Annotated in this window: 42 protein-coding genes (2 of these 42 cut by a window edge); 23 read left to right on the top strand and 19 right to left on the bottom strand. The window is 68.7% G+C overall.

Annotation, left to right across the window (positions count from 1 at the left end; all coding sequences use genetic code 11):
• On the bottom strand, positions 1–482 hold the start of the coding sequence (locus tag C8263_RS13960; RefSeq protein ID WP_107138749.1) for a PAS domain-containing protein. Its footprint begins 2,680 nt before the window's first position; only the first 482 of its 3,162 coding nucleotides appear in the window; its start codon is at positions 480–482; its stop codon lies beyond the left edge, outside the window.
• 167 nt (positions 483–649) lie between these two features.
• Positions 650–946, bottom strand: a complete 297-nt coding sequence (locus C8263_RS13965; RefSeq protein WP_107138750.1) for a PqqD family protein — start codon at positions 944–946, stop codon at positions 650–652.
• A 307-nt stretch (positions 947–1,253) separates the two neighbouring features.
• On the opposite strand from C8263_RS13965, the gene C8263_RS13970 reads away from it, so the two are divergent.
• The 6 genes from C8263_RS13970 to C8263_RS19335 all read left to right on the top strand — a co-directional run bounded on the left by C8263_RS13970 (position 1,254) and on the right by C8263_RS19335 (position 9,339).
• Positions 1,254–1,793, top strand: a complete 540-nt coding sequence (locus tag C8263_RS13970) for a hypothetical protein (protein ID WP_107138751.1) — start codon at positions 1,254–1,256, stop codon at positions 1,791–1,793.
• Between the two features lie 712 nt (positions 1,794–2,505).
• Complete coding sequence (locus C8263_RS13975; protein WP_146160696.1) at positions 2,506–3,387, top strand: site-specific integrase; 882 nt, start codon at positions 2,506–2,508, stop codon at positions 3,385–3,387.
• Positions 3,388–3,775: 388 nt separating this feature from the next.
• Entirely contained in the window at positions 3,776–5,659 is a 1,884-nt protein-coding gene (locus tag C8263_RS13980; RefSeq protein WP_233218822.1) for a PAS domain S-box protein, read from the top strand.
• A gap of 297 nt (positions 5,660–5,956) precedes the next feature.
• Positions 5,957–6,967, top strand: a complete 1,011-nt coding sequence (locus C8263_RS13985) for a tyrosine-type recombinase/integrase (RefSeq protein WP_107138754.1) — start codon at positions 5,957–5,959, stop codon at positions 6,965–6,967.
• 144 nt (positions 6,968–7,111) lie between these two features.
• The gene (locus tag C8263_RS13990; protein ID WP_233218823.1) at positions 7,112–8,686 is read left to right on the top strand and encodes a GGDEF domain-containing protein; all 1,575 of its coding nucleotides are present in this window, start codon (positions 7,112–7,114) and stop codon (positions 8,684–8,686) included.
• Between the two features lie 488 nt (positions 8,687–9,174).
• Positions 9,175–9,339 carry a hypothetical protein gene (locus tag C8263_RS19335; RefSeq protein ID WP_158263810.1) on the top strand — a complete coding sequence of 55 codons (165 nt, stop codon included), beginning with the start codon at positions 9,175–9,177 and terminating at the stop codon, positions 9,337–9,339.
• Between the two features lie 14 nt (positions 9,340–9,353).
• Here the strand turns inward: C8263_RS19335 and C8263_RS13995 are convergent, their stop codons facing one another.
• Genes C8263_RS13995 through C8263_RS14005 form a run of 3 tightly spaced genes read right to left on the bottom strand, consistent with a single transcriptional unit; the run spans position 9,354 to position 11,055 of the window.
• Positions 9,354–10,514, bottom strand: a complete 1,161-nt coding sequence (locus C8263_RS13995; RefSeq protein WP_107138755.1) for an acyl-CoA dehydrogenase family protein — start codon at positions 10,512–10,514, stop codon at positions 9,354–9,356.
• Positions 10,515–10,555: 41 nt separating this feature from the next.
• Positions 10,556–10,771: a diguanylate cyclase domain-containing protein gene (locus C8263_RS19835; protein WP_158263811.1), complete on the bottom strand. Its 216-nt coding sequence runs from the start codon at positions 10,769–10,771 to the stop codon at positions 10,556–10,558.
• A complete protein-coding gene (locus C8263_RS14005) occupies positions 10,705–11,055 on the bottom strand; it encodes a diguanylate cyclase domain-containing protein (protein ID WP_158263812.1) in 351 nt (116 codons plus the stop codon). Before C8263_RS14005 ends, C8263_RS19835 begins: the two co-directional genes overlap by 67 nt.
• A gap of 331 nt (positions 11,056–11,386) precedes the next feature.
• On the opposite strand from C8263_RS14005, the gene C8263_RS14010 reads away from it, so the two are divergent.
• Entirely contained in the window at positions 11,387–11,734 is a 348-nt protein-coding gene (locus tag C8263_RS14010; protein WP_107138758.1) for a hypothetical protein, read from the top strand.
• Here C8263_RS14010 and guaD read toward each other — a convergent pair.
• From guaD to C8263_RS14035, 5 genes are all read right to left on the bottom strand, one after another.
• Positions 11,731–13,044 carry a guanine deaminase gene (gene guaD / locus C8263_RS14015; RefSeq protein WP_107138759.1) on the bottom strand — a complete coding sequence of 438 codons (1,314 nt, stop codon included), beginning with the start codon at positions 13,042–13,044 and terminating at the stop codon, positions 11,731–11,733. The two genes, C8263_RS14010 and guaD, sit on opposite strands and share 4 nt — an antisense overlap.
• A 41-nt stretch (positions 13,045–13,085) precedes the next feature.
• Positions 13,086–13,919 carry a xanthine dehydrogenase accessory protein XdhC gene (xdhC, locus tag C8263_RS14020; RefSeq protein ID WP_107138760.1) on the bottom strand — a complete coding sequence of 278 codons (834 nt, stop codon included), beginning with the start codon at positions 13,917–13,919 and terminating at the stop codon, positions 13,086–13,088.
• Between the two features lie 354 nt (positions 13,920–14,273).
• The gene (xdhB, locus tag C8263_RS14025; protein WP_107138761.1) at positions 14,274–16,643 is read right to left on the bottom strand and encodes a xanthine dehydrogenase molybdopterin binding subunit; all 2,370 of its coding nucleotides are present in this window, start codon (positions 16,641–16,643) and stop codon (positions 14,274–14,276) included.
• Positions 16,644–16,679: 36 nt separating this feature from the next.
• A complete protein-coding gene (locus tag C8263_RS14030; RefSeq protein ID WP_107138762.1) occupies positions 16,680–18,086 on the bottom strand; it encodes a xanthine dehydrogenase small subunit in 1,407 nt (468 codons plus the stop codon).
• Between the two features lie 250 nt (positions 18,087–18,336).
• Positions 18,337–19,815: a DEAD/DEAH box helicase gene (locus C8263_RS14035; protein WP_107138763.1), complete on the bottom strand. Its 1,479-nt coding sequence runs from the start codon at positions 19,813–19,815 to the stop codon at positions 18,337–18,339.
• A 222-nt stretch (positions 19,816–20,037) separates the two neighbouring features.
• On the opposite strand from C8263_RS14035, the gene C8263_RS14040 reads away from it, so the two are divergent.
• Positions 20,038–20,457: a DUF1801 domain-containing protein gene (locus C8263_RS14040; RefSeq protein WP_107138764.1), complete on the top strand. Its 420-nt coding sequence runs from the start codon at positions 20,038–20,040 to the stop codon at positions 20,455–20,457.
• 152 nt (positions 20,458–20,609) lie between these two features.
• Here the strand turns inward: C8263_RS14040 and C8263_RS14045 are convergent, their stop codons facing one another.
• From C8263_RS14045 to C8263_RS14060, 5 genes are all read right to left on the bottom strand, one after another.
• Positions 20,610–21,836: a glucose-1-phosphate adenylyltransferase family protein gene (locus C8263_RS14045; protein WP_107138765.1), complete on the bottom strand. Its 1,227-nt coding sequence runs from the start codon at positions 21,834–21,836 to the stop codon at positions 20,610–20,612.
• Between the two features lie 640 nt (positions 21,837–22,476).
• Entirely contained in the window at positions 22,477–22,800 is a 324-nt protein-coding gene (locus C8263_RS18980; RefSeq protein ID WP_146160697.1) for a hypothetical protein, read from the bottom strand.
• A gap of 71 nt (positions 22,801–22,871) precedes the next feature.
• Positions 22,872–23,399: a polymorphic toxin-type HINT domain-containing protein gene (locus C8263_RS19495; protein ID WP_233218824.1), complete on the bottom strand. Its 528-nt coding sequence runs from the start codon at positions 23,397–23,399 to the stop codon at positions 22,872–22,874.
• Between the two features lie 98 nt (positions 23,400–23,497).
• Positions 23,498–24,760 (bottom strand): tail fiber domain-containing protein, encoded by a 1,263-nt coding sequence (locus tag C8263_RS14055; protein ID WP_107138766.1) that lies wholly within the window; start codon positions 24,758–24,760, stop codon positions 23,498–23,500.
• 44 nt (positions 24,761–24,804) lie between these two features.
• Complete coding sequence (locus C8263_RS14060) at positions 24,805–25,761, bottom strand: hypothetical protein (RefSeq protein WP_146160698.1); 957 nt, start codon at positions 25,759–25,761, stop codon at positions 24,805–24,807.
• 631 nt (positions 25,762–26,392) lie between these two features.
• On the opposite strand from C8263_RS14060, the gene C8263_RS14065 reads away from it, so the two are divergent.
• Entirely contained in the window at positions 26,393–27,913 is a 1,521-nt protein-coding gene (locus tag C8263_RS14065; RefSeq protein ID WP_107138768.1) for a sensor domain-containing diguanylate cyclase, read from the top strand.
• 113 nt (positions 27,914–28,026) lie between these two features.
• Here the strand turns inward: C8263_RS14065 and C8263_RS14070 are convergent, their stop codons facing one another.
• A complete protein-coding gene (locus C8263_RS14070) occupies positions 28,027–31,035 on the bottom strand; it encodes a PAS domain S-box protein (RefSeq protein WP_146160699.1) in 3,009 nt (1,002 codons plus the stop codon).
• A gap of 164 nt (positions 31,036–31,199) precedes the next feature.
• Here C8263_RS14070 and C8263_RS14075 point away from each other — a divergent pair, with 164 nt between their 5' ends.
• From C8263_RS14075 to glf, 9 genes are all read left to right on the top strand, one after another.
• Positions 31,200–32,366, top strand: a complete 1,167-nt coding sequence (locus C8263_RS14075) for an acyl-CoA dehydrogenase family protein (protein WP_107138770.1) — start codon at positions 31,200–31,202, stop codon at positions 32,364–32,366.
• Positions 32,367–33,920, top strand: coding sequence for a sensor histidine kinase (locus C8263_RS14080; RefSeq protein WP_107138771.1), 1,554 nt, complete (start codon positions 32,367–32,369; stop codon positions 33,918–33,920).
• Positions 33,921–33,978: 58 nt separating this feature from the next.
• Positions 33,979–34,527 (top strand): biliverdin-producing heme oxygenase, encoded by a 549-nt coding sequence (locus C8263_RS14085; RefSeq protein WP_233218825.1) that lies wholly within the window; start codon positions 33,979–33,981, stop codon positions 34,525–34,527.
• The gene (locus tag C8263_RS14090) at positions 34,524–36,773 is read left to right on the top strand and encodes an ATP-binding protein (RefSeq protein ID WP_107138773.1); all 2,250 of its coding nucleotides are present in this window, start codon (positions 34,524–34,526) and stop codon (positions 36,771–36,773) included. Before C8263_RS14085 ends, C8263_RS14090 begins: the two co-directional genes overlap by 4 nt.
• A complete protein-coding gene (locus C8263_RS14095; RefSeq protein WP_107138774.1) occupies positions 36,763–37,203 on the top strand; it encodes a response regulator in 441 nt (146 codons plus the stop codon). Before C8263_RS14090 ends, C8263_RS14095 begins: the two co-directional genes overlap by 11 nt.
• 441 nt (positions 37,204–37,644) lie before the next feature.
• Positions 37,645–39,801, top strand: coding sequence for a family 1 glycosylhydrolase (locus C8263_RS14100; protein WP_107138797.1), 2,157 nt, complete (start codon positions 37,645–37,647; stop codon positions 39,799–39,801).
• Between the two features lie 134 nt (positions 39,802–39,935).
• A complete protein-coding gene (locus C8263_RS14105) occupies positions 39,936–40,844 on the top strand; it encodes an SDR family oxidoreductase (protein ID WP_107138775.1) in 909 nt (302 codons plus the stop codon).
• Between the two features lie 222 nt (positions 40,845–41,066).
• Positions 41,067–42,239: a glycosyltransferase family 1 protein gene (locus tag C8263_RS14110; protein WP_107138776.1), complete on the top strand. Its 1,173-nt coding sequence runs from the start codon at positions 41,067–41,069 to the stop codon at positions 42,237–42,239.
• Positions 42,232–43,407: a UDP-galactopyranose mutase gene (glf, locus tag C8263_RS14115; RefSeq protein WP_107138777.1), complete on the top strand. Its 1,176-nt coding sequence runs from the start codon at positions 42,232–42,234 to the stop codon at positions 43,405–43,407. Before C8263_RS14110 ends, glf begins: the two co-directional genes overlap by 8 nt.
• A 557-nt stretch (positions 43,408–43,964) precedes the next feature.
• On the opposite strand, the gene C8263_RS14120 is transcribed toward glf, so the two are convergent.
• Positions 43,965–47,285: a GAF domain-containing protein gene (locus C8263_RS14120; RefSeq protein ID WP_158263813.1), complete on the bottom strand. Its 3,321-nt coding sequence runs from the start codon at positions 47,283–47,285 to the stop codon at positions 43,965–43,967.
• 1,090 nt (positions 47,286–48,375) lie between these two features.
• On the opposite strand from C8263_RS14120, the gene C8263_RS14130 reads away from it, so the two are divergent.
• From C8263_RS14130 to C8263_RS14140, 3 genes are all read left to right on the top strand, one after another.
• Positions 48,376–49,209: a uroporphyrinogen-III synthase gene (locus C8263_RS14130; RefSeq protein ID WP_107138780.1), complete on the top strand. Its 834-nt coding sequence runs from the start codon at positions 48,376–48,378 to the stop codon at positions 49,207–49,209.
• A gap of 712 nt (positions 49,210–49,921) precedes the next feature.
• Positions 49,922–52,510, top strand: a complete 2,589-nt coding sequence (locus tag C8263_RS14135; RefSeq protein WP_107138781.1) for a PEP/pyruvate-binding domain-containing protein — start codon at positions 49,922–49,924, stop codon at positions 52,508–52,510.
• Complete coding sequence (locus tag C8263_RS14140; RefSeq protein ID WP_107138782.1) at positions 52,507–53,619, top strand: glycosyltransferase family 2 protein; 1,113 nt, start codon at positions 52,507–52,509, stop codon at positions 53,617–53,619. Before C8263_RS14135 ends, C8263_RS14140 begins: the two co-directional genes overlap by 4 nt.
• Positions 53,620–53,801: 182 nt before the next feature.
• Here the strand turns inward: C8263_RS14140 and C8263_RS14145 are convergent, their stop codons facing one another.
• Positions 53,802–54,350 (bottom strand): hypothetical protein, encoded by a 549-nt coding sequence (locus C8263_RS14145; protein WP_107138783.1) that lies wholly within the window; start codon positions 54,348–54,350, stop codon positions 53,802–53,804.
• A gap of 809 nt (positions 54,351–55,159) precedes the next feature.
• Between C8263_RS14145 and C8263_RS14155 the strand changes: the two genes are divergently transcribed.
• Positions 55,160–55,993 carry a DNA repair protein gene (locus tag C8263_RS14155; protein ID WP_146160700.1) on the top strand — a complete coding sequence of 278 codons (834 nt, stop codon included), beginning with the start codon at positions 55,160–55,162 and terminating at the stop codon, positions 55,991–55,993.
• 3 nt (positions 55,994–55,996) lie between these two features.
• A complete protein-coding gene (locus C8263_RS14160) occupies positions 55,997–56,623 on the top strand; it encodes a hypothetical protein (RefSeq protein WP_107138786.1) in 627 nt (208 codons plus the stop codon).
• 61 nt (positions 56,624–56,684) lie between these two features.
• On the opposite strand, the gene recA is transcribed toward C8263_RS14160, so the two are convergent.
• Positions 56,685–57,671, bottom strand: the 3' portion of a protein-coding gene (gene recA, locus C8263_RS14165) for a recombinase RecA (RefSeq protein ID WP_107138787.1). 96 nt of this gene lie beyond the right edge of the window; 987 of the gene's 1,083 nt are visible here — the last part of the coding sequence; the start codon falls outside the window, past its right edge; the stop codon is at positions 56,685–56,687.

The raw sequence follows: 57,671 nt of genomic DNA on the forward strand, positions 1-57,671 counted from the left end.
GTTGCCCCCAGTACGCCGGCCACCTGGGGCAGGGCGGCCTGCACCTCGGTCAGCGTTTGCGCCCTGGCCAGCGTTCCCGTCAGGGCCTGCAGGCCTCTGTAGTGCTCCTGGGCGTCGCGCTGGGGCTGCAGGTCGTGCAGCGTATTCAGCACATAGGCCAGGTCGGACCCGGCCCACACCGGGCGGCGGTGCAGGCGCTGCCAGCGGTAGCCCCCACTGGCCAGCCGCAGACGAACGTCGTGCACACTGGGCCCGGGGTCCAGGGCGGTGCGGGGCCACTGTGTCTGGAGTGTCTGGCGGTCCTCTGGATGCAGCAGCGCACCCAGGCCAGCAGCACACAGCGGGCCCGCCTCCAGGCCAGTCTGGGCCGCCAGCTCGGGATTGGCGTAGATCACGGCGCCGCCCGCATCCTGAATGCAGGTGGGCAGTGGAAGAACATCAAGCGGACTGAACGAAGAAGGCACCAGGGTCCGCTCTGACATCACCCACTCATCTTAAGCGCTGGCCGGAAAAGCAGGGCGCAGAGGGAAGACGTGTCGGGACTGCTGGGTTCCGCAGTGGGGGAGATGGCACCTTTTCCTGTCACTGCTCAGCGTTTGACTCCTCTTTCCTCGGCAGTGCAAGGCCGTGTTTTCGCTCCCCGGCTCGCTCACTTGCTCTCAGGACCAACAGCGAGCTCCCGAGGCTCTGGCTCTAAGCCCTGGCGCACCATGCCCTGTGTGGCCAGATCGACCAGGAGGGTGTGAGCGTCCTGCTCAGCCTGTGCGGCAGGGACCTGGAAGGCGGCGCTCAGGGCGGCGCCCACCCCCTGGGTGGTGGCGGGCAGAGCCAGCCACGCGGCGCGGCCCGTGGCGTTCAGGCTGTACATCAGGCTCCGGCCCGCGTGCATCAGAATCAGTTCATCGCCCAGATCGGTGACCAGCACTTCGGGGTCCGTTTCCCACATGGCCGCAGCATAGCGTCCGGGTGTGGACAGGGAACCATTGAGGAGTTGGCGTAAGATTCGGGAATCTTTTTTGATGCATCTTTCCTTCTTGCCGCTGGATGTAGTTAATAGTTGCGCGCAACGGGCCTATTTGCCTTCATAAACCAATCAGATCGCACCATCGGCTGATGACCCATCATGCTGCTACCTCTTCTTTGCTCTCCCTCGCCCAAGCACCCCCAGCCCAGGCTTGTGCCTTGGGCACAGCCACTGTACAGGCACAGTGCGCCAATACCCCCTTTTCGTCCCCTCTGCTACACTCCCGGTCATGATCCGTGTCGCCTTGGCCCTCACCTGTCTGCTGTGCTCAAGCGTGGGCCTGACCGGCGGGGCTGAGCCGCCCCAGCCCCGTATGACGGTGTCTGCTCGTCCTCCAACGGCCCTCGCGGCGCAGTCGCCGGTGAAGCCCGGTCAGACCTGGATTCTGAGTGGGACTAGAGCCGATGGTCAGAAGGTCAGCCGGGCCATTGTGCTCACGATGCAGGCCCCCAGCTGGTCTGACAGCGAAGGCTGGTCCTTCGACTCAGAAATGGGGTTTTTCGATTATCACCCACAGACGGGCAAAGTCTTTGTGGGTGAAATGCTCTCAGCCTTCCTGACTGGGAACGACGTGCTGATGTGCTTCGGCTTCAGGACCCCTGCTGGCATCACGGGCGCCCTGATGAGTGGGAGTCTGGAGGAATTACAGGCCGAGTCGGACAAGGTTGATCCCACCGCGCCGGACCCCACGACGACCGAGGAAGCGCTCCGCATCATGCGGGCCGCTGGCATGAAGGTCGGCACCTGCACACTGACCCTCAAGAAATAAGGCGTTCGGCCCCTCCAGATTTATCGTCTGCAGCCGGCGGAAGGGGTGCTGGCTCAGGTTAAACCGCAGCCTCGCTCGCGCCGCGGCCATAAGTTGAGCAGGGGGACAAGCGTCGGTTTGCCTGCAGTGGCATCAGCGGACCTGTTGTTCTGAACCTAGCAGGGTTTTTGGACGTCGGCGTGTGAGGAGATGCTCGGGCGCCTGTGGCTACAACGACTGGGTGGCTTACCGCTGGAATGCGGCTCTTGCCTCCGCGGATGCTACCGGCCACGTGACTCACCGTACCGCAGGGCTCAAGACGGCCTGTTGCGCCTTGATAATCTGACTCAATTGTGAGTACAGATTGGGGCGTTGCGCGCAATAATTGCGTTGGCAGCGGTTAAAACAAGCCACATCTCCCTGGCTTGGAGAAAATAAGACTTTGGCATAGGCACCTGCCAAAGCACAGGGAGCAGGCCTGTCACTCCCTATTGAGAGGGCATTGCTGCCCTTGTGCCTCCTTTCAGCTCAACTCCTCTCAGGGTGGTTTGTCCTGCCCACGCCTGTGCCAGCGCTTGAGCGGTGTAGGAAAGACTGTTGAGTGAATATGTGAGGCTCTGTCAGGGGCTATAGCCTTGATGTTTTTGGCTTTTGTGCAAAAGAGTTTTACGCTCTGTAACAGGGTATAAGAGAACTATCAAAAAAGATTCCCGAATCTATGTACACTGTGGCCATGGCCCCTGACATTGCCCGGCTGTCCCAGGCGCTGGCTGCTGCCGATCTGGACGAACTCTTTCCGCTGGTCAAGGACCACCTGCGGATTCGCACCGATCATCTGCTGCGCCTGCTTTCGCCCTTCTTCGCCCAGGCGCAGGCCACCGGGGTCAACCTGCAGCGCCCCTCTGCCGAACTCTCTGAACTGCTCAGCGGTGTGGCGGCCACCAACCGCAACGGCACAGTAGCCCGGCCAAACACGGTGCGGGCCCGTCTGGGCGCCATGAGTGCGCTGTACACCTACGCTGTGGCGGTGGGAGCCGTCACGGAACACCCCATGCAGGGCCTGCAGCGGCCACCCAAGGAATTTGCCGATCTGCCCGGCACGCCGCGCGAACAGGTGCAGCGCCTCCATGGGCACACACGACGCCACGCCGATCTGGCCGCGCTGCACGCCGCTCTGGTGCTCATCGACGAACACGCCCTGAAGGTCAGCGAACTGCTGAGCCTCACCTGGGACCACCTCAACCTCACCGGCTACGAACTGGCCCGGAGCGCGGGCCGCACGCCACTGTCGCAGCGGGCCAAAGATGCCCTGATGCCACTGGTCATTCAGGCGGGCGGCCTGCTGGGTGACGAGAGCCTGCCCGCGCGCCTGGATACCCGCCGGCGCCTGTTTCCCTGGCCCAATGAAGCGACCTTCCGCGCAGAGCTGATGCGCGCCTGCCGGGCCACACCCATTCCCTACGCCAGTCCGGGCGATCTGCGCCGCGCCAGCTTGCGCGACCACCCACACACGCCTCGCAGCGCGGGCTACGCCCCGGAAGACGGTGAGCGGCAGCTGGCGCGCGCCACCAACCTGGCCAGAACCGTGGCCCAGGCCCTGCACCCGGAGGAGTGATACGGCTTCCGAAAAATTCCGGAACACCTTACGGAATTTTTTCGACCGGAGGGACTCGAAGAGCTGCGCAGCAGAGAAGGAACAAATGCGGATTTCCGGGAATTGGGCTGGAACAGCGCCGAAGGCGGGGAACATCCCCCTTCTTCCCGGATGTTACGGAAATGGACGGCCATCCGTCTGAAGGAGCGTTGGCGAGGCCAGACCTCCGGACACCACCCAACATCAGCGATCCTGTGCCCTCGCTGCCTTTCTGACTTGATGAGTGCCAGATGGAGGCCAGGGCCCGTCGACCCACTGTCAGAGCGGCGTGAGAGTGGCGGTATTAGCGTGCACAGATATGTCCGCGCTGGACGCCGGCCCCGGCTCTGACCTCCACCCGCTCCGCCCCTTGCCCGCGCCCGAGCCGGCCTTTGACCGGCTGGCGGCGCTGGCCGGACGGGTGCTGGGCAGCCCCATTGTGCTGATCGCGTTGATGGACGACGGACTGTTCTGGTTCAGGAGCGCCCTGGGCCTGGACCTCACGGGGCTGGACCCCGTGCGGCTGTTCTGTGAGCAGGTTCTGGGGGCCAGCGAGCCGCTGGTGGTCACCGACCCCCACGCGCACCCGAGCCTGCGCCACAGTCCCCTGGTCACCGGGACGCCGTTTATCCACTTTTATGCAGGTGCGCCGCTGCGCCTGCCGGGGGGCCCGGTGGTGGGCACCCTGAGCGTCCTGGACCACCAGCCGCGCGCCGACTTTGGTGAAGACGACCGCCGGGCCCTGCAGGACCTGGCCGACACGGTGGTGCGGGAACTGGAACTGGGCCGCGCCCTGCAGGCGACCCAGCAGGCCCTGCACCAGCAGCGGCGCAGCGAGGCCCTGAAAGACGCCATGCTGAACGCCGCGCTGGACTGCGTGGTGACCATGGACAGCCGGGGGCGTGTGCTGGAGTGGAATGCAGCGGCTGAGCAAACCTTCGGCTACACCCGGCAGGAAGCCGCTGGGCGGGAACTGGCCGAGCTGATTGTGCCCCCAGACGCCCGCGAGGCCCACCGGCGCGGGCTGGCCCACTATCTGCGCACCGGACAGGGGCCGGTGCTGGGCCGCCGCATTGAAGTGCCGGCGCTGCGGCGCAGCGGCGAGAGCTTTCCCTGCGAGCTGGCCATCTCGGCGGTGGATAGCGGTGAGGAGGTGCTGTTTACCGCCCACCTGCGTGACCTGACCGAGCGCCGCGCCGCCGAGGAGGCCCGGCGCGACAGCCACGCCCTGCTGCGCGCGGTGGTGGACACGGTGCCGGAAGCCATCTTTGTGAAAGACCGGCAGGAGCGCTACGTGATGATCAACGCGGCGGGCGCCGGGCTGATTGGGCGCCCGGCCGACGAGATTCTGGGCCGCAGCGACCACGAGCTGTTTCCCGAGGCCACCGCCCTGCACTCGGGCCGCCAGGACCGGCTGGTGCTGGACACCGGTCAGACCGCGCAGTACGAGGTCACCGACCAGCTGCCCGACGGCCGGGTGCGCAGTTTCCTGTCGACCAAAAGCGCCTACCACGGCGCCCAGGGCGAGGTGCTGGGCCTGATCGGCTCGGCCATTGACCTGACGGACCGCAAGGCGCTGGCCGAGCAACTGGAACGGCAAAACGCCCAGCTGGCCGCACATGTGCAGACCCGCACCCAGGAACTGGAAGCGGCGCAGCTTGAAACCCTGGAGCGGCTGGCCCGCGCTGCCGAACACCGCGACGAGGACACCGGCGAACACGTCCACCGCGTGGCGCAGGCCGCCGCCGGCATCGCCGCGCAGCTGGGCCTGCCCGGCGAGCAGGTGAAGCTGATCGCCCGCGCCGCGCCCCTGCACGACGTGGGCAAGATCGGGGTGCCCGACGCCATCCTGCTCAAGCCCGGCCGCCTGACGTCCGAGGAATTCGAGATGGTCAAGACGCACACGACCATCGGCGCCAGCCTGCTGAACGACAGCCACTCGGCGCTGATGCAGGCGGCGCAGACGATTGCCCTGACCCACCACGAGCGCTGGGACGGCGCCGGCTACCCGCAGGGGCTGATGGGCGAAGCCATTCCGCTGCTGGGCCGCATCGTGGCGGTGGCCGACGTCTTCGACGCGTTGACCAGCGAGCGGCCCTACAAGCGCGCCTGGACAGTGGAAGCGGCGGTGGCCGAAATCCGTGCCCAGGCAGGGCGCCAGTTTGACCCCGCGGTGGTGGCCGCGTTCGAGGCGTGGCTGGGCGCCGGGCGCCGGGCGCTACAGGCCGAGAACAGCGCGAAAGTGGCGGAGTGATTTTTCGCGTCTCAGACGCCATGGTGAATTCGGATTCATCCAGAATCGTCAGGAAGGCCCCAGGAAGACGGGGGCTGGACTCCAGGGGCCGACACCTCATTCCTAACGCCTTCCTGACGATTCTGTGAGCAGAAGATTTTTCCCCGTTCTGGCGCGGGTTGCTCATGGCACGGGGGCCAGCTAAGCCCTGGTGGGCCCCCACAGGACTCTGGGCGTGGCGTTCTACGGTCGTCAGACGAGGCGGGGCCAGCAAGTTTCACTTCTCTGACCTAAGCAGCATTAGGTAAGATAAAGCGAATGGACGCCCCTACCTCGCTTCCCCTGGCCCTGGCCCGCCACACTCTGCTGGCGCGGACCCGCGAATGGACCAACCTGCCAGACGACGAGCTGCGCCGCCGGGCGGTGAGGGCCGCCGGCGACCGCGACACCCTGGCGCTGGTGTCGCTGACCACCGCGCACCTCGCCCATCAGGGTGGCAGCGGGGTGCTGACCAGCCGCCGCACCATTGAGGCGTACGAACTGGGAGCGCGGCAGTTTCTGGACTACGCGGCGGGTCAGGCCCTCAACCTGCTGCGGCCAGGCCGGCACGACGCTCAGAGCTACGTGAACCACATGCTGGCAGCGGGGCGCAAACCCGCCGGGGTGCAGCTCAAGGTGGCGGCGGCCGGCGCCCTGTACCGCGCGCTGCGCTGGGCCGGGGCCACCGACGCCGATCCTTTCCGGGACGTGCGGGTGCCCCGGGACCGCACGCCCGGTATCGTGAAGCGCCCGCCCTACAGCGAGGATGAGCTGGCCGACGTGCTGGAAAGCGCCGACGTGCAGGTGAAATTCCTGCTGTTTCTCACGGCCCACGCGGGGCTGCGCATCAGCGAGGCGCTGGCGCTGCACTGGGACGATCTGGATGAAGCGGCCCGGCGGGTGCAGGTGCGCAGCGGCAAGGGGCGCAAGGCGCGGGTGGTGGCGCTGAGCACCAGTCTGGCGCGGGCGGCGCGGCATTACCGCCGCCTGTACGGACCGGGGGGCCCCGAGCACACCGACGGCAGGCGCACCACGCCGCAGGACCACGTGTTTCGCTACCACCATCCCATGACCGCCCGCTACCACGCCGAAAAGGCATTTCAGGCTGCCGGGGTGCCCTTCCGGGGCTTTCATGCCGGGCGAAAATACGCCGGCACTCGATTGCTCCGCCAGATCCGGGACTTTGGGCGGGTGGCGGCGCACCTGGGCCACGAGAGCGTGGACACCACCCGCCGGGGCTACGCACAGCTGGCCGCCGACGACCTGAAAGACGATCTCAGCAGCTGGTAGGCGCCCGGGCCCGCGGCTGGGGGCCCGCCCCCCACCAAGCGGGGGCCCTCCCCCCCCGGGGGGGCCGCCGGGGCCGCGCGGGGAGTAGCATGCAGCCGTGAACAGCAGCCATCTTCCCGCCCGCATCGGCGCGCTGGGGGGCGCGTGAGTCAGGCGCTGCACCGCGCGGACCTGGCGACGCTTGAAGCGCAGATCCGGCAGGCCAGCGGCGCGGACCTGATGACGCTGCACCGCGACGCGGCGTATGTGGCCCTGGAACTGGGCGACTCGGCGCTGGCCATGACGCACGCCGTGCAGTGCCTGGACGCCGCCCGACACCTGGGCGACGCCCGCCTGGAAGCCAAGGCGCACGTCACCGCCGCGCTGGTGATGGCCGACGCCTACGACGATCAGGGTGCCGACGTGCATTTTGCCCGCGCCGAGACGCTGGCCCGCGCCTGTGGCGACACGCGGGGGGTCGCACTCGTGGCGGTCAATGCCTCGCACTTTGAGCTGGAACGCGGCGCCTACGCCGCTGCCGCCGCCCGCCTGCAGGCGCTGCTGGACTCGGACTGTGCGCCGGGCCTGCTCGTCGAGGACGAGCGGGTGGGCCACGAACTGCACGAGTCCTTTCACATCAATTACGTCAAGGCGGCGGCGCTGGCGCTGCGCACCGAGTTGCCGGCCCCACTGCGCGCGCGGCTCCAGGCCCAGCTGCCGGTGTCGGCCGCCTTCGTGCAGGCGCTGCGCACCGGGCAGACGCTGGACCTGACCCGCTGGGGCCCAGACATTCTGGACGCCCTGACCGCACACGCCCTGCTGAGGGAGCGCCCCGGCGAGGCGCTGGCCCTGGCCAACGAGCAGGTGGCGCTGACGCGCCTGGGGGGCCTGACGCTGCAACTGGGCCGGGCGCTGCTGGAACGCGCCGGGGTGCAGGCCGAGCGCGGCGAGTGGACCCCGGCGATGGCCGACGCGCAGGAGGCCGCGCTGCTGTTCGAGGGGGCCGGGCGAGAGTTGCTGGCGGTACAGGCGTGGCAGGCGGTGGCCGACGCCCGCGCGCAGCAGGGCCACTACCGCGAGGCGTTTGAGGTGCAGCGCCAGCTGACCGGGCGCACACAGGCCCTGCACCGGGCGTTTTACCAGCAGGCCGCGCAGCTGCGCCAGATTGAGCGCCAGGCCCAGGAAGCCGAGGTACGCGCCCGCGCCCTGGCCGAGGCGGCGCTGCGCGACGCCCTGACCGGCGTGCCCAACCGCGCCGGCGCCATGAACCGCCTGCACGAGGTCTGGGCCGAGGCGCGGCGTGGCCACCCCAGCAGCGTGGGCCTGCTGGACATTGACCACTTCAAGAGTGTCAATGACCGCTTTGGCCACGCGGTGGGCGACGAGGTGCTGATCCGGGTGGCGCAGCGCCTGAGCGCCGAGCTGCGCAGCCAGGACTGCCTGGCCCGCTTTGGCGGCGAGGAATTTCTGCTGATTCTGCCGGGGCTGGGCCTGAATGAAGCGCGCCGGGTGTGCGAGCGCCTGCGCCAGACCCTGCGCGACCTGAACTGGCAGGACCTTGCCCCAGGGCTGAGCGTGACCGGCAGTTTCGGAGTCACAGCGGTGCAGGGCGGCGCGTCGGTCAAGGCCATCTTGCAGGCGGCCGACGGCGCGCTGTACGCCGCCAAGGCTGCTGGCCGCGACAGCGTTCACGCCGAGCTTCAGACGAACGCCGGAGAACTGGAGTGCACCGACGGTTGACGCTGAGGGGAGAAGGCCGGGGATGGCATGGAACACTCGGTTTTGCTCTGAAGTTTGCCAGGACAGACAGACACCGGAGCAGCCAGGGGACGGACACCGTTCAGGCTGGGCGGGGCGACCGTCGGAGATCCGGGGTTCAGCCTTTCCTGGCGCGAGCGGCTCCCGGCCCCTGCCAGCGGTGCGGGGGAAACATACCGCGTTTCTCGGCTTATACGGCTTCCGAACAATTCCGTCATGTGTTCCGGAATTGTTCCGACCGGAGGAACTCGCAGAGCTGCAGAGCAAAGAAGGAACAGATGCGGAGTTCGGGGAATTGGGCTGGAACAGCGCCGAAGGTGGAGAACACCCCCCTTTTTTCCGGATGATCCGGAACCGGCCGGCCGTCCGTATCATCCAGTCTGGCTGCTGGAGGCGGCCCGTTTCCTCGAGCCGCCCCGGGGGCCGCATGTGCGGCGACAGGCCGGGACATCACGTGTCAGGATGGGGGCATGACCCACGAGCATGACCAGGCCAATGCAGACCAGATTGCCTGGCTGCGCGCGGCCCTGGAACAGGCGGGCGCCCTGCCGCCCGAACCCGGGCACGACCCAGGGCCCGCCCCGGTCTCCCCTGCCCCTGCCAACCCCGAGGAGGCCGGGGGCCCGCTGGCCTGAGCCGCCTGGCCCGGTTACTCCAGGGCGCTGTGGCCGGTCAGGTGCCGGCCGATGATGAGGGTGTGGATGTCGTGGGTGCCCTCGTAGGTGTCCACAGTTTCAAGGTTCAGCATGTGGCGAATCACCGGGTACTCGGTGGTGATGCCGTTGCCACCCAATAGTTCGCGGGCCAGCCGCGCCCCCTGCAGCGCGGCGCGCACGTTGTTCCGCTTGGCATAGCTGACCTGGGCGTGGTTCAGGGTGCCGCCGTCTTTCAGGGTGCCCAGGCGCCACGCCAGCAGCAGGCCCAGACTGTGGTCGGTGGCCATGCGGGCCAGCTTGTCCTGCACCAGTTGCCGGGCGGCCAGGGGTTTGCCAAAGGTGGTGCGGCTGCCCACATAGTCCAGCGCAGCGCCCAGCACCGCTTCCAGCGCGCCCATGGCCCCCCAGGCAATCCCAAACCGCGCGGACCCCAGGCAGGACAGCGGCGCGCCCAGCCCCCGGGCCCCGGGCAGCATGGCGCTGGCGGGCACGCGGCAATCGATTAACACGATCTCGCCGGTGACGCTGGCGCGCAGGCTCTGCTTGCGCCCAATCTCCGGGGCGGCGAAGCCCGGGGTGTCGGTGGGCACCAGGAACCCGCGCACCGCGCCCTCGTCGTCGCGCGCCCAGACCAGGGCCACGTCGGCCACCGGGCTGCCCGTGATCCACATCTTGGCGCCGTTCAGGACGTAGTGTTCGCCGTCGCGCACGGCGCGGGTGCGCATGGCGCCGGGATCGCTGCCACCCTCGCTTTCCGTGAGACCAAAGCAGCCAATGAGCTCGCCACTGGCCAGCCCAGGCAGCCAGCGCGTTTTCTGCGCCTCGCTGCCAAAACTCAGGACAGGCAGCATGACCAGGCTGCCCTGCACGCTGGCGGCCGACCGCAGGCCACTGTCCACCCGCTCCAGCTCGTACATCATGACGCCGTAGGCGCTGTAGGAGGTGCCGGCCCCGCCGTAGGTGCCCGGGGTGGTGGGCCCCAGCAGGCCCAGGGCGCCGAAACGGCGCATCACCTCGCGCACGGGCAGCTCGCCCCGGTCCCACCACTGCGCCACCTCGGGCAGCAGTTCGGCGTCGGCAAAGGCGCGCACGCTCCGCTGCACCTGCCGCTCTTCAGGCGTCAGGAGGGCCTGCACCGCGAATTCATCGAACATGCTTCTCTGAATAGCAGATGGCGCCGGGGTGCAGGCGCTGCTCAGGGGCTGGCCGGGGGCACATACAGGCAGACCTGCCGGCGGCCCTGGCGTTTGGCGGCGTACATGGCCTCGTCAGCGCGGCGCAGCAGGGTGGTCAGGTCCCGGCCGCCCTGGGGAGTGACGGCCACCCCCACCGAGGCGCTGACCGTCACCGTTTGCCCGGCCCCTGGCAGCGTATAGGGCCCCGAGACCGCGTCCAGCAGCTTGCGTGCCACCAGCTGGGCGTCACCGGGCCCGCGTGGCCGTGGGCGTCGTTCACCGGCTTGAAGCCGTCCAGGTCCACGAACACCACGGCGCACTCGGCCCCATCCGGCTGGGCCAGCAGCGCCTCGCCCTGCGCCCGGAAGTGCGCGCGGTTGGGCAGCCCGGTCAGGGGGTCGTGGCTGGCCTGCCGGGCCAGCGCCTGCCGGTCGTGCCGCAGGATGTCGTGGTCTTCAAGCAGGGCGCGCCGCTGCCGCCGCTGGTGTTCACTCTCGCCGCGCAGGCGCTCCAGCTGCACCTGTTCGCGCGGCGCGTCGGTCCAGCTGCTCGGCGTGCAGGGCGACCGGATCAGCCGTCACGCCACGCGCTCCTTGCGCCGTGTCTCATGCCTTCACTGGAGCGGCCGGCGCCGGGGTTCAGTGGGCCCAGGCCGGGAAGCCACCCCGCTGGCCCGCCCTGAGCCCCGCGTCACCACCACCGCCGAACCGGGACAGGGCCAGCTTCAGACGTCTTGAGCGGACCCTGAACTGACCGCCGCAGGCCAGCCATCATCCTGAACCCCAGGAGGCCGCCATGACCCAATTCCTGCCGCGTTCTGTCCCTGCGCCTGCCCGCCCTGGAGCGCAGCCATGAAGCCACCCGTCACGCCCCGCGTCCATGGGGTTATTGATTATGTGGCCTGTGCGGGGCTGCTAGTGCTGCCCCGGCTGCTGGGGCTGTCGCCCGCCGCGCGGGCCCGGTCGCAGGCCCTGGCAGCAGGTTACCTCGCGCTGACCGTCATCACAGATTTTCCCCTGGCCGTGCGCCGCACGGTTCCCTTTCCCTGGCATGGCCGCGCGGAGCTGCTGAGCCTGCCCCTGGTGCTGCTCTCGGCGCGCGGCGCCAAGACAAACGACCGCCGCTATTTCGCCGGTGTGGCGGCCATGGTGCTGACGGCGTTCCTGAGTACCGACTGGGGGGCCGACCCGGACCGTTAAAGGCGACCCTGCACCCGCGCCTGCACCGGCTGACCGCCGATCCACACCCCAGCAATATCCGCCGGGGTGCCGGTGGCAAAGGCGGCGGCCAGAGCGCGCTCGGGGCTGGCGGCGTGGCGGAAGACCGCGTCCAGGGGCGTGCCCGGCAACGGCTGCAGGTGAACGGCATCAAACTGCTGCCCCGGCTCAAACGAACCCACCTGGGCCTCCAGCCCCAGCGCCTGGGCCCCGGCCCGCGTGGCGAGATACAGCAGATGGGCGGGCGACAGGAGCACACCGGCCTCGCCCATCAGATTCTGCATGAAGTGCGCCTGCAGCCCTTCTTTGAGCAGCGAGAAGCCGGTGCCGCCGCCCACATCGCTGCCCAGGGCCACCTGCACCCCGGCCGCGAGGTGCCGGCGCAGCGGAAAGAAGCCGCTGCCCAGCGCTGAATTGCTGCAGGGACAGTGCGCCACGGCGCAGCCACGCTCGGCCAGCACGCCCAATTCGCGGTCTGAAGGGTGAAGGTTGTGGGCCAGCACCCCCCGGTGGCTCACCAGCCCGGCGCGCTCGTAGGTATCCAGGTAGTCGCGGGCGCCGGGAAACAGGCCGCGCACCACCTCCACCTCGCGCACGTTTTCGTTGATGTGGCTGGTAAAGCGCACATCCGGGAATTCCGTCATCAGGGCGGCGCAGGCGGCCAGGATGCCCTCGGAGGCCGAGAGGGAAAATCGGGGCGTGACGGCGTACAGAGCGCGCCCCACGCCGTGCCAGCGCTCAATCAGGGCCTTGCCCTCGGCATAGGCGCGCTCGGGGGTGGTGTGCAGTTCGTCGCGTAGCAGCCGGTCGCTGACCACCTGCCCGGCCACGGCGCGCAGGCCCACGCGGGCGGCTTCCTCGAAAAACACGTCCACCGCCGAGGCAAAATGCGAGCCGAACACCAGCGCGGTGGTGGTGCCGGCCCCCAGCAGGCCCGCCAGAAAGTCCTGGGCCACGGCGCGCGCGTAGGTGGGGTTGGCCAGCCGGGCTTCCTCGGGCAGGGCGCACTCCTCCAGCCACGCCAGCAGCGGCAGCCCCAGCCCACCGATCACCCGCACCTGCGGCAGATGCACGTGGGTGTCAATGAAGCCGGGCAGCAGCAGGCCGCCGCGCCGGTCGGCTACGGGCACCTCCGGGTGGGCCGCGTGCAGGGCCGCGAAATCGCCGCTGGCCTGAATCACGCCCCCCGAGACCAGCAGGCCGCCGTCTTCATGGACGCGCAGGGCCCCGGGGTGGGTGAAGGGGCTCTCGGGGGTGTGCAGAAAGGTGGCGCGGTACAGAACAGGGGTCATAACTTCCTTTGAAGGGGGTGGCGGCCACGGCCGGGGCGGCTTCAGAGCGCCGCTTCCTCGTTGGGATCGGGAAACAGCAGTGGCGCCAGTTCGGCGGCGACCGCCAGGGCGATCATGGCGGGGTGTTTGCGCAGAGGGCCGGTCATCAGGGCGGGCAGGCCGATGGGCGTAAGGACGCGGGCCAGGGCGTCCGGAGGGTGGCCCAGGGCGCTCAGCTGCAGCTGAAAGCGCGCCCACTTGGCCGAGGAGCCGATCAGGCCCACCGAGCCCCAGCCGGGGCGGCGCAGGGCGGCGTCCAGCAGGGCGGCGTCCTCGGCGTGGTCGTGCGTGAGGAGGCGCAGGTGGCTGCCCGGGGGCAGGCTGCCCAGCACCATTTCGGGAATGGGCGCGTGGTGAAGGTGCAGGGTGGCCGCCGCGCCGGACAGGGGCGCCAGCCGCTCTGGGGCCAGTTGTGCGGCGCGCGAATCAATAAGGTGCAGCGCCAGCGGCAGGCGCGCGAGCACCCGGGCCAGTTCCAGGCCCACGTGCCCCACCCCGAACACCGCCACGGCCGGGCGCGCGCTCAGCAGAGGTTCAAGCAGCAGCGTCACCTCGCCGCCGCAGCACTGGCGGCCGTGCTCGTTCGGGGCGCGGTCGGTCAGGCGCAGGGACAGCAGTTCGGGAGCGGTGGCCCCCGCCGCCAGCAGGGCGCGGGCACGCGCCACCGCCGTGGCTTCCAGGTTGCCGCCGCCCACGGTGTCCCAGCTCTGCCCGGCACCCACCAGCATCTTGGCCCCGGCCTCGCGCGGGGTGTGGCCCCGGGCAGCGGCCACGGTGACCAGCACGCCCGCCTCGCCCCGGTCGTGCAGGGCGTTCAGGGCCTCGCGCCAGTTCATGGGTAGGGCGCCGGCCGGGCCCAGGGCCGCGCTGGCTCATACGCCTTCCGAAAAATTCCGTAACACATTACGGAATTTTTTCGACCGGAGGGAGAAGGAACAAATGCGGATTTCCGGGAATTGGAGGAACATCCGGCTCTTTTCCGGATGTTACGGAAATGGACGGAATCCGTATCAGACGAGTTCCGCACCATTCTGTACCCCATGACGGCATTGTTCCGACCGGAGGGCCGCGCAGCGCTGCGGAGCAGAGCAGGAACAGAGACGGAGGTCCGGGCATTGGGCTGGAACAGCGCCGAAGGCGGGGCACCTCCAGCTCTTTTCTGGATGTGCCGGAACTGGACGGCATCCGTATCAGTCATGGAGCAGGGCCCCGTCCGGGTGGGCCCTGCGGGCCCGCGCCAGCGCCCAGTACACGGCTTCCGGGGTGGCGGGGCTGGCCAGCAGGGTGGGCTGGCCCGGCGGCCCAAACGCCGCGCAGGCCGCCCGCAGCGCTTCGCGCACCGAGATGGCCAGCATCAGGGGCGGCTCGCCCACCGCCTTGGACCCGTAGATCACGCCGTTTTCGGCGGCATTTTCCAGCAGGGCCACGTTGAACTCGTCGGGCAGTTCGCTGAAGCTGGGCAGCTTGTAGGTGCTGGCCGAGTTGGTCAGCAGCCGGCCCCGGCCCGGGCCATCGGCCTCGTCCCAGCGCAACTCCTCCAGGGTCAGCCAGCCTACGCCCTGCAGGTAGCCGCCCTCCACCTGCCCCAGGTCAATCAGGGGCGAAAGGCTCTCGCCCACATCGTGCAGCAGGTCCGCGCGGCGTACCCGGTAGGCGCCGGTAAAGCCGCAGACCTCCACTTCCGAGACCGAGGCGCCGTAGGAGAAGTATTTGAAGGGCTCGCCCTGCATGGCCTCGCGGTCCCAGTGCAGGCCCGGGGTGCGGTAAAAGCCGGCGGCCCACAGCGGGGTACGGCGAAAATAGGCGGTCTGGACAAGCTCAGCAAAGGGCAGGCCGCGCCCCGGGTGCCCGATGGGAAACACCTGCCCCGCCTCGAAGCGCACGTCGTCCGGGTGCACGCCCAGGGCCCCGGCCGCCACCTCGGCCAGCCGGGCGCGAATCTGGTCGCAGGCGTCCTTCACAGCCCCGCCGTTCAGGTCGGCGCCGGAACTGGCGGCGGTGGCGCTGGTGTTGGGCACCTTGTCAGTGCGCGTGGGCGCAAGGCGCACGCTGGAGCGCGGCACGCCCAGCGCCGTGGCCGCCACCTGCAGCATCTTGGTGTGCAGACCCTGGCCCATCTCGGTGCCGCCGTGGTTCACGAGCACGCTGCCGTCCCGGTACACGTGCACCAGCGCCCCGGCCTGGTTGTAGGCGGTGAAATTGAAGGCGATACCGAATTTGACTGGCGTGACGGCCAGCCCGCGCTTGCGGTGCGGGTGCGCGGCGTTGAAAGCCACGACCCCGGCCTGCCGGGTGTGAAAGTCGCTGGTGCGCAGCAGCGTCTGCCAGACCGTATCCAGGCGCTCGGCGTGGCGCACGGTCTGGCCGTAAGGGGTGCGCTGGCCGGGCTGGTAGAAGTTGCGCGCGCGCAGATCGTGGGGCGAGAGGCCCAGCAGCGGGGCCACGCGGCCCAGGATGTCCTCGGTGACCAGCATGCCCTGGGGGCCACCAAAGCCCCGGAAGGCGGTCTGCGAGGTCTTGTGGGTTTTTGCAATGCGGCCGTGGGCCTCGACGTGGGGAATGAAATAGGCGTTGTCGAGGTGACACAGCGCGCGCGCCATCACGGGTTCAGACAGGTCCAGGCTCCAGCCGCCGTCACTGGTCAGGGTCACCTGCAAGGCGGTGAAGCGGCCCTGGGCATCGAACCCCGCCTTCCAGCGCGCGTGGAAGGGGTGGCGCTTGCCGGTCAGGGTGAGGTCCTGGGTGCGGTTCAGGCGCAGCCGCACCGGGCGCCCGGTCAGGGTGGCGCCCAGCGCGGCAATGGCCGCGTAGCCGTGGGGCTGCATCTCCTTGCCGCCAAAGCCGCCGCCCATGCGCAGGCACTGCACCGTCACCGCGTGCGCGGGCAGCCCCAGCACATGCGCGGTGATCTCCTGGGTTTCGGTGGGGTGCTGGGTGCTGGACTGCACGAACACCTGCCCGGCCTCGTCCACCTGGGCCAGCGCCGCGTGGGTTTCAAGGTAGAAGTGTTCCTGGCCGCCCATCTCGAAGTCGCCTTCAAAGAGGTGGGCCGCCTGCGCAAAACCCTGCGCCACGTCGCCCCGGCGCAGGGTGGACGGAGCACCCTGGAATGAGCCCGCGCCGATGGCCTCCTGCAGCGTGATGATGGACGGCAACGGCTCGTACGTGACGGCCACGGCGTCGGCACCCCGCCGCGCGGCTTCCTCGGATTCGCCCAGGACCCAGCACACCGCGTGGCCGTGGTACATGACTTCACCGGGAAACAGGGGTTCGTCGCCCTTCACGCCCGCGTCGTTCACGCCGGGTACGTCGGCGGCAGTGAGCACGCGCGCCACACCGGGCACCGCCAGCGCCGGAGCCGGGTCCAGCGAGAGGATGCGGGCGTGGGCGTGCGGCGCCTGCACCGGCCACGCGTGCAGCAGCCCGCCCAGGCGCACGCCCAGATCATCGGTGTACAGCGCCTGCCCGGTGACGTGGGCGGCGGCGCTTTCGTGGGGGATGGGGGCGCCGACGGGGGGCGAGGCGAGGGGTGGGGTGTGGGGGACAGCGTCAGCGGCCATGGGGGGCCTCCGGTGGGCTGGGGCGGCGGGGCAGGTTCACAGCGTGCCCCCCTGCTCCACGAAAAATTTCAGCAGGCTCTGTTCCAGCATGGCGGCGCGGTAGGCGGCGCTGGCGCGGTGGTCGCTCAGCGGGGTGCCGCTGGCCCCCAGCGCGCGGGCGGCGCGGCGCACCGTGCCGGCGGTCCAGGGCTGGCCTTCGAGCAGGGCCTCGGCCTCCAGCGCGCGCAGGGGCGTGGCGGCCACACCCCCCAGGCCTATGCGGGCGCGGGTCACGGTGCCGCCCTCCACCCGCAGCGCGTAGCCCACCGCCACGCTGGAAATATCGTCGAAGCGGCGCTTGGCAATCTTGTGAAAGGCGGCCAGGGGCGAGAGGGGCTTTGGAAGGCGCACCGCCTGAATCAGCTCGTCCGGATGGCGCACCGTCTGGCGGTAACCGGTGAAGTACGCGTCCAGCGGCACCTCGCGCGTTCCCCCGGGGCCGGCCAGCACCACAGCCGCTTCCAGGGCCAGCAGCACGGGTGGGCTGTCCCCAATGGGCGAGGCAGTGCCCAGGTTGCCGCCCAGCGTGGCCGAATTGCGAATGAGGCGCGAGGCGAACTGCGGAAACCAGTCCGCCAGCAGGGGAACGCGCCCGTTCAGCCGGCGTTCCAGCTCGCTGAGGGTCAGCCCGGCGCCCAGCAGGAAGAAGTCGGGGTTCTCCTCCAACACGCGCAGTTCGGGCAGGGCGTCCACCGCCACGGTGACGGGCGCGCGGGCATGGCGCAGGTTCACCTCCACGCCCCAGTCGGTGCCGCCGGCCAGCACCCTGGCCCCGGGGTGGGCCGCCAGCAGGGCCAGGGCCTGCGGCAAGGTGGCAGGGCGGTGAAAGGCGCCGTCCGGGGCGTGCAGGGCGGTGGCGCGGGGGGCCGGGGCGGGGGCCTGGGTGCGGGCCAGCAGGGGGTCATCCACCGCTGGGAGGCCCAGCGCGTGGGCCGCGTCGGCAATGGGGCGGTAGCCGGTGCAGCGGCACAGGTTGCCGCTCAGGGCGTGCAGGTCAAAGCCGCCCGGCGCGCCGTGTTCGCCGGGCGTGCGCCCCGGGCGGTAATACTCGGCCGCCATGGCACACACGAAGCCGGGCGTGCAGTACCCGCACTGCGAGCCGCCGCGCGCCGCCAGTTCGCGCTGCGCAGGGTGCAGGGCCTGCGGGGTACCCAGCCCCTCGGCGGTGACCACCTCGCCCCCATCCAGGGCCGGCAGCAGCGCCAGGCAGGCGTTCACGCTGTCCCAGCGGGTGCCGCCCTCCTCGGCGCGGGCCACCAGCACCGCGCAGGCGCCGCATTCGCCCTCGGCGCAGCCCTCCTTGCATCCGGTCAGGCCCCGGGCGCGCAGGGCCGAGAGCAGGGTGGTATGGGCGCCGCCGCCCAGGGGGGTGGGCACTCCGTTCACCGTGACCGTGACTGTCATGTTTCTCCTTGCCGCTCTGCAGCGGGCGGGACCCGGCGCGGCCGCAGCCCCGTGGGGCCAGGCCACGCATGGTTCACGCCGGAGGGGGGCCAGGGGCGGGCTGCCGGTTATCCATGCAGAACGACAGCCGGGTTGTGGGTGACCCCAGCATAGTGCAGAACGGAGCTGGCCGTGGCTATGGCCTGCTTTGGGGGAATGCAAGAGGGCCCAGGGGCGGCAGACCGCGTGCCCCTGGGCCCTCCCCTGGCGGTTAGCGGCGGCCGCGCCCGCGCGCGCGCTGGGGGCCCACCCGGCCGGCGCCGGTACCGGGCGCGCTGCTGTCGGTGCGGCGGCCGGGGCGGGCCGCCTGCTCACCGCTGCGGGGCCGCTGCCCACTCCGGTCGCCCTGGGGCCGGTCGCTCTGGGCGTGCCCACTGGACCCGGAGCGCGGCGCACTGCCGCTGGCCTGACCCATGGTCCGCCCGCCGCCCTGCCCGCCTCGGCCCTGGCCCTGCTTCTCCTGGATGGCCTTGTCAATCTGGCCTTCCTCGCGGGTGAGGGGGGGGTGCAGGGGGGCCGGCAGCTTGCGGCGAATGCCCTGCCACAGGGCGCGCTGTTCGGGAATCAGCAGCACGAGGTTGGTGCCCGGGCGCCCGGCGCGCGCGGTGCGGCCCGAGCGGTGCACGTGGTCCTCGGCGGTGGAGGCCACGTCCATGTGAATCACCAGGCGAACCTCGGGCAGGTCAATGCCGCGCCCGGCAATGTCGGTGGCGACCAGCACCCGCGAGCGGCCCTCGCGCAGCAGGGTCATGGTGCGCTCGCGCTTTTTCTGGTCCATGTTGCCTTCCAGGGCACTCACCGTTTCCTGGGGCAGCAGCGCGCCCAGCTTCTCGGCGCGGCGCTTGACCAGATGCTTGGTGCGGCTGAAGATCACCACGCAGCCGCCGGGCTCGCGCAGGGCCTCGCGGGCACGGGCGGCGGTCAGATCCAGCACGTCGTCGCGCGTGGTGTTCAGCAGTTCGTGGGTGGCCCCGGTGGCGCCGCCCAGCACGTCGCCCGCGTTCCCCGCCTCACCCGAGGGGGCCGCCGGGGCAATGTCAATGCGCTGCGGCTGCTCCATGAAGCGCTCGGCCACCGCGCGAATCTCGGCCGGAAAGGTGGCCGAGGCCATGGCGATCTGCAGGTGGCCCTTGCCCGCGCGCTGCGTCTGGGCAGCGCGCAGAATGTCGCCCACGTCCCGCAGAAAGCCCAGGGACAGCAGCTCGTCGGCCTCGTCCAGCACAGCGTACTTCAGGCCCGCGAGGCTGAGTTCCTGGCGGTTAATCAGGTCTTTGAGGCGCCCGGGCGTGCCGGCAATCAGGCCCTTGCCGGTGGCCTCAGACCGGGTCTGCCCGGGGGTGATGCCGCCGGTGATGCGTCCGGCGGGCATCCCCAGTTCGCGCGCCACGTCACGGATCTGCACCGCCAGTTCGCGGGTGGGGGTCACCACCAGCACCTCGGGGCGCATGCCGCGCACGGGGCTCATGCCGATGCCACGTGCGGCGGCGGGAATCAGGAAGGCCAGGGTCTTGCCGCTGCCGGTGCGGGCCGTGGTGATCACGTCGCGGCCGCCCAGCAGGGCTGGAATGGCGCCGGCCTGAACGGGAGTGGGGGTGCGGCCGCCCAGCAGGGCAGTCCAGTCGGTGGCGGGGCTCATGGGGGCCGCAGGCGACGCCACAGGCGTGCGCCGGGGAGGGGTGGTTGAAGTCATGGAGGGTCCTTCCAGGGTCCACAGGGGGCGCGCCGCGCGGGACCGGGGGTGGGGAGAAGCGCACCTGCACAAGAAGGCAGGCCGCGTCCAGGCGAGAGCCTCCAGCCACCCGGCGACGCCGGGGGCGGGGCATGACGGGCGGATGCGCCTCGGCCCGTGCTGCCCCCACTATGCCCGATGGCGGGCCCCAGACCCAAATGGGCGCGCCTGTAGGCTGGCCTCATGACCCGTTCTGACCCCCAAGCGGAGCTGCCGGCCAGCACCCGGATTGACGAGAAGATGGCCGCGCTGACCGACTGGCGCGGCGCGGCGCTGGCCCGGGTGCGCGCCCTGATCCTGGCCGCCACGCCCGGGGTGACCGAGGAGTGGAAGTGGAGCACCCCGGTGTGGTCACTCGGGGGGGTGCTGTGTACCGGCGAGGTGTACAGGGCGGCCGTCAAGCTGACCTTTCCCCGGGGCGCGGCCCTGCCGGACCCGACTGGGCTGTTCAACGCCAGCCTGGACGGCAAGGTGCGCCGTGCCCTGGATCTGCGTGAGGGGGCATCCTTTAATGAGGCGGCCTTTCAGGACCTTGTGCGCGCGGCGGCCACGTTGAATGAGCAGCGCGTGGGGCCCAGGGGGCGCCAGCCGGGCAAGGGCTGAGCGGGCCCGCCGGGAGATTTCTGATTTCCAGGTCATTCGCTGTTGATCTTTAGATCACTCGAGCGAAGCGAGTCTCGGAAAAAGGACGTTGCACCGGGCGTGGAGGCTTTCCAGTGCTCTCCTGAACAGTCGCAACGTGAGGGGCAACGTCCTTAGCGGCCGGGCCCCGGCTCGACCTCGGCGCCGCCCTTGACCGCCGTCTTCACCCGGGCGCGGGCGCCCACCACGGTCAGCTTCTGGCCGCCGCCCACATTGGCCCGGAGGTCCGCTTCCTCGTCCACAATAGCGCGGCGCACCCGCACGCCCGCGCGCACCACCACGTCGCGCAGCAACACACTGTCTTCCACGCTGGCGCCCTCTTCCACCACCACGCCGGGCGCCAGCACCGAACCGCGCACCGTGCCCGCCACCCGGCAGCCGTAAGACACGAGGCTGCCCGCCACCTTCGCGCCCTTTTCGAGCCGCGCGGGCATGCGCGGAATGCTGGACGTCAGGATGGGCCAGCCCGGGTCGTCCAGGGTGACGGCCCGGCCGCGCAGCACGTCCTGGTGGGCGCGCCAGTAGGCGTCGGGCAGCCCCACGTCCAGCCAGTAGCCACCCAGGTCGGTGGCGTGGGCCTCGCCGGCCTCGACAAACGCAGGAATCAGCTCGTCGCCAAAGTCGCCCAGGTGCCCGCCCTTGCCCTTGGCGGCGTGCAGGCGCTCCAGTTGCTTCAGCAGCTTTGGCGCGTCGTACACGAAGATTTCGGTGGTAATGGTCTGGCTGCGGGGCTGCTCGGGCTTGTAGGCGAATTCGGTGACCTTGCCGCCCGGGCCCACCTTCACCACACCGAAGCGGGAGGCGTCCTCGCCCTTGGGCACTTTGGTGGTCACCATGGTCACGGCGGCGCCGCTGTTCAGGTGTTCCTCAATGACCGGGCGGTAATCCAGCGTGTACACGTGGTCGGCCGAGAGCACCAGCAGCACGTCCGGCTGGTACTGACGAATCAGGCGGCGGTGGATAAACAGGGCGTCGGCGTTACCAGAGGCGAAGCCGCCCTCGGCCTCGGCGCCGCTGAAGGGCGGCAGCACCTGCAGGCCGCCGTGGGTGCGGTCCAGGTCCCAGGGCCGGCCGCTGCCCAGGTGGTCGTTCAGGGTGTGCAGCTCATATTCCTCGATCACCCACACGTCGCTCAGGCCGCTGTGGACACAGTTGCTCAGGGCAAAGTCGATGAGGCGGTAGGTGCCGGCAAAGGTCAGGGTGGGCTTGGCCCGCTCCTGGGTCAGCACGCCCAGGCGCTTGCCCTGGCCCCCGGCCAGGATAATCGCCAGCACGCGCTTGCCACGCACGCGGGTGCCGCGCCCGGTGGGCCCACTGCTCAGACTGCGGGAAGACGCCATGCCGCGAGTCTCGGGGGCGGGGCCAGGGAGGTGGGTGTGGGGGGCGTAAGGGAGGGTTTATGGGGGCGGCGAAGGGTGGGCGAGGAGATAGACGGCTTTCGGTGGAGGCGGATTAACCGGGAAAGACTTGAACAGCCAAAGGTGACTGTGGCCCGCCTATATGGCGAAAAACAACTACGGCTGCGGTAACCGTGCGGGATAGAGAGCTGGATTGATCCGGACTGGAAGCACAAGCATGAGGAGCTATTCCAACCGCTGTACCAGGAATGGGCAGCGAGCGTGCGAGATGGAGACGAGGCCGCCTTCCTGGCGCGAGGGGCCTCCCTTGCCAAATGGTGGGAAAGCGCGCCCGATCTATGGGCGTGGCTGTGGGGTGCCCTGCGTAGCTGGCTGGAGCAGGACTTGCGGAAGTGGCCACACCAGTTGCCCGAGCCGCCAGAGGTGCCGGAAAAGGTGCTGCAAAGGCTCGTGCAAGAAGTTGTGACGACTGAGGATCATGCGCTGGTGCTTGCTGCCTGCTCTGCGGGTGCTTGGAGCGGGCGCAAGAGAGAAGCCGCCCCACGTCCCAGAAGGGAGAGTGGAGCGGCTGGTAGTTGAGGCTCAGTTGCCGGAGGTGACCCAGAGTAGTCGTTGATTGGGGTTAAGTCAATTCCGTATACCTTTCAGCCATCTCGATTGCTCGAACAAGAGAAGATCTTAATTTCAATAGATCGCTTGCCTCTTCCCGATAAATTGGCGAAGACCAATCATAATCTTTCACGACCTTGACGATAAATCTTCCGACCTCACTGCCGTCCGGGTACCATCCTGCATCGACAATACATCTCCCACCGCTAAACTCAACTTGAAGCATATCTTCTCTCAGATAATCAATCTGCTCAACAATGCTCAATTCAAATACTAAATCCATCTCTATGTGAGCGATTCTTCCAGTGCCGTAATCCATATCAAGCACTCTCTTCATTTCTTTAGCCTCAAAAGCCTATCGTATTCGGCCTTAGTTATAGGATGTCCATGTATTGTATTTCCGCCGAGTTATACGCGCATCCATTTGCTAGGTATTCCATCGCCAGCACCTATAATTCCATTAAACTCCATAACTATCCATGGCTTCCCGGTGGTACCAGGTTTACCATATTTCCACACCATTCTCTCAAGCACTTCGATACTTACATCTGGCGCATACCTGGCCTCTCCGCCATTTTTGGTCGACTTCACTATGGCAGCCCAGCTCATATTTTTCTGAGGAAAATGTTTAAAACCGTGATTAGTCCATAGAATTTTCGGATCGCCCCAGTTATGCACCAACCAGCTGTCATTCCCAACGTAGTAGGTATGAGCCTCACTGACGGTGAGATTGAACATTTCCTGGGTCTTCTGAACGTTGATGACGTTGGCAACGAGACCAATGGTTCCATCGGCCTGCTTGATCTTGTCACCGATCTTGAGGTGACCGGCGCCAACCCACTTGTCGCTGAGCTCCTCATGCCCCTCCGGCTTGGGCCGGGGCTGGGTGTCAGAGCGCTCCGTGACGTAGAAGGGATGCCGCTCACGACCAGCCAAAACGCGTCCCGAGGGTATGTGACGCCTACCAGGAGCTTTTAAACGCTTTCCAGCAAGAAGGGGCACCTCAAGGTGCCCCTTCTTCAACGCTGAGAGGTTCAATCAACGTTCAGTGCGTCCAGACGCTTCAGAATTTCAGCCTGCTGCGCTCTCAGGGTCGCCACTTCCGCTTTGAGAGTCTCTGTCTCCGCTGTGAGGCGCGCTGTCTCCGCAGTTTTTTCCTCCAACTTCGCTTCGAGCTTCCGGTTCAAGCCCTGAATCGCGGCCAGGGCCACGCCTCCTTCGTCCAGAACCCCAATTGACGTGTCTTCCGTCCCCAGGTTGAACGCGGCCTTGAAGTCCTGCGCCATGGGTCCCAGGTGACGGCCCCCTGACGTGTCCCCCCTGTACTTCCAGGTTGTGATGGGCAACTTCGCCACTTTGTTCAGAATGGCGACGGGATCAACTGCCCTGAAATCCTGCTTCACATCCCGACTACTGGTGCAGGTCATCGTGCCCGTGCTGGCCGCGATATCACAGCCGGTTGTCAGGTCGCTTTTTGTTCTGAAGCGGAATCCACCAGCTGCACGGACCAGGAACTGGTTGTTGGCGGTTGCCAGCGCCGCTGAGTTGATGCTCGCGTCCCCCCACACAAAGGCGCCAGTTCGCCCATCCACATCCGCGTAGCGGCCCAGCGCCATGCTGTAATCCGCGTCGGCCACATTCCGGTACCCGATGGCTGTTGCCCCCTGACCATCGGCGGTGTTGAGGTAGCCAACAGAGGTACAGACGAACCCGGTGCAGGTGTTCTGCGAACCAGAGGAGAAGCCGAAATTGCCGTCTACTGTGCTGTTTGCACCGAAGCCCACGGCACTGGCACCCGTGACCGTGACCTGATCTCCGAAGGCAAAGGAAGTATAGTCATTCGCAATCGTGCGGTTCCCGCCGGCCCAGGAGTAAAAGCCGATATTGCCTTCATCGAACTCGCCGGCAGCAGACGCGCCACCGGCCCGGAACGCGCCCTTATAGGGATGCCACATCATGCGAATCCCTTCGCCGGAGGCGGGGATCAGTCCATATCCGAGGCTGCCAGCCGCAACGACGCCGCCGCCCCGCTGCACCCGAAACGCCGTAATCGTGGGGGCAGTCGCGCCGCCTTCCCAGGCTGGATGGGTGAGGGAATTGGCCGTACTGCCCGGGTCACTTGCGCCAAGCTTGCCGTTCATCGCGTCAATCAGGGTCTGGAAGTTGGCGGTAAGTTCAGAGGCTTTGGCAGGGGCACCCGCAACGAAAGGGTGAGGCAGGGTCAGGGTCTGGGCCAGCGCAACGGTGCTGCCCAGCGCAAGAAGACCAGCAGCAACTTTCAGGTAGGTACGTTTCATAGAAACCTCAAGGGGGATCAGGAAAAAGTGCGAGCTGTCGTGTCTTACTGCCAGTGGAATTCATCCAGCAAACTAACGTCGTACAGCGCCTGACACCGGTTTGAGGTCGTCGCGTAGCCCAGGAACACGGAGGGGGCATTCACGGGCCCAGCCACACGCCAGCCGCACTGATACGTGATGGCGGTTTTGCCACTGCCATACGTGCTGTCACCAAAGGTCATGACCTGGCTGGCACCTAAGGCCAGCGCCCGTGTGGTCACCGCCGCGTTGTCCTGCTGCTCGTCAAGACTCTGCGTAACGCGCGTTTCGCTGTCAAGCACGATTTCGAACAGCATACTGAAGGTGTACGGCTCTTCTTTGCTCTGGGCGGGCTTGGGGAAGCGCAGCGCCAGCGTGACCTGACCATCGTACTGATCTGCCGCTGGATTCGCCGCCAGTGTGCGGGCACCAGACGCACAGTTGCTGACGCAGCGCACCACGAACCCATACGGGAGCAGGTTCAGGTCCGGGCTGGTCAGGGTCGCCTGCAGATCCGCGACCTCCGTTTCCGGCAGGATCTGGAAGTCCATCTGGCTGTCGTTCATGACGACAGTCGTTCCCTGCAGGCTTCGGCCCTGAATAGGCATGACACTCTGCGCGAGGGCCACGGGATCGGTCAGGGGCGTGCCATCAAAGCGCCCCAGACTCCTCACAGCCGTGCCGCCATACGTGGGATGGCCTGACGCAGCGCCACCAGCGACCCCGAGTAAGGTGATGTTCTTCTGGGAAGTCGCGTACGGCGTCCCGTCCTGCTGGGCATTGCGGATGTTGAACGTGGCCCAGAGATAGCGGGTTCCGCGACCAAAACCTGTTGGGGTCGGTACGTCGAAACTGCCGGTGACCACGGACTTCATCTGAATGCCAGCCGACTGCTCCGTGAGGGCTTGCCCTTGCAGACCTGGGGGCAGGACCCGCACTGCGGCGCTCTGGAGTTGTGAGGTGCCGACCCCGGTGAAGGTCACCTCGACCAGGCCAAGGGATCGAGGGCCCTCAGGGGTGGAAGGGCCAGAAACTGGGCTGGGAAGAGGCACTGGTGTGGGGGCCCCGCAGCCAATCAACAGGGCGCAGATGGACGCCAGAAGAAAGGGGCGTTTCATGCGGAGCGCCGGCGCAAGAGGAGGATGGACTCGGTGCAGGGTATGGCGTGAATCCCCGTAGGACTGTTCGGCATTTATGAGTCTCCTGAAGAGATCATAAAACATATGAAGAGGAGGCTCAGCCAGGAATGTCACAGTACTGACTGCCGGTCACTCCGCAGCATCAGGGGAGACAACGCCCGCCAGGACCGGGGAGACGGGCAGACCAGGAGATTGAACACGGTGGAGGCCCAGTCGAAACACTGAGAGTGCACGGCGTCCATGTTTCTTGCGCTGTATACGGATGCCGCCCATTTCCGGAACATCCCGGAAAGAACTGAATGTTCTTCCAATTCCCGGACATTCGTCTCTTTGCACAGACACGCTACGGGCGCCGAATTTTCGTTGCCTGACGAGTTTTGACTGGTCGGCAGGGGATGCCCACCGCTGACCTTTACCTGCCACATTGTTGGACAGGCGCAAGTCTGCTGTCAGGCGGCGCGGTCTACTCTGCCGTGTGACTGCCGCTCCCCTTCCAGCAGATGAATACCGCCGCCTGCTCGATCTGGCGCGCTACCAGATTCTGGACACCGGCCAGGACGAGACCTTTGACCGCATTACCCGGCTGGCCGCGCGGGTGCTGAACGTGCCGGTGGCGGTGCTGAATCTGGTGGACCAGCACCGGCAATGGGGCAAATCCGCCTACGGTCTGGGCGACACCACCGCGCCCCGGCACGATTCTTTCTGCGCCTGGACCATTCTGGATGACCGCCCGCTGGTGGTGGAAAACGCCCCCCAGGACGCCCGGTTCCGCCAGAACCCGATGGTGACTGGCGCCCCGCACATTCACATGTACGCGGGGGCGCCTTTGATCTCGCCGGCCGGGCACCGCATTGGGACCCTGTGCGTGACCGATGACAAGCCGCATCCCCTGAGCCCCGGGGACCTGCAGGCCCTGCAGGACCTCGCGGCCATTGCCATGAATGAACTGGAACTGCGCCGCCAGCAGCTTGAGGCGCAGCACGACGCCCAGGCGCAGCGCCAGCAGGTGGCCGAACTGCGCCGCACCCTGGAACAGGCCCGCATTCTGGAAGGTGTGAGCAGCCTGATGGACCTGGACCTGGAGCCCGAAGCGGCCACCCTGGCGGCAGCCTCGCTGATCAGTGAGGCCATCGGCGCCGACTACGCCGGCCTGCTGACCTGGCACGGCGACAGCTTCACGGTGCAGGCCGCGCACCACCAGCCTGGCCTCCCGGCCCAGGTGCTGGCGCTGGCCGAGCAGTTGCCCCACCTGCCGGGCGGCGTGACCCGCACGCTGCGGGGCCTGGACCGCCCGCTGTACCTGGCCAACTACGCCGCTCACCCCCAGGCGCTGCCGGCACTGGTGGAAGCGGGGGTGGCCCAGGCCGCCTGGGTGCCGCTGGGCGAGGGCGAGGCTGGCCCCACCCTGCTGCTGGCCCTGCGGGTGCAGGGGCACGCGGTCACCGACTGGCGCGCCGGGGACCGCACGCTGCTGGAGGCCGCCGGACGCACCATTCGCCACGCCCTGCAGCGCCACGCGGCCCTGCAGCAGGTGCATGAGCAGGCCCGCCAGGACGCCCTGACGGGACTGTTCAACCGCCGGGCTTTTGACGAGGACCTGGACACGCGTGAGGCGGCTGGCGAGCCCTTTGCCCTGGCCCTGGTGGATGTGGACGGCCTGAAGGGTGTGAACGACACCGAGGGCCACGCACAGGGGGACCGCCTGCTGCAGGTGTTCGGCGCCGCGCTGGCCGCGCAGGTGGGCGAGGGGGGCGCGGCCTACCGCGTGGGCGGCGACGAGTTTGCCCTGCTGGTGCCCGACCAGTCCCAGGAAGAGTTGCTGGAGCGCATTGACGTGGCCATGGGCGCCGCGCAGCAGATCACGGTGCAGCGCACGGGCGCCAGCACCGGCGTGGTGCGCTGGAACGACGCCCCCAGCCGGTCCACCCGCCTGACCCTGGCCGATGAACGCATGTACGCCGCCAAACGCCGCCGCCACGCCACCCAGCAGCACTGATGGGCCCTTCAACAGGAGCGTTTGCATAGGGTTTAATCCGAGGGATGCGGGCAACAGCGGCCCGGGCTCTGGGGTGACCTGGGGTCCCACTGCATCCAGCCGGTGGGGCGCGCTTAAGGCCAGTCCCCCTGCGGCTGGGCGGGCGAATCTTCCCCCTGAAGGGTGAAATGCACCGAGGTCCCGCGCCCGGGTTCGCTGTCCAGCCACACGGCGCCGCCGTGCCGCTCGGCGACCTTGCGCACGATGGCCAGACCCAGGCCGGTGCCCTCGTAGCGGTCGCGCAGATGCAGGCGCTGAAACATTTCAAACACCTTGCCCTGGTACTCCGGCTCAATGCCGATGCCGTTGTCGGCCACCGTGAACTGCCACGCCCGGCCAGCCGGCTGCGCGCTCACGCGCACCTCGGGGCGCACGCCCTCGCGGCGGAATTTCAGGGCGTTGCCCACAAGGTTCTGCAGGAGCCGGGTCAGTTCTTCCGGGGCGCCCGACACCACGGGCAGCGGGCCCACCTGCACCTGCGCGCCCGCCGCCTGGGTGGCCGCGTGCAGCCGCGCCAGGGCCTCGCGCGCCACCTCGTTCATGTCCACGCGCCCAAACGGCTCGTGCACGGCGTTCAGGCGCGAGAACACCAGCAGGTCATCGATCAGCACCTTCATGCGCTGGGCGCCGCGCGTCACGATGTCCAGATACCGGCGGCCCTGGTCATCCAGCCGCTCGCCGTAGCGGCGGTTGAGCAGCTCCGAAAAGGAGGCGATGCTGCGCAGCGGTTCTTGCAGGTCGTGAGAGGCCACGAAGGCAAACCGCTCCAGCTCGGTGTTGCTGCGCGCCAGTTCCCGGTTGGCCTGCTGCAGTTCGGCCGTGCGCTCGGCCACCCGCTCTTCCAGGGCGGCGTTCAGCGCGCGCACCTCGGCCTCCGCGCGCTTGCGTTCGCGGATGTCGCGCGTCACGGTGGCCAGCGCCACCGGCTCGCCGGACCCCGGGTCGGTCACCACGAACTGGTTGGCACTCACGTCAATGGCCTCGCCGCTGCGAAAGTGCCGGAACCGGAAATCGCCCGTCCAGCGGCCCTGCGCGCGGGTGGCGGGCAGGATCACCTCCTGCACGAACGGCAGGTCGGCGCTCAGGAAGAGGTCGGTCACGCGCAGGCCGGGCACCTCAGCCTCGCCCAGACCCACCAGGGCGCGCCCCGCCGGGTTGATGTACTGCAGTTGCCCGTCCAGGGTGGCCATGCCCACGAAGTCGCCGCTTTCCTCAATCACCCGCGCCAGTTGGCGGGCCTGCTCCTCGGCCTGCTTGCGCGCGGTGATGTCGTTGAGCACCGCCACGGCGTATTCGAACTCGCCGGCCGGGCTGCGCACGGCTGAAACGGTGGTGCTCGCCCACACCACCTCCCCGGTTTTGCGCAGGTAGCGCTTTTCAATGGTAAAGGCCTCGTGTTCCCCCGCCACCAGGCGCCAGTACGGGTGGGCGCCGCCCTGGTAACGGTCATCCGGGTGGGTCACGTCCTGAAAGCTCAGGCTGAGCAGTTCGGCGCGGTTGTAGCCCAGCAGCGTTTCAGCCGCGCGGTTGACATCCAGCCAGCGGCCCTGCCGGTCGGTGCGGCCCACCCCCACGGCGGCGTGCTCCACCAGGGCGCGGTAGCGGGCTTCCCGGTCACGCAGCTCCTGCTCGGCTTCCAGCTGATCGGTGATGTCGGTGTGCACGCCCACCCATTCCCGGATGGTGCCGTCGGCATTGGTGACCGGCTCGGCCTTGACGTGAAAGTGCCGGTACCGGCCGCCAGCCACCCGCACGCGCTGGTGCACCTCGTAGATGGCCTGCTGCTCCACGGCGCGGTGCCACGCCGCCAGGGTGCGCTCGTAGTCCTCGGGGTGCAGGGCCTCGGCCCAGCCGTAGCCTTCATAGACCTCGCGGGGCTGGCCGGTGAGTCTGGCCCAGCCGGGCTGCTCGCCCAGCATGTGGCCGCTGGCGCTGTTGGTCCACACGGTCTGGCGGGTGGCGTCTACCAGCGAGCGGTAGCGCTGCGCGCTGAACTGCGCGGCCTCGTACAGCTCGGCATTGTCCAGGGCCAGGGCGGCGCGCTGCGCCAGTTCGCGCACCAGGTCCAGGTCATCGGGGCCGTAGGTGCGCGCCGGATGAGAGGACGCCACGCCCAGCACCCCCACCCGGCGCCCCCGCACGTTCATGGGCACCTGAATCAGGGAGTGCAGCCCCAGGTCGGCCACGGCCTCGCGCTGCGCCTGGGTGGGCAGGTTGTCCAGCAGCGCGGGTGGAATCACGCTCAGCAGCACGTCCTGGCCGGTGGCCATGACCCAGGCGCCGCTGCCCGGGGTGGTGGGATCGGAGGGAAAGCGGGCCAGCAGCTCCCGCAGCCGCTCCACCTTCGCCGGGTCCTGGTGGGCCACGGCGGCCAGGTGCAGGCCCCCGGCTCCGTCCGGCTGGTACACGGCGCACCAGTCGGCCACATGAGCAATGACCTGTGAGGTAATGCGCTGCAGCGTCTCTTGCACGTCCAGCGAGGACGCCAGCACCCGGCTGACTTCCGAGAGCACGGTGGCGCGTTCGCGGGCCCGCTGCTGGGCGTCGTGCAGCCGCCCGCGCTCCAGCGCCTCGGCGCACAGGTCGGCCAGCAGGCCCATGAAGGCCTGCCGCTCCGGGGTCATGGCCGTCTCGTCCCGGAACGACAGCGTGACCGCCGAGAGCACCTCCTGGCGCGCCATCAGGGGCAGGGCGGCGATGGCCCAGGTGTGCGGCTGCAACAGGGGCAGCAGGGCCGGAAACTGCGCGTGGACCTCCGGGAGCGAGGCAAAGATGGCCCGGCGCTCCTGGATGGCCTGGACCACCGGATACGCCGGGTCCATGGGAAAGCGCTGCCAGGTGTCCTGCAGCGGCTGGTCGTAGCCGGCAGCGCGCACCATGTAGAGCGTCTGATCGTCCACCACGTTGATCAACGTGCCGCCGTAGGCCCCGGTCACACGCAGGGCCTCGTCCAGAATCACGCGTTTGACATCGGCGCGACTGACCGCCCGGAACAGGGCGCGGGCCACGGTCAGCAGTTGCTGGGCCTGCGCGCCCGTCAGGGGAAAGGCGCCTGGGGCAGCGTCCTCGGCGGGGGGGAGCACCCCAGGAGTGTAGCGCCCCCAGCGCCCTGCGGCAGGACAGCTCAGCGGCGCGGCCACGATGGGCCAGGCCCGGCCGTGGTACCTTCCGGCTCTGTGAGGTCAGGTAACAGGCAGGACGTCAGGGCCAGCGCGCCCGGGGCCGTGGGCCGCCCGGAGGCGGCGCGGTGACCGCGCGTGCGCCGCTGAACCAGGACGCGGTGCTGGGCCTGACCGCCGAGGTGGCCCGGGGCCCGGTGCAGGCCCGCGCCCGGCAGACCGACGAGGAGGCGCGCTGGCCCGGGGAAAACCTGCGGGCCCTGCAGGCAGCGGGGCTGGGCGGGCTGGTGGTGCCAGCCGCGCTGGGCGGCCTGGGGCACGGCCTGCACACCCTCACCCGGGTGTGCGAGTTGCTGGGGCAGCACTGCGCGTCCAGCGCGATCACCTTCGGCATGCACCATGTGGGCGCGGCCGTGATGGCGGCCAAGGCCACGCCCGCGCAGCAGGCGCGCTATCTGGGCCCCATCTGCGCGGGCGAGCACCTGACCACCCTGGCCCTGAGTGAGCCGGGCACAGGCGCGCATTTCTATTACCCGCAGCTGGACCTGCGGGCGCGGGCAGGCGGCGGCTTTGAAGCCAACGGCACCAAGACCTTCGTGACCAACGGCGCCCACGCCGATTCCTATGTGGTCTCGGCCCGCTCTCAGGACGCTGATCTGGGGGATTTTTCCTGCTTTGTCCTGCCAGAAGGCACCCCGGGCATGACCTGGGGCGAGCCCTGGGCTGGCCTGGGCATGCGCGGCAATTCGGCGCGGCGCCTGGAGCTGCGCGGGGTGCAGGTGCCGGCCAGCGATCTGCTGGGCGCGGTGGGCGATCAGATCTGGTACGTGTTCAATGTGGTGGCGCCCTATTTCCTGATGGCCATGACCGGCACCTACCTGGGCGTGGCCGACGCCGCGCTGCGCGAGGCTATCTCGCACCTGAAAGCGCGCACCTACAGCCACAGTGGCCGCACCGCCGCCCAGGAAAACGTGCTGCAGTACCGGGTGGGCGGGCTGTGGAGCGAACTGGAACGCACGCGGCAGCTGGCCTACGCCGCCGCCCAGGCCGGCGACGCGGGCGACCCGGCGGCGCTGCCCGCGCTGCTGTCGTGCAAGGCTGCTGTGGCCGATACGGCCGTGCTGGTGGTCAACGAGGCCATGAGCCTGATGGGCGGCGTGACCTACCGCGATGGCAGCGCGCTGGACCGGCACCTGCGCGACGTGCGCGCCGCGCCGGTCATGTCGCCCACCACCGATCTGCTGCGGCTGTGGACCGGGCGCGCCCTGCTGGACCAGCCGCTGCTGGGGGAATAAATGGGCCTGATTCTGGGGTACGGCCTGCCAGAGCCCCTGCCCCCGGGCGTGAGCGGCGTGCCCAGCGCCGACGAGCTGCTGGCCCGGGTGCAGGGCGGGGGCGAGCCGGTGGACGCCGTCCTGCTGGGCACGGGCACGCCACAGGCGCTGCGAGTGATTCAGCGCCTGCACGCCGCCGACCGCCTGCTGGCCGTGCGGCTCCTGGGCCCGCCCGCGCCCGCACAGGCGCTGCTGCAGGCCGCGCGCTTTACTCCGCAGATTGGTCCCCACCTGGCCTGGGTGAACGAGCCGCCTGAGGAGCTGGGGCCCGCGCTGCAGGCTGCAGCTGCCCAGACCCGCACCCGCCGCGAGCACGCCCGGCAGGTGGCGCGCACGAACGCGCAGCTCTCCCCTGCAGCGGTGCCGGCGCCCGCACCCTTTCTGGAACACCTGCTGGACCAGGCCCCGCTGGGGGTGGTCACGCTGAACCTGCAGGGGCAGGCGGTGGACTGGAACCCAGCCGCTGCCCGCCTGCTGCCCGAGCTGCGTGCGGGCCTGAACCTGCGCGCGGCGCTGCCGGCGTTCCCGCCCGGGCCGGTGCCGGGGGCCGTGCGGCTGGAGCGCCCGCTGGGCGGCGAGCGGCAGGTGCTGCGCGTGCACCTGAGCGCCATGCAGCGGCCCGCGCACGGTCCGGGCCTGCTGGCGCTGCTGGAAGACATCACCGCCTTTGTGCGCGCCGAGGAAGAACGCGACCGCGCCGGGGCCGAGCTGCGCGCCCTGAACCAGACCCTGGAAGCGCGGGTGGCCGAGCGCACGCAGGCCCTGGAGGCCCAGACGCAAGCCCTGGAAGCGCAGACGCGGGCGCTGGAAGCACAGACGCTGGCCCTGCAGCGCTCCAACAGCGAACTGGAACGCTTTGCCTATGTCACCAGCCACGACCTGCAAGAACCGCTGCGCACCATCACCAGTTTCACGGCGCTGCTGGTCAGCCGCGCGGGGCCGGGGCTGGACCCCAGGACGGCGCAGTACCTCCGCTTTATTCAGGAGGGCAGCGCGCGCATGAAAGCGCAGATTGACGATCTGCTGCACTACGCCCGCCTGAACGCCGGGCCCCGGCCCCTGCGCCCGGTGCCGCTGGCCGAGCCGCTGCAAGAAGCCCTGGACCGCCTGCAGGCCCTGGCCGAGGAGGCGCAGGCGCAGTTTGAGGTGGAGCCGCTGCCCACCGTGCTGGGCGACGCGCCGCAGCTGGCGCAGCTGCTGCAGAACCTCGTGGGCAACGCGCTGAAGTTCCGCCGCGAGGGGGCAGCGGCCCGGGTGCAGGTCTGGGCGCAGCCGGGCCCGGCCCCGGGGCTGTGGCGCATTCAGGTGCGCGACAACGGCATCGGCATTGAGCCGCAGTATTTTGGGCGCATCTTCGAGATGTTTCAGCGTCTGCACCGCCGCGAAAGCTATAGCGGCACCGGGCTGGGTCTGGCCATCTGCCGCAAGATCGTGCAGGCGCATGGGGGCGAGATCGGGGTGGAAAGCGAACCCGGCGGGGGCAGCACCTTCTGGTTTACCCTGCCCGCCGCGTGAAGGCGGCGCAGGGCGTGAACCCCGGGTGCCCGTGCTAGGGTCAGAGGCGTCCATGATCATGACGCAGCTCCAGGAGGCCACGGCCGCCCAGCACCGCGCGGTCGAGGCCCTGATGCCCGTGCTGCGCCCCGACCTGACCCGGGCCCTGTATACCCAGCTGCTGACACAGGTGGCCTGGGCTGTGGCGCCGCTGGAAGCCCAGGTGCAGGCACTGAGCTTCCCCGGGGCCTTCGCGGCCCACGAGCGCCAGAAAATGCCCCTCTTACGGCGCGATCTGGCCGCGCTGGGCCAGGCGGTGGCGGCCCCCACCCCACTGCCGGGCCCCGCACTGGACCTGCCCGGCGCCCTGGGGGTCCTGTACGTGCTGGAGGGCGCCACGCTGGGCGGTCAGATCATCTCGCGCCACCTGCAGGGCACGCTGGGCCTGAGCCCGCAGGCGGGCGGCGCGTACTTTCACGGCTATGGCCCGGCCACGGGGGCCATGTGGCGCCAGTACCGGCAGGCCATGACCGCCCACGTGACCCCTGAACAGGCGCCCGCCGTGATTGCCGGCGCCCAGGCGGCCTTTGCGCGCTTTGAGCAGGCGCTGGGCCCGGTGGCCGCGTGAGCGCCGAACCCCCCGCGGCCGATCTGCTGCTGCCCACCTACCTGGGCGGGCCCGCCATCACGGCGCAGAACTGCGAGCGCGAACCCATTCAGGTGCCCGGGGCCGTGCAGCCCCACGGCGCGCTGCTCACGGCCGACGCGGACAGTGGGCAGATTCTGCAGGTCAGCGCGAACACCGGCGCGCTGCTGGGCACCTCCCCGGCCGAGCTGCGCGGGCAGGGCCTGGACACGCTGCTGGGCCAGGAGGCCCTGGCGCCCCTGCTGGCCGCGCTGCCAGCCGGCGTGCCCGACGCCCTGCAGTACCGCGCGCTGCTGCGCTGGCCCGGAGGCACCTGGGCCCTGACCGCCCACCGGGTGGGGGCGCTGCTGGTGCTGGAACTGGAAGCCGACGAGGCCCAGGACGCCAGCGGGCCCCAGGTGCTGCGCAACGCCGCCTTTGCCCTGGAGGGGGCCAACACCCTGGCAGAGCTGGCCCAGGTGGCCGCCGAACGGGTGCGGGAACTGACCGGCTTTGACCGCGTGATGATCTACCGCTTTGCCCCGGACGCCAGCGGTGAGGTGATGGCCGAGGCGCGCCACGCGGACCTGAAGCCCTTTCTGGGCCACCGCTTTCCGGAATCCGATATTCCGGCACAGGCCCGCGCGCTGTACGTGCGCCACCTGCTGCGCCTGACTGCCGACACTGAGGCCCTCCCCGCTCCACTGGAGCCGCGGCTCAACCCGCAGACGGGCGCCCCTCCCCCTCTGGGCGGCGCGGTGCTGCGCGCCACCTCGCCCATGCACCTGCAGTACCTGCGCAACATGGGCGTGCGCTCCAGCCTCTCGGTCTCGCTGGTGCAGGAGGGGCGGCTGTGGGGCCTGATCGCCTGCCACCACAGCGCGCCCCACGTGGTGCCGCCCGCCACCCGCACGGCGCTGGAGTACCTGGGCCGGCTGCTGAACCTGCAGCTGGGCCTCAAGGCGCGCGCCGACACCGACGCCTTTCGCCAGACCCTGCAGGCCCGGCGCACCCGCATTCTGGCGGCGGCGGCGCATTCGGTGACCCCACTGGAGACCCTGAGCCAGCCGGCGCTCGACCTGCCGGGCCTGATGCGGGCCGAGCGCGCCGTGGTGTTTTTTGAAGACCAGTGGCGCGTGTGCGGGCCGCCGCTGCCGGGCGCTCAGGTGGGGGCCCTGCTGACGTGGCTGCGCACCCAGCCGGGGCCGGTGCAGCACACCGAGGCGCTGGGCGAAGCGTGGCCCGGCACCCCGCTGGGCGACGCCGCCTGTGGCCTGCTGGCCATCACCGTGGGGGCCGGCTGGCAGGAGGGCGTGGTGTGGCTGCGCCCGGCCCTGACCACGCAGGTGGCCTGGGGGGGCGCGCCGCCAGAAGCGGCCAAGGGCGAACTGGGCCCCCGGCAGTCTTTTGACACCTACCTGCAGACCGTGCGCGGGCGCGCCGCGCCGTGGCACCCCGGCGAACTGGAAGAGGCGGGCGAACTGCAACTGGCCCTGACGGCGCACCTGGGCGAGCGCCTGGGGGTGGTGCGCGCCCTGAACGCCGAACTGGAACGCGCCAACGCCGAGTGGCGGCAGTACGCCTTTGTGATTGCCCATGACCTGCAGGAACCGGTGCGGCTGATCACCCAGTTTGCCGACCTGTTCGAGCTGAAATACCGCCCGCAGATGGACGAGGGCGGCGAGCGGACGCTGCGCTTTCTGCGCCAGGAAACCGCCCGCCTGCGCAGCCTGACCGCCGATCTGTACACCTACACGGCCCTGCTCTCGGCGCCGCCCACCCCGCCCCGAGCGGCCGATCTGGGGGCCCTGGGCGCGCAGGTGCTGGCCGAACTGACCCCGGAGGTGACGGCGACCGGGGCCCAGATAGAGCTGGGGGCGCTGCCCACCGTGCAGGGCGACCCGGAAGAGCTGCGCACCGTGCTGCGCCATCTGCTGCGCAACGCCCTGACCTTCGGGGGTCAGCCGCCCCGGGTGCAGGTGTTCGCCGCGCGCCAGGGCCCGGGCTGGGCCGTGTCGGTGCAGGACCAGGGGCCGGGCATTGCCCCGGAATATCATGACAAGGTGTTTGGTCTGTTTCAGCGCCTGGAGCGCCGGGAGCATTCGCCCGGCAACGGCATCGGGCTGGCGCTGTGCCGCCGCATTGCCGAGCGCCACGGCGGCCGCCTGACCCTGCAGTCGGCGCCCGGCCAGGGCTGCACCCTGACCCTGCTGCTGCCCGACCCCCCGGAGGCGGCCCATGGAGCGTGAAGCCGTGCGGCTGATGCTGGTGGAGGACAACGAGGCCGACGTGTTTCTGATGGAAGCGGCGCTGGAGATGGCTGGTCTGCCGGTACAGTTGCAGGTGGCCCGGGACGGCGAGGACGCCCTGCGGCAGCTGCGCGCGGCCCTGGGGGGCGGCACCCTGCCGCACCTCATGCTGCTGGACCTGAACATGCCGCGCATCAGCGGCTTCGAGGTGCTGCAAGCGGTGCGCGCCGACCCAGGGCTGCGCCACCTCGTGGTCGTCGTGTTCACCACCTCCAGCGCACAGGCCGATGTGCAGCGGGCCTACGCCCTGCAGGCCAACTCGTATCTGAGTAAACCGGCCACCATGACGGAATTCCTGCGGGTGGTGGAACTGCTGGACCTGTACTGGTTCGGCGCGGCCAACCTGCCCCAGAGCCACGCCCCGGCGTAACGGGCTGGGGGGCCCGGCCCCGCCCGTCAGGGGCCCGGCAACATGAAGAGTCCTTCAGGTCTTTCTCGGAAAGAGGGCGAGCCGTCTTAATAAACCCCGAACGGCCGCCGGCCAGAGCTGACCTAGGCTGGGGCATGCCTGTGCGTTATCACACATCTTCATGCTCTTTCGCGGGCTGGGCGCCGGTGCTTGGCGCCGCCCACACGGCAAGGCCTGTTCAGCCTGCCGCGCCCTTGTCCTGTGTCTAACCCGGAGGCCCGTCATGACTGAGACCCACCTCCCCCACCCGGTCTGGGCGGCTCGGCGGCCCGCCCATATGAAGGCCCGTTTGAAGCGGCCCGTCTGGCCCCAGGCCCAGCGCCTGTTCCAGTGCACCCCGGAGGCCCCCATGGGGTCACGCCCCTGCGCCCTGCGCCGCTGCTGCGGCGCGGCGCAGCCCGCATGACCCGCCCCCCAGCGCTGTGGGCCGGCATCGAGCCCACCGTGAGCCGCGTGGGGGACATGGTGCTTGACCAGCAGGCGCTGTGCGGCACCGATGAGCGCCCCGAGGACATGGACCGGCTGGCCGATCTGGGGGCCAGCGCCGTGCGCCTCGCGCTGCTGTGGGAGCGCACAGCGCCGCAAGGTCTGGACCGCGCCGACTGGCGCTGGGCGGACCAGCGCCTCGCGCGCCTGAAGGCCCGGGGGGTGCAGCCTATCGCCGGACTGGTCCACCACGGCGGTGGCCCCCGGCACACCCACCTGCTGGACCCCGAATTCGTGCCTGGGCTGGTGGCCTACGCCCGCGCAGTGGCCCGGCGGTACCCGGATCTGGCGGCCTACACACCAGTGAACGAACCGCTGACCACCGCCCGCTTCTCGGGACTGTACGGGCACTGGTATCCCCACGGCCGCGACGAACGCAGCTGCTGGCTGGCCCTCAAACACCAGCTGCAGGCCACGGTGCTGGCCATGCAGGCCATCCGCGAGATCAATCCGCAGGCCCAGCTCATCCAGACCGAGGACCTGGGGCGCACCCACAGCACGCCGCACCTGCAGGCCCAGGCCGACTTTGAAAATGAGCGGCGCTGGCTCACCTTCGATCTGCTGCTGGGCCGCGTCACCCGGGACCATCCGCTCTGGGGGTACCTGCGCTGGTCGGGGGCCACTGAGGATGAACTGCTGTGGTTTGCCGATCACCCCTGTGCGCCGGACGTGCTGGGGCTGAATGTCTACGTGACCGGCGAGCGCTTTCTGGACGAGCGGCTGGCGCGTTACCCGGCGTGTACCCACGGCGGGAATGGCCGCGAGCACTACGCCGATGTGGAAGCGGTGCGGGTGCTGGGCGCGCCGCACGGCGGCCCCCGGGCCCGGCTGCTGGAGGCCCACGCCCGCTATGGCCGCCCCCTGGCCATCACCGAGGTGCACCTGAACTGCACCCGTGAAGAGCAACTGCGCTGGTTCTGGGCCGCGTGGCAGGGCGCGCAAGGCGCCCAGGCCCAGGGCGCCGATGTGCGCGCCGTGACCGCCTGGGCCGCGTTCGGGGCGTTCGAGTGGAACAGCCTGCTGACCCGCCGGGAAGGCCACTACGAAAGCGGGCTGTGGGACGTGCGCGCGCCCCAGCCGCGCCCCACGGCGCTGGCGCAGCTGGCGCGGGCACTGGCCCACGACGCGCCGGTCAGCGCGCTGGCGCTGTCTCCCGGCTGGTGGGCGCGGGCGGGGCGCCTGCTGTACCCGCCGCAGGGCGAGGTGCAGGCCCAGCCTGCTGGTGGCCCGCCGCTGCTGATCGTGGGCGCAGGCGGGCCCCTGGACCAGACCCTGCGCGACATCTGCGCGGTGCGGGGCCTGCCCACGGTGACCCTGAACCCACATGCCTGGGCCGGTCTGGCGCCGGCGGCGCGCGCGGCGGTGCTGGGGGCCGCCTCACCCTGGGCGGTGGTCAACCTGCCCGGCGGCGTGGTGGGGCGCGGGGCGGCGCGGCTGGCCAGCGCCTGCGCGGCGCAGGGCCTGCCCCTGCTGAGCTTCTCTGGGGCCGGGGTGTTTGGCCGCGCTGGGGCGGCGGCCCACGCCGAGCATGATCCGGTGGCCCCCGCCGACCCCGCCGCGCGGCAGCTGGCCCAGACCGAGCGCTGGGTACTGGCCCGCTGCCCGCAGGCGCTGGTGGTGCGCGCCGGGGCCCTGTTCGGCACGGGCGCTCCCCAGGACAGCGGCGTGCTGGCCCTGGGCGCGCCGTCCACTGGGGGAGGGCTGGCCCGGGACCTCCTGATCTCGCCGGTGTACGCGCCGGACCTGCTGCACGAGGCCCTGAACCTGCTGCTGGACGGCGAGCGCGGGGTGTGGCACCTGACCCACGGCGCGCCGCTCACCACCGCGGCGTGGCAGCGGGCGCTGGCCGGGTGGCCGGGTCAGGGAACCGGGCCGGCACTGGCTGGGGCGGCGCCCACCGGGCCAGCTCTTTCCGTGCCCGACCCGGCCCTGCGCAGTGAGCGCGGCTGGCCACTGCCGCCGCTGGCGCAGGCGCTGGAGCGCTGGTGGGCCAGCGGCCCAGAACAGACCCCTTCCCTCCCCTGCCCGCCGGCGCCCCAGGCTGCCCCCTGGCGGGTTCCACCGCCCGCCTGAAGCCGGGGTGCCCGGGCCAGGGCACATGAACCGGGCTTTAGCTGCGCCTCTCCTGGCCTGTGGCGCTGGCCCCCAGACTAAGCAGCGGCCGACCCTTCCGCCTTCCCTTCACCTTGTTCATTTCAGGAGTTTTCATGACGCCAGACACCCCCAGCCCGGAGCAGCAACCCGAAACCGCCCCCGCCGACCAGATGCCCCAGGACACGCCCGCCGAGACGCAGAAGCAGCAGCCGGGCGTGGAAGCCGACATGAGCCTGGCGCCGGTGGTGATCCGTGAAGGGTACCGGGGCAGCGACAAGCTGGCGGGCAAGGTGGCCCTGATTACCGGCGGGGACAGCGGCATTGGCCGCGCCGTGGCGGTGCATTTTGCGCGCGAAGGCGCGGACGTGGCCATCGTCTACCTCGACGAGGACGGGGACGCCCGCGCCACCCTGGCCATGATTGAGGCCGAGGGGCGCCGGGGCCTGCTGCTGGCCGGTGATGTGGGCGACCCCGCATTCTGCCAGAGCGCCGTGCAGCGCACGGTGGACACCCTGGGTGGCCTGAACGTGCTGGTGAACAATGCCGCCGAGCAGCACCCACAAAAGAGCGTCGCGGACATCACACCCGAGCAGCTGGAGCGCACCTTCCGCACCAATATCTTTGCCATGTTCTATCTGGTGCAGGCCGCGCTGCCCCACCTGAAAGCGGGCGACTGCATCGTGAACACCACCAGCGTCACGGCGTACCGGGGCAGCCCCGAACTGCTGGATTATTCCAGTACCAAGGGCGCCATCGTGGCCTTTACCCGCAGCCTCAGCGGCAACTTGGCCGAGCAGAAGATTCGCGTGAATGCCGTGGCGCCCGGGCCCATCTGGACCCCGCTGATTCCCAGCACGTTTGATGCCGAGAAGGTGGGCTCTTTTGGCCAGGACGTGCCGCTGGGCCGGGCCGGGCAGCCCGCCGAGGTGGCCCCGGCCTTTGTGTTCCTGGCTTCAGAAGACAGCACCTACATCACCGGGCAGGTCATTCACCCCAACGGCGGCGAACTCATCAACGGGTAGGACCGGACCGGGGCAGCAGTGTGGGTCACCGCTTCTGGGGGTGGCCCCACGACATGAAGCGTTCTTTACCTGCATCCGGACCTAGCGTAAGAAGAATTAAAGATCAGCGAAAACAGCGTGCAGGACGCGCCGTTTATAGTCAACCCTATCGGCACAACAGCGGAGTGCTGTTTCCCACTTTTTCCCTTCTCTACATGCCCGCGTTCTGGGCAGGAGGCCCCTATGTCCCGTCTTCAGTCATCCTGCCCGGCCCTGGTGGTCCTGGCCCATCTGCGCTGGGACTTCGTGTTTCAGCGGCCCCAGCACCTCATGACCCACGCCGCCCGCACCCGCACGGTGTATTACGTGGAAGAGCCCTTCTTCGGCGAGTGGCGCGACCGCCTGGACGTGCGCCGCGAGCCTTCGGGGGTGGTGGTCTGCACGCCGCACATCGAGGTGGGCCACAGCCCGGCCGAGTCTCAGGCCCGCACCGCTGCCCTGCTGGCCGAGTTTCTGGACGCCGAGGACACCCCGGAGTACGACCTGTGGGTGTACACGCCCATGGAACTGCCGGTGGCGGCCCTGCTGACCCCGCGCACCGTGATTTACGACTGCATGGACGAACTGGCCAATTTTCACGGCGCCCCCCCCGAACTGCGCGCCCGCGAGGACGAGCTGTTTCGCCGCGCCGACGTGGTCTTCACGGGCGGCCACCGCCTGTATGAAGCCAAGACCGCCCGGCACCCCAATGTGCACCCCTTTCCTTCCAGTGTAGATACCGCCCACTTCCGGCAGGCCCGTGCGCTGCCGCCGCAGCCCGCGGACCAGGCCGGCATTCCGGGGCCGCGCCTGGGCTTTGCCGGCGTGATTGACGAGCGCCTGGACGTGGCCCTGCTGGGCGAGGTGGCGCGGCGCCGCCCGGAGTGGCAGTTTGTGCTGATTGGCCCCGTGGTCAAGATTGACCCGGCCACGCTGCCGCAGGGCCCCAATCTGCACTACCTGGGCATGAAGCCGTACGCCGAACTGCCCGTGTACTTTGCCCACTGGGACGTGGGGCTGCTGCCCTTCGCCCACAACCCCGCCACCGAGTTCATCAGCCCCACCAAGACGCCCGAGTACCTCGCCGCGGGCCTGAGCGTGGTGTCTACCGGCATCCGCGACGTGGTGCGCCCCTACGGCGAGCGCGATCTGGTGCGCATTGCCGACGGTGCAGACGCTTTTGAAGCCGCCTGCGCCGCTGCTCTGGCCGAGCGCGGCACTCCGGCGGCCGCCCACCGCCTGGAGCGCGCCGACGCCGTGCTGGCACAGCAGTCCTGGGACGCCACGTGGCAGGCCATGGACCGGCACATTGAGCCGCTGGCCGCCCAGCCCACGGCCCGTGTGGCCAGCCCCCTGATGGCAGGCGCCAATGACTGAGGGGGCCGCGCTGGGCGAAGCCGGGGGCTTTGATTACCTGATCGTGGGGGCAGGCTTTGCCGGCGCCGTGCTGGCCGAGCGGCTGGCCCGTGACGCCGGCAAGCGGGTGCTGATCGTGGACCGCCGCGCGCACATCGGCGGCAATGCCTATGACCGCTACGACGACGCCGGAATTCTCATTCACCCGTACGGCCCGCATATCTTCCACACCAACAGCAAAGACGTGTTCGAGTATCTGTCGCAGTTCACGGCGTGGCGCCCCTACGAGCACCGGGTGCTGGCGAGCGTGGACGGCCAGCAGCTGCCCATTCCCATCAACCTGGATACAGTGAATGGGCTGTACGGCCTGAACCTCACGGCCTTTGAGGTGGAGAGTTTCTTCGCCTCAGTGGCCGAGCCGGTGGAACAGGTGCGCACCAGCGAGGACGTGGTGGTGTCCAAGGTGGGGCGCGACCTGTACCAGAAGTTCTTCCGGGGCTACACCCGCAAGCAGTGGGGTCTGGATCCCAGCGAACTGGACGCCTCGGTCACGGCGCGGGTGCCCACGCGCACCAACCGCGACAACCGCTATTTCACCGACACCTATCAGGCCATGCCGCTGCACGGCTACACCCGCATGTTCGAGGCCATGCTGGCGCACCCGAACATCAAGGTGATGCTGAACACCGATTACCGCGAGATTCAGGCGCTGGTGCCCTGGGCTCATATGATCTATACCGGCCCGGTGGACGCCTTTTTTGACCATTGTTACGGCCGGCTGCCCTACCGGAGCCTGGAATTCGTGCACGAAACGCATCCAGTCGAGCAATTCCAGGCCGTGGGCACCGTGAACTACCCCAATGATTACGGGTACACCCGCATCAGCGAGTTCAAGTACATCACCGGGCAGCGCCATGCGCAGACCAGCGTGGTGTATGAATACCCGCGCGCCGAGGGGGACCCCTATTACCCGGTACCGCGCCCCGAAAACGCCGAGCTGTACAAGAAGTACGAGGCCCTGACCCGCACCCGCACCGACGTGACCTTTGTGGGCCGGCTGGCCACCTACCGCTACTACAACATGGACCAGGTGGTGGCACAGGCCCTGGCCACCTACCGCCGTCTGCAGGGCAAGGCCAGTGAGCCGGGGGCCCGGCAGACCGTGGGCGCAGCGGGCGGAGGCGCTTAGGCACCTTCTGGCCTGGCTGGCAAGCCACCCGTCTGCGCGGAACAGCCGCAGACGGGTGGCTTCCTTCTGGCAAAGGGAAGACAAGGGCGTGCACTTATACGGATTCCGAAAAAGTCCGTAATACATTACGAACTTTTTCCGACCGGAGGGAGAAGGAAAAGTGACGGAGTTCCGGGAATTGGAGGAACATCCAGTTCTTTTCTGGATGTTACGGAAATGGACGGAATCCGTATTACACGGACTGCCGTCTGTTCCGCCGACACAGCGGCTCTGTTCCGATGTGCCGACGCCACACCCGGAACCCGTGTTCCGCCTGCTGGCGCTGCGAAGCCGCTCTGCGAGTTCGTATGATACGGATTCCGGATAATCCGTTACAGCCCCTCCGCGTCGCTTCGGTGCTTCCACTGCTATCCGTCACCGTTTCTCCTTCTCCCTTCGGTCGGGTTAATCAGTTATTCCATAACTGATTAACCGGAATCCTTATGAGCCGAGGCTCACCCTCTGCGGGTGGCCAGCCGGCGTGCAGGAGAGCCGCCGCCACCTGCGCAGCGCCCGCTTCAGGCCGCAGGCAGGGTAAAGAAGAAGGTGGAACCGGCTCCCGGGGTGCTGTCCAGCCACAGCCGCCCGCCATGCCGCTCCACGATCTTCTTGCACACCGCCAGCCCGATGCCGGTGCCCTCGTACCGCTCGCGGCCATGCAGGCGCTGAAAAATCACGAAGATGCGCTCGAAATACTGCGGCTCAATGCCAATGCCGTTGTCCTGCACGGCAAAGCGCCAGTTGGGGCCGTCCGGCTCAGCGGTCACCTGAATGCAGGGGGGCACGCCGGGGCGCGCATACTTCAGGCCGTTGCCCAGAAGGTTCTGGAACAGTTGATCAAGTTGCTGGGCATCCACCATCACCACGGGCAAGGGGCCCCGGGTCACGGCGGCGCCGGGGCCCTCGCCCTGCAGGCGACCGGCCACCCGGTCAAACACGGCGGCTGCATCCACGGGCGACAGAGGGCGCCGCTCGGTGTGCACCCGGGAAAAGGCCAGCAGGTCGTCCACAAGACGTTTCATGTGCTCGCCGCTCTCCACGATCTGCCGCAGATACAGTCGCCCGCGCTCGTCCAGGCCCTCGCCGTAGCGCTGGTCAATCAGGGCGGCGAAACTGGCCACCGAGCGAATGGGCGCCTGCAGGTCGTGCGAGGCGATGTAGGCAAACTGTTCCAGTTCGGCGTTGCTGCGCTCCAGTTCGCGGGTGCGCTCGGCCAGCAGCGCCACGCCCTCGGCGCGTTCCAGCGCCAGCCCCAGGCTGCGCACCACCGATTCCAGCGCCGCCTGGTCGGGCCGGGTCCAGCGGCGCACCCCGCCAAAGAGCACCACCGCGAACACCCCACGCGGCTGCCCGTTGACCATCACCGGCAGGGTGGCCGAGGCCCCCAGGTGCGCCACCAGCTCGTCCAGGTGATCGGTGTCGCGGGCATACTGGTCCTGGTAATAGGGCGCGCCGCTGCGGTAGGGAATCAGGAGGTTGTTGGCCTCTTCAAACGGCAGCCCGGCGTCGGCCGCCGCCTGCAGGGCCGGGCTGCGCAGGTCGCCAGTCTGGCTGTGCAGCACCCAGCGGTCGCCCTGCGGCTCGAAGTACAGCGCGTAGCCCTCGGGCAGCAGCGAGAGCACCACCGCCTGCGCACGCTGAATCAGAACGTAGGGGTCGCCCTCCACACTCAGGTCGCGTGTGAGGTCAGCAAAGCCCTCCAGGGCCCGGCTGCGGGCGTCCAGCTCCGCTGCCTGCCGGGCCTGCCGGCTGGCCTGCTCAGCGCGTTCCACCGCGAGGTCCAGGCCGCGCCCCACTGAGCGGAAGATCGCGCGGTCGCGGTCGGTCCACTGCGCCGTGGTCTTGAGACCAATGGTGAAAAAGCCCCGCATCTGGCCGCCGGCCACCACAGGATAGGCTGCCACGGTGCCGTAGACCTCGCTGTGTTTCACGCGCTCGTCGGCCGCGTCCCAGCGCTCGATGAACATGGGGGCGTGGGTGCGCAGCAGTTCGGCAATAAACGGGGTGTCGCTGGGCAGCCCGGCCCGCAGCGCCGCCAGAAAGATGGGCCGCTCGTCTAAGTCGGCAGTCCAGGTTTGCAGGGTCCAGCGGTCCCCCTCGCACCCGTAGTAGCCGCCCGAACAGTCGGCAAAACGGGTGCGCAGCACGTCCACGGCGCGGGCGGCCAGCCGCACCGTGTCGGTTTCTGCGCCCACGGCCTCGCTAAAGGCCACAAAGGCGTCCAGCGAAGCCCGCTCTTCTTCCAGGGCCCGGCTGCGCCCCGCCCGCTCCAGCGACAGGCCCAGGCTACTGACGGCCGTGTCCAGCGTGGCCCGGTCGGCGCGGGTCCAGGGGCGCTGGACTTTCAGGCTGTAGCCGAACATGCCGCGCAGTTGCCCGCCCACCCGCACCGGCAGCGCCGCCGTGGAGGCCAGCGCCTCGACGCCCGGCACGCCGTGGTCCAGCGCCGGATCATAGGCGTCCTGGTAAAAGGGCGCGCCGCTTTCCCAGGGAATGCGGAAATTCTGCACCGTGTCGTAGGGCAGGGCCGAGTCCAGTGAGTGCTGGATGGTCACGTCCTCCGGGCTGCCCACCTGCGAGCGCAGGCGCCACACCGGGCCGTCCAGTTCGTAGTACACCGCAAAGCCCTCGCCCAGCAATTCGGTGACGGCCGTCTGGGCGCGGCGGATCAGCACCTCGGGTCTGGACTCCTGGCTGCGGGCCAGTTCGGCAAAGCGTTCCAGCGCCAGGGTGCGGGCCTCCAGTTCGGCATTCTGGGTTTCCAGGCGCCGGGCCTGTTCGGCCCGCTCCAGGGCCAGGGTCAGGCCCCGCGCCACCGCGCGCACCAGGGCACGGTCGGGCTCCGTCCACCGCTGCTGGTGGCGGTCCGCCATGCCCACGATGCCGCGCACTTCCCCGTTCACCAGCAGGGGGACCGTGGCCCCGGTACCGAACTCCTGGGTGTGGTCAATGCCCTCCTGCTGCGGGTTCCAGGCGTCGCGGAACACCGGCTGCCGGGTGCGCAGCACCTCTTCAAAGATAGGGGTGTCGGCCGGAAATCCCGCTGTGATCATGGCCTGCTGGGCGGCGCTGTGGTTGTCGCTCCAGTTCTGGGCCTGCCAGCGGCCAGCCGCCGGAATGTAGGCGTAGTAGGAGACGTTGCTGTGCGGAAAGCGGGCGCGCAGCACCTCAATGGCCTGCTGCGCCAGGGTGGGCACATGGGTCTGGGTGCCCACGGCCTCGGTAAAGGCCACAAAGGCTTCCTGGGCACGGGCCTCCGTGACGGCGCGCGCCGCCCGCACCTCCACCTGCCGCTGCAGATCGGTCATCAACCCGGCGCGCCCCAGCGCAATGGCGCACTGCGCCGCCAGAATGCGCAAAAAGCGCTGCTCTGCCGGGGTGAAGTGGTGCGGCTCCTTGAAATCCAGAATCACGGTGCCCAGGGGCCGCTGGTCCAGGAACATGGGCAGCACGGCCGTGGCCACCGCTGCCTGTCCGCCCATGCGGGCTTCCAGCTCAGGGTGCGCGCGCAGCAGCTCGCCTTCCTGCTCAAAGAACAGGGCCTCGCGGCGGGCCAGGGCGTCCCCGGCAGGCACGTTGCCGTCCAGGGGGCCATCCTGCCACAGTGTGTGGGCGCCCTCGTCGTAGCCGTGCCGGGCTGCCACCCGCAGCTGCGTGCCGTCCTCGTCTACCAGCAGCACTGCGCCGGCTCTGGCGTCCAGCGCCTGCAGCGCCGGGGTCAGCACCACGGCAAACACCTCAGACTGGGTCTGGGCGGCGGCTAGCGCCTCGGTGACCGCCTGCAGGCGCTCGCTCAGGACAGACGTGGCCTCAGGTGACGCAGCAGACGGGCTGAACACCGCTCCAGAATACTGTGCGTGCCCAGCCCCCGCTTGCAGGCAGGGCGGCCTTTGCCGCTGGACTGGGGCGTTAAAGACGTTGCCCCTCATGGTGCGACTGTTCAGGAGAGCACCGGGAGTGGAGACTTTGCGGTGCTCTCCTGAACAGTCGTAACGTGAGGTGCAACGTACTTAATTGGGGGCTTGGCAGCGAACGACTGAACAGGCTGCCTCCGCTGAGCGCCTCTGCCGCTGGCCGCCGCACAGGTCTCCTTGGGCGCGGCAAGCCGTTGCCCGGTGCATCGCCACACCATTCGGCGCCACAGACAGTGAAAGGGGAAGCGCCAGACGGCGCCAGAGACGATGGGGTCTACACAACTACTTGCAACTCGTCATAAAATATTTGATCAATAAGCACAAATAGTCGGAACTGCTCTCAAACTGATGCTGATTTTTTGCAGATAGTCAGACATTTGATTGACAAATCTCGTCAGAGGCCGTTAACTGTGGCACTGGAGGCCCTGCGCTTGTCGCTTCCCTCTTCGTCCTCGCTGCGCCCTGTCCCGGAGGTTGCCTGATGGTTTGTTGCCCCTGCACTGTGTCACTTGCCCGTCGTTGGCATAGGTGGGGCCAGCGTCGGCCACCGACCAGCCCAGGCTCTCTCTGGGAGGAGGGCCACCCGGTGTGGCGCGAAGGTGGCCAGGAGCAGCGGCAGGAACTGACCGGGCAGCCTGCGCCTCTGGCTGCTTACGCCGGGGGGGAGGGCAGGAAGCGGCCCTCTCCACCCTTCGCCCAGCTTTCCCTCTGACGGCCCACTGACGGTTGCCCCTCATCCTGCCTTTCGGAGCGTGCCCATGACCCTCTCCCCCTCCTTGCCCTGGACGCGAATGCGCGCGCTGGGGTCCGGCGTTCAGATCGCTCTTTTCCCGGTCCTCGGGCAGTCCACCTTGGCCCACCCTGGTTTTCTGCGCAGCGGCCCCCAGGACAGCACAAGCCGCTTCAGGGCGGCCTTGCCGCCGCAACACCACACCTCTGATCTGGACACGGACCACCTGGACGAGCGGGGTATGGGCGTGCCGGTGTTTGCTCCCCGCCTGAAAGGAGGTAACGGATGGACTTCTTCGGCCAGCTGAACGTCCTGAGTCTGGAATCGCGCCGCAGCGAGGAAATGGAAACCCTGATTCGCACCTACGGCGGTACCCCGCAGGTGGCCCCCAGCATGCGCGAGGTCAAGCTGGACCTGAGTGGGCCCCTGGCGCAGTTTGGGCGTGACCTGGCCGCCGGCGACCTTCACACCGTGGTCTGTCTGACGGGCGTGGGCACCCGCATGTTCCTGAGGGAACTGGCGGCGCGCGACCCCCGGCAGCTGGAGGCGCTGCGTGCGGTGCCGCTGGTGGCCCGGGGGGATAACCCTGCCCAGGTGCTCAAAAGTTTTGGCCTGCCCAGCGTGCTGGTGCCCCGGCCCGGCACATGGCACGAGGTCACCGAGCAGCTGCTGGCCACCCTGACGCGCGGGCAGCACGCCGTGGTGCTGGAATATGGTGAAGCGCTGCCCACTGCCATGCGGCGCGAACTGGGGTACGCGGGCATTCGCGTGACCAGTGTGCCGGTCTACCGCTGCGCCTTTCCCCAGAATCCTGCGCCCCTGGCCCGCGCGGTGCGCGACGTGGTGCTGGGCGGCCCGGATCTGCTGCTGCTGTCCAGCGGCACGCAGCTGCTGCACTTCCTGAAATACGCCGAGAAGCTGGGGCTGCTGGAAGAAGCGCGCGCGGGGCTGGCGCGGCTGGTGGTGGTCAGCATTGGCCCGGCCTGCAGCGAGGCCGCCGCTGACCTGGGCCTGCGCATTGACCTGGAAGCCAATCCGCACAAGATGGGCACGATGGTGCGCATGGCCGCTGAATACGGCCCGGGCCTGCTGGCGCAGCGGCTGGGCCGGGCGGGCTGACGGGTCCGCAGAGAGCACCATCAGCTCTCGCCACACATTGCTGCTCTTCAGAAGCAGATCCAAGCTTGGCCCTCTCAACGCTGGAGCCAGAGGCGCGGCCCACGCTCTGGCTCCAGCGCCAGGTGCTGGCGACGCGTGCGGCACGGTATGAAGAACGAGCGAAGGGTTGATACGGGTTCCGAACAATTCCGTAACTCGTTACGGAATTTTTTCGACCGAAGGGACTCGAAGAGCTGCGGAGCAGAGAAGGAACAAATGCGGATTTCCGGGAATTGGGCTGGAACAGCGCCGAAGGCGGGGAACATCCCCCTTCTTCCCGGATGTTACGGAAATGAACGGAATCCGTATGAGAGCCCATATGGGGCTTCAGACTGCACCCACTTCCACAAGAGCGGTGACACCTGACCACGGAAATAAGCAGTGGGCGCCAGAGCGGGGAGGGACCCCAGCCAGAGCTCTCCAAGCTGCACAGAGAGCCGCCGAACGACACCGCAGAAAAGGACGCGCCACCTCCTGCCGGCGGGCTGAAAGCCAAAGGACGACAACCTGGGCGGCGCAGCTTCCGCAGGCATGCCATGCTCCTCGGGATGTCCGTGTCTGTCCATGCGCACCTTCTGGGGCTGTTTGTCTTTGGCCGGTCGCTCCCCGTTAACCCACGCGCGCCGGTCCTTCCACCGTGATACGGCGTGCCGGCTCTCCTTCCTTGCTGGACATGGCCGCTGTGCACCAGACCGGTCCTCACCAGACCGGCGCCAAAGCCTGGCGCCTGACACAACTGCGCCGGTATGGGTTCCCGGTTCCCGACCTTTATGTTGTTCCAGCGTGGGTCCATGCCGACTGGCTTCAGCGCAGTCGGCTTGAGCCACGCCTGCGCAGCGCAGCGCCCAACGAACTCGAGCGCCTGCGCACCCAGCTGCATGGGACGCCACTCCCGGGAACACTGATAGCGGCACTCGCTGAACTGGCCCCTGTGGCCCCCGCCTGGGCCGTACGTTCCTCAGCGCCGCATGAGGACGGCAGCGCCGCGTCTTTTGCCGGCCAGTACGCCACCTGCCTCAATGTCAGTGGCCTGCAGGCATTGTGTGAGGCTGTGCGGCAGGTCTGGGCCTCGATGTGGACGCCGGCCGCGCTCAGCTACCGCGTCCGGCACGGCGCTGCGGCAGATTTCGGAATGGCGGTGCTGCTGATGCCGATGGTGCCTGCGGTGAGTAGCGGCGTCGCCTTTACGCGGGACCCGCTCACAGGGCAGCCGGAGCGCATCATCATTCAGGCCAATTGGGGCCTGGGCGAAAGTCTGGTGCAGGGGCTCAGTGCAGGTGACGAGAGCACTGTGCACACCCATCCCTTGAACGCCGACCTCACAGGGTTGCAGACCACGGTTGGGCGCAAGACCCAGCAGGTCCAGCTTCAGCCTGAGGGCGGCACGCGCACCGAAGCCGTACCCATCCACCAGCAACGCCAGCCTGTCCTGCAGCCGGCACAGGCGCTCCACCTTGCGGGGCTGCTGCGGCAGGCGGCCCTCAGCCTCAATTTCGCCGCGCCCCATTTCGACCTGGAGTGGGCGTTCGACGGCCACCGGTTCTGGCTGTTGCAGGCGCGGCCCCTGACAGCAGTGAATGGGCGCGGAGCTGGACAGGTGCAGGGCCAGCCCACACTCTGGTCGCGCGGCAACACAGGGGAGGTGATGCCGTTTCCCCTCTCTGCTATTGACTGGAGCGCGGCGCAGAATATTGGCGAGCATGTGCTGAAAAGCAGCCTGCTGGCAGCAGGATATGCGCCCGAGTCTGCCGTCCCACGCCTGGCTCTGCACCAGGGCCACCTGTATATGAACATGACACTTGTGCAGTGGGAGTTGAAAGAAGCGTTCGGCCTGTCCCCAGCGGACACCAACGCCCTGCTGGGTGGCCAGCAGCGCGCCCTGACGTGGCCACAGGTGACCTGGACGGCGCGTCTCCGCCAGGGCAAGCGGCTGCTCAAGCTGGCTTTCCTGACTCCTGCCCTGCGCCGAAAGGGGCGGCGGCAGGCCACCCGACTCCTCCGCTGGAGTGCCCGGGAAGCCAGGCGACCCCTGCCCACGTCGTCCCGGCAGCAGGCCGCCGCGCTGGACCGGCTGTTTACGCACCTCAACCGCCAGCAGGCCCTGTTCTTCCTGCAGGGGGGCAGCGGGGCCAGTGCCTGGGCGCTTCGGAGGCTGCTGACCCGGCTGATGCCGCTAGAAGGACCTGCACTGGCCCTGGATCTGCTGACCGGGGGCGCACCCAGCGTGAGTGCGGCGCAGGCACATGACCTTGCGCGTCTGGCCAGTCTGCTGCGGACGGACGGCTTGACACGGACCTGGGTGGAACACACGGCGGCCGGCCAGCTGGCCCCGGGCCTGCCCCGCCGCCACCCATTTCGCCGCGCCTTCGAGGAATATCTGCGCCGCTATGGCCACCGCGCCACTTACGAGAGCTACACCCGTCACGCCCGCTGGCGTGAAGACCCTTCGCCCCTGCTGCACCATCTGTGCAGCCTGGCCGCGCAGGCGCCTGTCTCCGCTGGCCCGGCGGGGTCTGTCTCGGCGCACCTGCGGCGGTTGCCCGGCGGCCTGCAGGTGCTGCGGCCTGCCATTGGGCTCCTGGCGCGGCTGGCACAGCAGGAACTGCGGGACCGCGAGCTGGGTCGCAGCGCCGTGTTCAGTCCCGTTGAACCGTACCGGCGCCTGCTTCTGCACATTGGCCGGAGCTGGGCCACTTCGGGACACATAGAACAGCCCAGCGATGTCTTCGACCTCACCCTGCCGGAAATTCACGCCCTGCTGCGCCAGGAGCGCCCGTTCGGGGGCCTGAGGGATCTGGTGCTGGACCGGCAGCAGGCGACCGAAGCGTGGCGCGCCCTGAGCGTTCCCGATGTGTATACCCGGGGCGCCCTGGTGCCCACTTCAGCAGACAGTCCTCCTGTTCAGGCCCCCAGAGCCGCTGGGCGACACACCTTGACCGGCACCGGGGCCAGCAGCGGCGTGGTCACCGGCCGGGCGTGCGTGATGGACCATCCGAATGACCTGGGAACGCTGCAGGCGGGGGACATTCTGGTGGTGCGCAGCGCCGACCCCTCCTGGACCCCCGTGTTCCTGCAGGCCCGTGGCCTGGTGATGGAGACTGGCGGGCTGCTTTCCCACGGCACCATCGTGGCGCGTGAGTTTAGCCTGCCCACGGTCCTGAATATCCCGGGCATCCGGCAGCAGGTTCGAACCGGCGATCTTCTTCACGTGGATGGAGCGGCGGGTACAGTCACAGTTTATTCGCGCGAGGACCACCCATGAAGCGACCCTTGCCTCTGGCGCCCCGCCTTGCCCTGGCGTTCCTGATGTTCAAAGGGGTCAACCTGCTCCTTAACGCCCTGACCTTTCCCCAACTGCGCACGCCTCCGGCATCTGAAACCCTGCCCACGGTGTCCCTCCTGATTCCAGCGCGCGATGAGGCCCACAACCTGCGGCGTCACCTGCCCGGCATTGTGGCGCAGGCGGCCCATGAAGCTCTGATTCTGGACGACGGCAGCACCGACGAAACCGCCGAGGTCGCCGCCGCGTGTGGCCTGCAGGTGATTCAGGGTGTCCCGCTGCCCCCAGGCTGGAAAGGCAAAAGCTGGGCCTGCCATCAGCTGGCGGCGCAGGCCAGTGGCGAGATCTTGCTGTTTCTCGATGCCGATGTTGCTCTGCATGGCGGCGCCGCCAGGGCGCTGGCCGCTCACCTGCAGCAGCAGCGTTCCGGTCTGGTGAGTGTGTTGCCCCGGCCACAGGGCCTGAATCTGGGCACCCGTCTCCTCGCCCCGCTGGTGGACGTGATGGTGTTGACCTGGCTGGCGTACCCGATGCAGTGGCTGCGCTGGCCACAGGCGAGTACGGCCAACGCCCAGGTGATGGCCTTCCGGCGCGAAGCGTACTGGGCCGCCGGAGGGCACCAGGCCGTCCGGGACGAGATGCTGGAGGGCACTGCGCTGGCCCGCCGGGTCCGCGCAGCCGGATGGCCTGTCAGCAAGGCGCTGGGCAAAGAGCATGTGGGCATCCGTGCGTACCGCAGCTACCCGGCCTCTGTTCGCGGCTTCAGCAAACATGCCCTGCATGTTCACCTCGGCTCGCGCCCCTTGCTGGTGGCGCTGGGCGCCCTGCACTTCCTGGTGTACACCCTGCCGTGGCTGCGGCGTGCACGGCATCCCCTGGTGTGGGCCGTGCGGCTTGCCGGGCCTGCAGAACGGCTGCTGGTCAATTGGCTCACTGGTCGGCGCCAGCTACCTGATCTGCTTGAAGCCCTGCTCGTCCCGGTCACGTTCCTGGCGGCGCTCCCCGCCTACCGACTTGCTTTGGGGCGGCAGGTGACCTGGAAAAACCGCACTTATACCAACGCGGCCCACAAGCACAGCGAGCAGCCCTGAAGATCTTGCAGGAGCGTGTCGCCCAGCGCCCGCTGCTCAAACGTTCACGGCTTGACAGACGGGCTGGCCTCGCGCCCATGAGCTCAGGTCAGGAGACGCCGGGCCAGAACTGCCCGACCGCACGCAGCCACACATCGGCAGCGCCCGTGTGCACGGTCCCCCCTAACCGCGCCTTCGGCCCCTCAAGGCCTGCCGTTGCGGTCGCCCTCCAGGCCAGCTCCGGCTTGAAACCGGCCACCATAGAGCGCCACCGTAAATCCGTAGCCCGCCACCTGCCACGCCCAGACACCCAGCACGAAAAACAGCGCCAGATTCAGTCCGAAGGCCAGAATATCCAGTGCACACAGGGCGGGTAGCCGCCAGAAAGATAGGCTGCAGAGCCACGGCCAGCGGGCCAGGCCCAGCAGCGCGGGGGCACCCAGCGATAAGGCAATGGCGCCGGCCATGATGCACCACGCGGCGCCGCAGGCTCGCCACTGCGGGCGTATGGTGCGCCACAGCCGCCAGGGCGCGTGTAGAACGGTGCGGTCTCCTTCGCAGCCCAGCCGGGTCATGCCGGCGGCCACCAACAGGACAGCCGCCAGCAGCAGGCCACTGGCAAGCCACCACAGGCCCAGCGCCAGGCCCCTGAGACCCGTCCACCACGCGCCGCCACCCGCCAGCGCCAGAGCGGCGCCGGGGCTGAGGCTCAAGGCGATGACGCCCCACACCACGAGCCCCCTGGTCAGCATGCGTCGTGACCACCGGAAGGGCGGGAAGATGGGGTCCTGGCCCTGCTACAGCCGCGTAGCCACCTCCCAACGGTAGCCCAGATTTGAGTCGCTCGCAGTTGATCTTTAGATCAACCGAGCGGAGCGAGAAGCGAAAACGGTGCCTCGCACCGGGAATGGAAACGTTTCGGCGCCCTTCTGAAACGTTGCAATGGGAGGGGCGAGCTACTTAAGGACGTTGCCCCTCACGCTGCGACTGTTCAGGAGAGCACCGAACAGTCTCCACTCCCGGTGCAACGTCCTTTGTTCGAGACTCGCTCTGCGGCGCCGCTGTTCCAGCCCGCTCGGTTGATCGGGGGCTTGGCAGCGAGTGACTGAGCACCCAGCCGGGCAGCAACGTCAGCAGGGCCAACGCGCCGCGCAGGATGCCTGCACGTGCCTGTGGGGTCGCCACCGGAAAAGCCCAGGCCGCCCACCACCGCAAGGTGGATGGGAGGCAGGGCACCGACGACTGTGCAGGCTGGTCTTCGCAAAAGCCACTCAACCTGATGACATGTGGATCAGCCGGCAGGTACCTGGGGCGGTTAGGGCACAGGGTCCTGCTGCCTCTGGCCTGAGGGCAAGTGCGGGGAGCGGCCCGGGCCACAGACGCATGACTGACCACCATCCCTTTCAGACAGGCGCGAAATCTGTTTCAACGGGTGGCGAGGATAGAACGACAGCAACGTTGTGGGCCAACCGCAGGCCCTCGCTGGTTGGGCATATGCACCTCAATCCACCTGAAACTTTCCGCTATAATTATGTTCATATCAGAATAAGGAGTTGTGAGCATGCCCAAAACAAAAGCACCTTCTGTTGCCCCCCACCGCTTCCAGGCGCTTCTCGCCACCGTCTCCGTCTCTGCGGACGTCCACGCGATCACCGCGCAGGAGGGGGCAGATGCACAGCTGACCGACCTGCTCCGTCAGGCGCATGACCGCTGGGGTTATGGCCTGCATCACCTCCGGCATGAAGCCCGCTGGACAGGACAGACGATTGAATTGCTGGCCGATGGACGGGTGGTGGCTGACCTGAACACCGAGCCTGCCCGTATCGCTGCCGCCTACGCGAGCATGGCGGCGCCCGACGAGAACGGGCTCAGCCTGTGGCCTGTTCTGGGCGACGGCCACCGCACCAGCTTCCGGAACGCGGCCCAGATGCGCGTGCTCATTGAGGATGGCCGCGATTTCGAAACCCTCTGGACTGCCGAGAAACAGGGGCTGAGCGCCCGCGTCTGGCGAACCCAGACCTACGAAGGCGAACTGCTGGCCGTGGAATATGTTCGGCCCACCAGCGCCGCGCAGCTTCTGGCGGACGCCGCCTGGGACGTGATCACCCGCATCAAGGACCGTACGCTGCAGCGCGAACTAATGAAGCGCAGTGAGCAGGGTGGCATTCTTCAGGCGTTCCTGAGCGCCCGGCATAAGGAGGCCGAGGCCAATCTGGCCCAGCTGGCCGAAGCGCATTTCACGGTGCAGGGTCATGTGGGACGGCTCACGGGCAGTGCCGCGCGTGATTTTGAGGCGTTCCGCGCCCTGCAGCGCGCCACCGCAGAAGAGCTGCTCGGGCTGCAGGACCGGGTGGTCAAGCAGGTGGGGGCCACCCTGTACGGCGAACTGAGGTAAGGCGTGCCGCGCCGCAGTGCCCAGGCCATTGCCGCCGACCGACAGGCGGCGGTTATTCAGCGCAGCGAAAACCCCCTGCTTTATGTGGCGCAGTGGCGTGAGGTCCAACTGATGGCCTTCGTGGACCGCTGCCGCCACCGCCAACGGGAAACGCGGGTGATCTGTGCAGCGCGCCATGTGCGCGGCGGCACCACGGTGCAGTACGGCGTGCGTGGGCAGTCGGCCCGGGCGGCCCTCTGGACAGCGCAGGGCGAGGACCGGCTTCACCTGAGCGCCGCCGTCAGCGCCTGTTTCTGTGCTTTTTCAGACGCCCTCCACAGCGCCGCGCCGCCTGAGCTGAACTTGATCCCGAGGACCCTGCTGGACCCTGGCGGCGCACGGCTGCGTTTTGTGCATCAGGGGGTTGTCTTTTTCCTGCGCGTCACGCCATGGGAAGTGTCGTCTGAGCCGACCCAGACGAGTCTGGTGCTCTACGGGGAGGCGCGAACCGAAGAAGCCCGGGGCGTCCTGGGCGCTGTACAAAACAGCGATTCAGGCCAGTGGACGCTGCAGGCCGTGCGCGCCGCCCAGCAGCTGCTGTGGGGCCGCGCCGTGGCCGACACTCTGGGCCCAGTGGCCAAAGCAGGCTGAATGGCCATAAGAGAGGTGCCCCTGCATCAGGCTGGGGCACCTTCTCTCCGAATGGTGTGTTTCAGTCTGCGGCGTCCACACCGGCAGCAGGCGGCGCCGTGACGGGCGCTGCATTGCCCGTGCGAATAGCATTCAGGACCATGCCGCGAATGTCTTCGGCGTCCTGGGAATGCTCCTTGAGCCATTCGATGGCCTTTTCCTTGCCCTGGCCGATGCGGTCATTGTTATAGGAGTAGAAGGAACCCGCCTTCTTCACAATGTCGAACTCTGCCGCGAGGCTCAGCAGATCGCTGAGCTGGTCGAAGCCCTTGCCGTACATGAGGGTCAGTTCGACTTCCTTAAAGGGCGGGGCGACCTTGTTCTTCACCGTCTTGACCTTCACCGTGTTCGCCACGGCGTCGTTGCCCACCTTGATCGGCTGCCCGATCTTGCGCACGTCCAGGCGCACCGAGGAATAGAACTTCAGCGCCCGGCCCCCCGTCGTCGTCTCCGGGTTGCCGTACATCACGCCGATCTTCTCGCGCACCTGGTTGATGAAAATCGCGGCCGTGCCGGTCTTGCTCAGAATCGCCGTCAGCTTGCGCAGCGCCTGCGACATCAACCTCGCCTGCAGACCGGGCAGCGAGTCGCCCATCTCGCCTTCAATTTCGGCGCGGGGGGTCAGCGCCGCCACCGAGTCCACCACGACCACGTCCACGGCGCCGCTGCGCACCAGCAGTTCCATGATTTCCAGCGCCTGCTCGCCGTTGTCGGGCTGTGAGACGAGCAGTTCGTCGGTGTTGACCCCCAGGCTGCGGGCGTACACCGGGTCCAGGGCGTGCTCGGCGTCAATAAAGGCGCAGGTGCCGCCGGCCTTCTGGGACTGGGCGACGATGGAGAGGGCCAGGGTGGTCTTGCCGCCGGACTCGGGGCCGTAGATCTCGGTGATGCGGCCCTTGGGCACGCCGCCGATCCCCAGCGCAAGGTCCAGACTGAGGCTGCCGGTGGACACGGCCTGCACGTCGAGCTTGCTCTCGGCGCCCAGCTTCATGATTGAGCCCTTGCCAAA

It is taken from the genome of Deinococcus arcticus, assembly GCF_003028415.1.
Lineage (GTDB): Bacteria > Deinococcota > Deinococci > Deinococcales > Deinococcaceae > Deinococcus > Deinococcus arcticus.

Bases quoted from the DNA above. Each gene is read 5' to 3' on its own strand.
- C8263_RS19335 (WP_158263810.1), top strand. From the start codon at position 9,175: ATGACCCACGAGCATGACCAGGCCAATGCAGACCAGATTGCCTGGCTG.
- C8263_RS14110 (WP_107138776.1), top strand. From the start codon at position 41,067: ATGTCCCGTCTTCAGTCATCCTGCCCGGCCCTGGTGGTCCTGGCCCAT.
- C8263_RS14155 (WP_146160700.1), top strand. From the start codon at position 55,160: ATGCCCAAAACAAAAGCACCTTCTGTTGCCCCCCACCGCTTCCAGGCG.
- C8263_RS13970 (WP_107138751.1), top strand. From the start codon at position 1,254: ATGATCCGTGTCGCCTTGGCCCTCACCTGTCTGCTGTGCTCAAGCGTG.
- C8263_RS14055 (WP_107138766.1), bottom strand. From the start codon at position 24,760: ATGAAACGTACCTACCTGAAAGTTGCTGCTGGTCTTCTTGCGCTGGGC.
- C8263_RS14100 (WP_107138797.1), top strand. From the start codon at position 37,645: ATGACCCGCCCCCCAGCGCTGTGGGCCGGCATCGAGCCCACCGTGAGC.
- C8263_RS14105 (WP_107138775.1), top strand. From the start codon at position 39,936: ATGACGCCAGACACCCCCAGCCCGGAGCAGCAACCCGAAACCGCCCCC.
- C8263_RS13985 (WP_107138754.1), top strand. From the start codon at position 5,957: ATGGACGCCCCTACCTCGCTTCCCCTGGCCCTGGCCCGCCACACTCTG.
- guaD (WP_107138759.1), bottom strand. From the start codon at position 13,044: ATGACCCCTGTTCTGTACCGCGCCACCTTTCTGCACACCCCCGAGAGC.
- C8263_RS14040 (WP_107138764.1), top strand. From the start codon at position 20,038: ATGACCCGTTCTGACCCCCAAGCGGAGCTGCCGGCCAGCACCCGGATT.
- C8263_RS14010 (WP_107138758.1), top strand. From the start codon at position 11,387: ATGAAGCCACCCGTCACGCCCCGCGTCCATGGGGTTATTGATTATGTG.
- xdhC (WP_107138760.1), bottom strand. From the start codon at position 13,919: ATGAACTGGCGCGAGGCCCTGAACGCCCTGCACGACCGGGGCGAGGCG.
- C8263_RS14030 (WP_107138762.1), bottom strand. From the start codon at position 18,086: ATGACAGTCACGGTCACGGTGAACGGAGTGCCCACCCCCCTGGGCGGC.
- C8263_RS14045 (WP_107138765.1), bottom strand. From the start codon at position 21,836: ATGGCGTCTTCCCGCAGTCTGAGCAGTGGGCCCACCGGGCGCGGCACC.
- C8263_RS14080 (WP_107138771.1), top strand. From the start codon at position 32,367: ATGGGCCTGATTCTGGGGTACGGCCTGCCAGAGCCCCTGCCCCCGGGC.
- xdhB (WP_107138761.1), bottom strand. From the start codon at position 16,643: ATGGCCGCTGACGCTGTCCCCCACACCCCACCCCTCGCCTCGCCCCCC.
- C8263_RS14135 (WP_107138781.1), top strand. From the start codon at position 49,922: ATGGCCGCTGTGCACCAGACCGGTCCTCACCAGACCGGCGCCAAAGCC.
- C8263_RS14145 (WP_107138783.1), bottom strand. From the start codon at position 54,350: ATGCTGACCAGGGGGCTCGTGGTGTGGGGCGTCATCGCCTTGAGCCTC.
- C8263_RS14095 (WP_107138774.1), top strand. From the start codon at position 36,763: ATGGAGCGTGAAGCCGTGCGGCTGATGCTGGTGGAGGACAACGAGGCC.
- C8263_RS14085 (WP_233218825.1), top strand. From the start codon at position 33,979: ATGACGCAGCTCCAGGAGGCCACGGCCGCCCAGCACCGCGCGGTCGAG.
- C8263_RS14035 (WP_107138763.1), bottom strand. From the start codon at position 19,815: ATGACTTCAACCACCCCTCCCCGGCGCACGCCTGTGGCGTCGCCTGCG.
- C8263_RS13975 (WP_146160696.1), top strand. From the start codon at position 2,506: ATGGCCCCTGACATTGCCCGGCTGTCCCAGGCGCTGGCTGCTGCCGAT.
- C8263_RS14140 (WP_107138782.1), top strand. From the start codon at position 52,507: ATGAAGCGACCCTTGCCTCTGGCGCCCCGCCTTGCCCTGGCGTTCCTG.
- C8263_RS13965 (WP_107138750.1), bottom strand. From the start codon at position 946: ATGTGGGAAACGGACCCCGAAGTGCTGGTCACCGATCTGGGCGATGAA.
- C8263_RS14130 (WP_107138780.1), top strand. From the start codon at position 48,376: ATGGACTTCTTCGGCCAGCTGAACGTCCTGAGTCTGGAATCGCGCCGC.
- glf (WP_107138777.1), top strand. From the start codon at position 42,232: ATGACTGAGGGGGCCGCGCTGGGCGAAGCCGGGGGCTTTGATTACCTG.
- C8263_RS13995 (WP_107138755.1), bottom strand. From the start codon at position 10,514: ATGTTCGATGAATTCGCGGTGCAGGCCCTCCTGACGCCTGAAGAGCGG.
- C8263_RS18980 (WP_146160697.1), bottom strand. From the start codon at position 22,800: ATGAAGAGAGTGCTTGATATGGATTACGGCACTGGAAGAATCGCTCAC.